This is a genomic window from Beutenbergia cavernae DSM 12333 (assembly GCF_000023105.1).
Classification (GTDB): Bacteria; Actinomycetota; Actinomycetes; order Actinomycetales; family Beutenbergiaceae; genus Beutenbergia; species Beutenbergia cavernae.
The window spans coordinates 1,202,034-1,258,042 of sequence record NC_012669.1; the positions used below are offsets into that span (position 1 = coordinate 1,202,034).

Sequence of the window (56,009 nt, forward strand, 5' to 3'; positions counted from 1 at the left end):
CGACGAAACCACGCTCGACGATCTCGACGCGCGTGGCGCCGTCGTCGTCGGCGGAGAACGTCCACTCGACGTGAGTGGTGGCGCCGTCGTCGCCCCACTCGAGCAGGATGCGCCGGTCGGGGACGACCTCGTGGACGCGCACGGGCACGTGCAGGTCGAACATCTCCCACGTCCACGTGAGCCGCGCCCCTGGCTGCACCGGCCCGGTGCTGTGCGTGAACCAGACGAGCGTCGTGAGGCCCGGGTCGGTGAACAGGCCGAAGACGTCGCGTGCCGGGCGGCGCACCAGGATGCTGGTCCGCATGACCGGCGGGGCCGACCGCACGAGCGGCGCTGTCCGGAACGACGCCTCGTACTCGTCGCGGAGCTGCGCCCATCCGTAGTCCGTGGCGCGCTGCCCGACGACCCGCTCGGCGCCCGGGACGTCGTCGGCGGCCGCGCCGAGCGCCCCGAGGCACACGTGCCACCCGGCTGCCATCGAGCTCGCCATCGCGCGGTCGGCGAACCGCTGGCGCAGGGTCAGCCTCGTGGCGCCCTCACCCGCCGGTGCGAGAGTCCAGTGGAGGACGTCGTCGCCCCAGTGGTGGACGAGCTCGTGCGGCGGGTCGCACCGCAGCACGTCGGCCGCCACGTCGTCGTCGCCCGGATTCTCCCGGGATCGGGCGGGGCCGACGGCGTCGAGCAGGCGGTCGGTGACCACCGGCGACCATCGGGCTTGCTGGGTCGGATCGGTGAGCATCGCCCAGACGCGCTCGCGGGAGTGGGAGAGCGTCCGTTCCAGGGTGAGGACCCAGGCGTCGTCGCCACCGGACAGCGTGGCCAGGGCCGGCTCGGCGGCGATGCGCGAGGCGATGTCGGCGTGCACGGGCGTCGAGGTCATGTGGTCGTCCCCTCGTCGAGAGCCGCCTCGAGGCGGTCCAGGCTGGTGGTCCAGGTCGTGAGGTACGGCGCCACCCAGGCGGCGACGTCGGGCAGCGGGGTCTCGCTGAGCCGGTAGACGCGGCGCTTGCCGGCGGCGCGGACGTCGACGACGCCGGCGTCGCGGAGCACCCGCAGGTGCTTCGAGACCAGCGGCTGGGGGAGCCCGAGCTCGTCGACGAGCCCGCCGACGTCGCTTTCGCCGGCCCGCAGGCGGTCGAGGATGCGCCGCCGCGTGGGTTCGGCGATCGCCGTGAAGCCGTCCATCTCCACAAGTATGCGCACAGCTTCATATGAAATGCAAGGCATGCATACGTTCGCGAGAGGAAGTTGGTGGCTCCGCGAGAGGAAGTCTGCGCAGACTTCCTCTCGCGGAGCCACGAACTTCCTCTCGCGGACGGGGCAGGATGGCCGCGTGGAACCTGTGGACCGCGTGGATCCCGTCGAGGCCCTGCGCGAGATCGCGTTCTGGCGCGAACGTGCCCGGGCCGACACGCACCGGGTCCGGGCCTACCGGCGCGCGGCCGACGTCGTCGAGCAGCTCACCGACCGTCAGCGAGCCCAGCGGCGGACGGAGGCCGAGTGGACCCGGCTCCCGGGTGTCGGTCCGTCCACGGCCCGGGTGATCGTGCAGGCGCTCGCGGGGACGGAACCGACGGCGCTCGCGGAGGCGAGGGCGTCCGCCGTACCGGTGCTCGCGCCCGATGACGACGGCGCGTCGCTCCTCGCCGCCGTGCGCGGCGATCTGCACGTGCACACCTCGGAGTCCGACGGCGGCAGTCCCCTCGGGGAGATGGCCGGCGTCGCGCGGCGGCTCGGCCGCGAGTACATCGCGATCACCGACCACTCGCCGCGCCTCACGGTGGCGCGCGGGCTGAAGCCCGAGCGGCTCCGTGCCCAGCTCGACGCCGTCGCGCGACTCAACGCCGAGATCGCGCCGTTCCGCGTGCTCACCGGCATCGAGGTCGACATCAACGAGGACGGGTCGCTGGACCAGGAGCCCGAGCTGCTGGCACGCCTCGACGTCGTCGTCGCGTCGGTGCACTCGGAGCTGAGGATGGAGGCGTCGGCGATGACGCGCCGCATGGTGCGAGCCGTCGCCAACCCTCACGTCGACGTGCTCGGGCACTGCACGGGCCGCCTCGTGGAGGGCAATCGCGGCACGCGGCCGCCGTCGCAGTTCGACGCCGAGATCGTCTTCGAGGCGTGCCGCGCGTACGACGTCGCCGTCGAGATCAACTCCCGCCCGGAGCGTCGCGACCCGCCGATGGAGCTGCTCGGGCTCGCCGTCGAGACCGGGTGCCTGTTCTCGATCGACTCCGACGCCCATGCGCCGGGGCAGCTGGACTGGCTCGGGTACGGGTGCTCGCGGGCGGCCGCGGCGGGCGTCCCGGCCGAGAGGGTCATCACGACCTGGCCCGTCGAGGACCTGCTCGCCTGGACCGCCGGCTGACCGGGCCCATCGACCGTCTCCGAGCGTCCCCCGACGGTTTACGGGACGGCCGCGTTCTGGCAACGTGTGCGCGCGAGTCTCCTTCTCAACGCACGACGACGTCCGAGCGAAGGATCCGCATGCGCCCCACGCCTCCCGTGTCATCCCTCGGTGCCCGCGCGCGGGTCGGTCTGGCCGCCGTCGTCGCGGCCGGCCTGCTCGTGCCGCTGGCCGGACCCGCTGTCGCGGCGGGCGAGCCGCCTGGGGCGTTCACGACGCCGGTCGCCGCGGAGCTGCCGCTCGACGACGACGGCGCGGCGATCGTCACGGAGGTCGAGGCGCGCGTCATCGCACCGGGACTCGAGCTGACGTCGTTCGCGCGGATCGGCGAGGACGGCTGGCTGAGCGGCGAGGTGCTCGTCGCGCACCTGGGCACCGACGCGCTGGAGGTCGGCTACGTCGCCCCGGACGACGTCGCCGGCAACGCGACGGTGACGGAGATGGCCGAGGCGAGCGGAGCCGTCGCCGCCGTCAACGGCGACTTCTTCGACATCAACAACTCCGGGGCGCCGCTCGGGGTCGCCGTCGACGAGGAGACTGGCCTGCTGAAGTCCGCGGCGCCGGGCCGGGAGCGGGCCGTCGCGTTCGACAGTGCCGGCGTCGGACGCCTCGCCGAGCTGTTCCTCGAGGGCTCCGCGACGTTCGCCGACCACGAGATCGCCATCGCCGGCCTCAACACGACGGAGGTGCCCGAGGGCGGCGTCGCCGTCTTCGACTCCGCCTGGGGCGATCACACGCGGACGCGCGTGCTCGCCGACGGCGAGCAGGGCGTCGAGGTGACGGTCGACGGCGAGGGCACGGTCCTCGCCGTCGGCGCGGTGGGCGAGGGTCGTTTGCCGGACGGTGTGCGCGCCCTGGTGGCGCGGCCCGGCGCGGCCGCCGACGCGCTCGCGACGCTCGTCGCGGACGACCACGTGGACGTCGCGTACGGGCTTCGCGAGGACGCGGGCGACGTCGCCGTCGCTCTCGGCGGCGCCCCGGAGGACTGGCTGCTCGAGGACGGCGAGATCACGAGCGCCACGGGCGGCTACGTCGACGTCCGGCACCCGCGCACCGCCGTCGGCTTCGACGAGACCGGGACGACGGCGTACTTCGTGGTGGTCGACGGCCGCCAGTCGCACAGCATCGGCATGACGCTCCCGGAGCTCGGACGGTTCCTCGCCCAGCTGGGCGCCGACGACGCGATCAATCTCGATGGCGGCGGCTCCAGCGAGATGGTCGCCCGGCTGCCCGGGGACTCGTCGACCACGATCCTCAACTCCCCGTCCGACGGCGTCGAGCGCCGCGACGGCAACGGACTCGGCCTGTTCGTCGCCGAGGGGTCGGGTCAGGTCGCGGCGTTCGACGTGCGGGCGCTCGCCGCCGAGCAGGCGGGCGAGGACGCGCTGCGCGTGTTCCCCGCCCTGCACCGCACGCTCGTCGCGCGGGGATACGACGAGGTCATGAGCCCCGTCGAGGAGGCTCCCGACACCTGGTCGAGCTCCGACGAGGCCGCCGCCACCGTCGCGGACGGCGTCGTCACCGGCGTCGCACCCGGAACGCCGACGATCACGGCGGCGGCCGGCACGGCGTCGGGGGAGCTCGCCCTCGAGGTGCTCGGCCCCCTCGTCCGGACCTCGACAGCGACGCCCGTCGTCACGCTCCCCGACGCCGCCGCGACGGCCAGCCTCGTCCTCACCGGTCACGACGCGCAGGGCTTCTCCGCCCCGGTCGAGGCGCGGGACGTCGTCGTCACCGGCGGGCAGGGCGTCGCTGCCCTCGAGCCGGCGGAGGACGGGTCGTTCACGGTGCGGGCGCTGCAACCCTCGGGCGCCGCGTCGTTCGAGCTGACGGTCGGGGGCACGACGACGGCGGTGGCCGTGTCGGTCTCGCTGGAGGAGGCGGTCGTCGCGGACTTCACGGACGCCGCGCAGTGGACCTCCGCGAACGACCGCGCGCCGGGCGGCTCCGTGACACCGGCACCCGGGTATGAGGGCGCCGCCGGACTGCGCCTGACGTACGACTTCTCGCAGTCGACGGCGACGCGCGGGCAGTACGCCGTCGTCCCGGACGGCGGTCGCGAGATCGCGGGGCAGCCGCGCCGGCTGACGATGTGGGTGAACGGCGACGAGAGCGGGGCGTGGCTGCGGCTGCAGGTGCAGCAGGGCGACGGCGTCACGACCCAGCTCGACGGGCCGACGGTCTCCTGGGAGGGGTGGCAGGGGGTCACGTTCGAGGTGCCGACGGGCGTGCAGTACCCGCTGCGCCTGCAGAGGATCCGGGTCCTCGAGACCCGGGCCGCGGAGCAGTACACCGGCGAGCTCACGGTCTCCGACCTCGTCGCGCACGTCCCGCCGAGCATCGAGGTGCCGGCGGCCCCGCGCGTCGAGGACCCGGTGATCGTCGCCGACGGCGCCACCGACGACGCGCCGCTGCGCGTCGCCGTCATGTCGGACGCCCAGTTCGTGGCGCGCGACCCGGAGTCCGGGCAGGTCGAGGGGGCGCGGCGGACGCTGAGCGAGATCGTCGCGGCCGACCCCGACGTGCTGGTCATCAACGGCGACCTCGTCGACGAGGCGTCACCGGCGGACTTCGACCTCGCGCGCACGATCCTCACGGAGGAGCTCGAGGGTGCCGACTTCCCCTGGTACTACCTGCCCGGCAACCACGAGATCATGGGCGGGTCGATCCAGAACTTCGTCGACGAGTTCGGCGAGCGGACGCACCACGTCGACGTCGAGGGCACGCGCCTGATCCTGCTGGACTCCTCGACGGGGCGGCTCGGCAGCGACTTCGAGCAGCTGCGGATGCTGCGGTCCGAGCTCGACGACGCCGCGAGGGACGACGCGGTGAGCGGCGTCCTGGTCATGTTCCACCACCCGCTCGACGACCCGCTGCCCACGGACGCGAGCCAGCTCGCCGACCGTCTCGAGGCGGACACGCTGCGCGGCTGGTTCGAGGACTTCCGCGCCACCAGCGGCAAGTCGATCGCGAACGTGAGCGCGCACGTCGGCGCGTTCCACGCCTCGACGGGCGACGGCGTGGAGTACGTGGTCAACGGCAACTCCGGCAAGTCGCCCGCGAGCACCCCGGAGAACGGCGGGTTCACCGGCTGGTCGATGCTCGGCGTCGACCCGGCCGAGGGTGTGTGGGTGGACGAGGCGGTCCCGGACGGCGAGGAGTGGCTCGCCGTCGAGGTGAACGCGCGGGCGGACGTCGTGGACGTGTCCGGGCCGGCGGAGCTCGCGGTGGGCACGAGCGGCCAGGTGAGCGCGACCCTGACGCAGGACGACGACCGCGTGGTCCCGGTGGCATGGCCCGTGTCGGCGGCGTGGGGCGGTGACGAGCGCGTGCACGTCGGGGCGCCGGACGACGCGCCGGCGGGCGCCGTCGTCGCCCTCGACCCGGCCACGCACGTGCTGACCGCCGTCGCGCCCGGGCGGGCGCAGGTCACCGTCACGGTCAACGGCGTCGCGGGCACGCTCGACGTGCTCGTCCCGGCCGGGCGACCCGGCGAGGCGCGCCTGAGCGATGACAACGGCTGGGACACCGGGCTGCTCGACGGCGACTACCACGTGAACGTGGACCTGTGGTGGGGCGAGAACGCCACGTCGATGCGCCTGTACGAGGACGGTGAGCTCATCCACACCGAGCCGCTCGCCTACTCCGGCGAGGAGGCCCAGCGGGTGTCCGTGCCGGTGACCGGCCGGGTCAACGGGCAGTACACGTACACGTGCGAGCTGGTGAACGCCGCCGGTGTGACGCCGTGCGCCGGGCCGCACACGGTCCTCGTGCGGGACGCGAACCCCGGGCCGGTCGTGCTGTCGCACGACAACTACGACGGCGACGGCGGCTACACCGTCGTCGCGAACAAGTGGTGGGGGACGCAGGCGACCGGCTACGTGCTGTACGAGGACGGCGTCGAGATCGACCGCCAGGAGCTCACTCCTGGCGTCGGCGGGGCGGCGCAGTCCGCGTCGACGCTCGTCACGGACCGGGAGCCCGGCACCTACCGGTACGTGGCCGTGCTGACCAACGCGGCGGGCGAGACGCGCAGCGCGGAGATCGCCGTGCGGGTGCGCTGACGCTGGAGCGGGGTGGCCCGCTCACATCTGGGATCGCAGCACGTCGACCTCGCAGCCTGGCGCGGCCGGGTCGAAACCGTGCTCGACCAGCCAGCGGATCGCCAGGAGGCTTCGCAACGACCACCAGGCGCGGATCACGCCGAGGTCGACGTCGGTGCCGTAGCCGGCCACGACGTCGCCCAGGTGCTCCTCGTGCCCGAGCGTCAGGACGGCGAGGTCGAACAGGGCGTCGCCCCGGCTCGCCTCGGTCCAGTCGAGCACGCCGGTGACCTCGTCACCGTCGACGAAGACGTGGGCGACCTGCAGGTCGCCGTGCGTGAACACCGGTGTCCACGGCCGGAGCGCAGCCTCGGCGACCTGGCGGTTGCGCGTGACGAGGTCGGCGGGAAGCACGTCGTTCGCGACGAGCCACTCGCACTCGCCGTCGAGCCGGGCTGCGAGCTCGTCGACGCTCCGGCCGGGCCATGGCGGCAGCGGGGCGTCGTGCAGCGTCCGCACGGCGGCGCCCGCGGCGGCCCATGCCGCCGGCGACGCGGTCGACGGCTCGCCGAGGCGGCCGAGCGCGGTCCCGGGGAGAGCGGCGAGCGCGAGCACTGGCGGGTTCCGCCACAGGACCTCCGGGGTCGGGACCGGCGCCAGGGCCATCGCCTCGACCTCGGCGTCGGTGCGGGCCTGGTCGCCGTCGACCTTCAGGAACACGTCACCGACGCGCAGGGTCGCGCACGCGTGATGGGCGACGACGATCTCGACCTCTGCCACGTCGGCCATTCTGTCGCGGCGCCGCCCACCGGCATGCCACCACCCACCGGCGACAGTGCTCAGTCGTCGCTCTGGGCCAGGCCGCGGCGCGCGGCGAGCAGCTCGACCTCCGGCCGCGCGGCGACGAGGTGCTCGACGGCGTCCAGCACCTCGACCACGTGCGCGGCGTCGGCCGCGACGAGGCTCGCGCCGATCCCGGCACGCCGGTGCAGATCGAGGTGGTCCACCTCGGCGGCCGAGACGCCGCACCGGCGCGTCAGCTCCGCGACGATCGGGCGGACGATCGACCGCTTCTCCTTGAGGGAGTGCACGTCGCCGAGGAGCACGTCGAAGCAGACCCAGCCGATCCACATGCTCATCGCGTGCTCACGAGGAAGATGTCGAACAGCTCGGGGTTGTGGGCGTGGACGATGACGCCGAACACCACGAGGTCGAACAGCAGGTGCACGCACAATACGTACGTCAACGACTTCGTCAGTGCGAACGTGAGGCCCTGCACGAGCGCGAACGGGATCGTCAGCAGCGGCCCCCAGCTGCGGTAGCCGAGCTCCCACAGGAACGAGACGAACACCGCCGCCTGGAGCAGGTTCGCCTGCCAGAGCGGGAAGTGCCGCCGGTACAGCGCGAACACGGTGCACACGAAGAACAGCTCGTCCCAGATGCCCACGGCATTGACGCCGACGAACAGCCGCGCGATCTCGCCGCCCGTCTCCACCGCCGGCCAGTTGGCGTAGGCGCCGGACGTGATGAAGTACCACGGCAGGATGAGATAGCCCAGGCCGACGACGGCGATCAGGTACGTCCACGCGACGCGTGACCACGGCTCCCGCGTGCGGAACGGGAACCGGATGACGTCGTCGTGGAAGACCCAGCGGGAGATGGCGAACGGCACCGCCACGGCCAAGGAGAGGACGACGGCGAAGCGCACCATCCCGGCGTCGCTCAGGTCGGCCTCGAGCGAGATCGTCGAGATGATCGCCTGCCCGAGCGCGACGAGGAACAGGCTGCGGCCGAGGCTGCGGTCCAGGACGAACCCCAGTGCGACTCCCAGCACGAGCGGCACGTACCCGAGCGGTCGCAGGTGAACGCCGAACAGCAGGATCGCGGCCCCGGACACCAGGATCGCCGGGACGAGCCCCCACGACGGCGCCGGATCGGTGGGGCGCGTGATCAGCAGCGCGCGGAAGGTCGGGCGCGTGGCGACGTCCATGGGGCCAGCCTGCCAGCAGCGTGCGGGGCCGACGTCAGGGCGTCCAGTGCGGGTTCCGCCCGGCCATGCCGATCGCCCGGTCGAGGAGTGGCGCGTCCGGCGGCACCGGCACGACCGGGCCGAAGAGCGAGCCGTCGCGTTCGTCGTCGGTGGTGGCCGCGCAGAACTCGTAGGACGCCTGAGCGCTCGCCTCGTCAGCACTGAACGCCTGGCCCGTCGCGCGGGCGAGGTCCCAGCCGTGGATCACGATCTCGTTGAGGGCCACCTGGCCGGCGACCTCACCCGGCAGCGTGACGCCGCCCGCCTGGGTCATGCCCTCCCACGCCTCAGGTGGTCGCCACGCGTCGGCGAGCGCATCGAGCCTCGGCCCGACCTCGTCCCGCCACCCCGGCGGCAGCTCGGCGGCACCGGGCTCGGGCGCGGTGTCGGTCGTCGCGCCGAGCTTCTTGCGCCCGGCGTCTCGGAACGCGACGGCCAGGCCGAGCACGTGCGCGAGCAGGCCGCCGACGTCGTAGCCGGGGCAGGGCGTGGGACCGGTGAGCTGGTCGTCAGTGATGGCGAGAGCGACGCGGCCCATCTCCTGGGCGGCGGGGGTCAGGTCGAGCGTCATGCCTCCAGCCTGCCAGGAGGCACCGACGGCCCGCCCGTCGAGGCGGCGACCTTCACGTGGACGGCAAGTCGGGCACGCGCCGCAGGACCTCGTCGGCCGTCTGCTCGAACGACACCGGGCCGCGCCCCGTCAGGTCGACGACGCCTGTGGTGACTCCGGCAAAGCGGTTCTCGGCGACCGCCGCGAACATCGACGTGAACGCGTACGTCCACCATGGCTCGAGGCCGCCGCGCAGCAGCGCGATGCCGAAATCCCGCGCGTCGACAGGCTCCGCCCGGACCTGCCGCCCGCGGCGCGAGGCGACGGCGGCGAGCCCGCCCAGGTCATAGGTCCGGTCGCCGGTCACGAGGTGCGGACCGTTCGGGGCGGAGCTTGCCGCCGCGGCGAGACACCGCGCGACGTCCGCTCGCGAGACCAGCGACAGGACGCCGTCCTCCATCGGAAGCGCGAGCCTCCCCGTCGTCGCCGCCTCACGGAGGAAGCGGACGAAGAACTCGCCGTACATCCCGGCACGCACGGCGGTGGTGACCAGTCCGGCGTCCGCGAGGAGACGCTCCGTCGCAGCATGCGGCGCCGCGTAGCAGAACGGGGAGGAGGGGTCGACGTCGACGATGCTCAGGTACACGACGTGGGCGACGCCGGAGCGGGCCGCGGCCTCGACCACGTTGAGGTGGTGCACGAGCATCGGCCCCACCTCGCCGTCGCTCGCGACGAAGACCAGCGTCGCGACACCGTCGAGCGCGCGGACGAGGGCGTCCCGGTCGTCGTACTCGGCGACGGCGACGCGCACCCTCCCGGGCGGCGCTGCGAACCGAGCGGGGTCGCGGACGAGCGCGACGACGTCGTGCCCCTCGGCCGCGAGTGTCGCTGCGACGGCGCTCCCGATGGTGCCGGTGGCCCCCGTGACGGCGACGGCGCCGCTCACGTCGGGACGCCTCCGACGGCAGCTCGCCGCGCGCGGTCCCGGGACGCCGCCACGTCGCCGGCGTGCGCCACGGCCCACGCGGCCATGGCGTCGAGCGGCTCGCGCAGCGTCACGCCCAGAGACGTGAGTCCGTACTCCACGCTCGGCGGGTTCGTGGGGTGCACCGTGCGCGAGACGAGCCCGTCGTCTTCGAGATTGCGCGGCGTCCGCGTGCGCATGCGCTGGCTGATGCCATCGATGGCGCGGTGGAGCGGCGCGCTGACCAGCGCGCTCACATCGGGGTGCGTACCGGACACCAGACTGCCTTCTTCCGTGTGGGCCTGACGTCGGCGACGGTGGTGGGAAGTGGTCGCCGGCACCGAGGAGACAGCGTGTCACAGAGCACGGGCAGGACGATCGTCGTGAGCGGCGGGACCCACGGGATGGGGAGGGAGCTGACGCTCGCCCGCGCGGCACGTGGTGATCGCGTGATCGCGATCGGGAGCAACGCCGTAATTGGCTGGCGCAGGCGTGGCGGCCCCCGCCAGGGTGGCTCGTCATGCCAGCCGACCTGACACCGTTGCACCACGACCTGACCTTCATGAGCCCGCTCTCCGAGCAGCGCGCCGACCGTCTCGCCAGGTTCGTCGCAGCCGGCCTGAGCGAGCCGGGAGCTCTCGTCGTCGACATCGGCTGCGGCTGGGGCGAGCTGCTGCTGCGCACGCTCGCCGCCGCGCCCACGGCGCGCGGGCTCGGACTCGACCTGGACGCCGAGGCCGTCGCGCACGGCACGGCCACCGCCGCCGCCCGCGGGCTCGCGGACCGCGTCGAGCTCGTGGCCGGCGACGCGAAGGAGCACCTGCCCGACGCCGTCGACGCCGTCATCTGCATCGGCGCGAGCCAGATCTGGGGCCCCGCGGTCGAGGAGAAGCAGCCGCTCGACTACGCCGGCGCGCTCGCGGCCATCCGGGCGCTGGTGAGTCCCGGCGCCCGCGTCGTGTTCGGGGACGCGATCTGGTCGCAGGAGCCGACGGCGCAGGCCACGGCCCCGCTCACCGGGCGGCCCGACGAGTTCGTGCCGCTGGCCCGACTGGTGGAGCTCGCCGTCGACGCCCGCTTCGCCCCGGTTCGGGTGCACGAGGCGAACCAGGACGAGTGGGACGAGTTCGAGACCGGGTTCTCCGCCGCGTACGCGCACTGGCTCGCCACGCACCCGACTGACCACCCGGACGCGCAGGCCGTGCGCGACCGTGCGCGAGCCCAGCGCGAGGGCTACTTCTCCGGGTACCGCGGCTACTTCGGGATGGCGTACCTGGAGCTGCTCGCCGTCTGAGGCTGTCTCAGGCGTTCGCGAACGTCACGCCGGTCGCGTGCACCGGGCAGTACCCGTTCGGGTTCGCCACCAGGTACTGCTGGTGGTAGCCCTCCGCGTAGAAGAACGGGCCGGCGTCGTCGGCCGATCGGATCTCCGTGGCGATCGCCCCGTAGTCCGCCGCCGTGAGCTGCGGCTGGTAGTCCGCCTTGGTGCGCTCGATGAGGTCGCGCTGCTGGGGCGTCGTCCAGTAGACCGCCGAGCGGTACTGCGTGCCCTGGTCGTTGCCCTGCCGGAACACCTGGGTCGGGTCGTGCTGCGTCCAGAAGATCTCGAGCAGCCGCTCCGTGGAGACCACGCTCGGGTCGTACGCGACCATCACGGTCTCGGTGTGGCCTGTCCGGCCGGTGCACGTCTCCTCGTACGTCGGGTTCGGGGTGAACCCGCCCATGTACCCGACGGCGGTCGTCACGACGCCGGGCTGCTCCCAGAAGTGCTTCTCCTCGCCCCAGAAGCACCCCATCGCGACGTACAGCACCTGCGTGCCCTCCGGCCACGGGCCGCGCAGCGGGGTCCCCAGCACGCGGTGCGTCCCGGGCACGTCGAACGCCGGCTCGGTGCGCCCGGGCAGCGCCTGCTCCGGCTCGATCATCGTGACCGCACGACTGAAGAACATCCGTGACCTCCTCCGGGTCGACATGGCGACTCCACCGGATCAACTCCGCTCCGTGGCGCCCTGTTCCCCTGGGTAGGCTCGCGTGCGTCCACCGACCCAGGGAGAGGCCCGGCGTGAGCACCACCGTCGATCTCACGGAGATCCTCGCGGCCCGTGACCTGCAGTCCGGCGTCGTGAAGGAGACACCCGTCGAGTCGTGCCGCTACCTCTCCGAGATCCTCGGCCGGCCGGTGCTCCTGAAGTTCGAGCACCTCCAGCACACGGGGTCGTTCAAGGTCCGCGGCGCCTACGTGCGCCTCGCCCGGCTGTCGGAGGAGCAGAAGCGCACCGGCGTCGTCGCCGCGAGCGCCGGCAACCACGCGCAGGGCGTGGCCTACGCGGCCGCACTGCTCGGCATCAGCACCGTCGTGTACATGCCCGAGGACGCGGCGCTCCCGAAGATCGCCGCGACGCGCGGCTACGGGGCGGAGGTGCGGTTGGCCGGTGCCACGCTCGACGAGGCGATCGGGCACGCCGTCGCGGAGGCAGAGACGTCCGGCCGGGAGTTCATCCACCCGTTCGACCACGCGGACATCGTGAACGGGCAGGGCACGCTCGGGGTGGAGCTCCTCGAGCAGGTTCCCGACGTCGGTACGGTCGTCATCCCGACCGGCGGCGGTGGTCTCATCGCGGGTGCGGCGACGGCGATCCACGCCAGCCGTCCGGACGTGCGGATCGTCGGGGTGCAGGCGGAGGGCGCCGCCGCCTACCCGGCGTCGCTGGCCGCGGGCCGTCCGGTGCGCCTGGAGTCGATGTCGACCATGGCGGACGGGATCGCCGTCGGGCTGCCCGGCGAGCTTCCGCTGGCGCTCGTGGCGGAGCACGTCGAGCGGATGTGCACCGTCTCCGAGGAGGCGTTGTCGCGCGCGTTGCTCGTTCTCGTCGAGCGCGCGAAGCAGGTCGTCGAACCGTCCGGGGCGGCCGGCGTCGCGGCCCTGATGGAAGGTGTGCTCGGCGACCTCGACGAGCGGCCCGTCGTCGTCGTCCTCTCCGGAGGCAATGTCGACCCGTTGGTGCTCCAGCGGATCATCCGGCACGGGCTGGCGAGCGCCGGCCGGTACCTCCAGGTGCGGGTGCGGATCAGCGACCGGCCGGGCGGCCTGGCCGCGTTCCTCGTGGACATCGCCGCGACCGGCGCGAGCGTGCTGTCGATCGCCCACGTGCGCACCGCCGTCGACCTCGCGCTCGACGAGGTGGAGATCGACGTGGAGCTGGAGACCAAGGGCCCCGACCACTGCGCCGCCGTCCTCGAACGCGTGCGTGCTCACGGGCACCGCGTCATGGCGCGCTGAGGGCCCTGTGGACGCACGAACGCCGCGCCCCCCGCAAGAGGCGCGGCGTCCGGGGCGGTGGATCAGCCGGTGAACGGCGTGGCGTCGGTGATCGACACCTTGACCGCCTTGCCGCTCGGGGTCCGGTACTCGGCCTTCTCGCCGACCTTCTTGCCCATGATCGCGGCGCCGAGCGGGCTCGACGGCGAGTAGACGTCGAGGTCCGTGTCGCCGGCGACCTCGCGTGAGCCCAGGAGGAAGCGCATCTCGTCGCCCGCGACCTTCGCCGTGACGACCATGCCGGGCTCGACGACGCCGTCGTCCGCCGGTGCCTCGCCGACCTGGGCGGTGCGCAGGATCTCCTCGAGCTGCCGGATGCGGGCCTCCTGCTTGGCCTGCTCCTCGCGCGCGGCGTGGTAACCGCCGTTCTCCTTGAGGTCCCCCTCCTCGCGCGCGGCCTCGATCTTGTCGGCGATCTCGACGCGTCCGACACCTGTCAGGTGGTCGTGCTCAGCCTTGAGTCGGTCGAAGGCGTCCTGAGTCAGCCAGGTGGTGGTCCCGGGCACGGGTCCTCCTCGTGGTTCGGTGTGGCCGCCGGAGCGCGTCGCTGTGCCCGCGATAGGGGTGCGTTCTCACCCGGGCTCGCTGCACGAGCGCCGCTCCGGGTGGCCTGGAAGCGGCTTAGGAAACGGTCATTCTACTCCACGTCCGACGTCTCGGCGGGAAGCGTGACGCAGGCGCCCTCGACGACGATGCCGTTGGACGCTCGTTGGATGGTGGCGACCTCGACCGTGACGCGGGTCGCGGTCCGGTCCGACGGTCCGACGACGACCTCCGCGACGCCCACCTGCCCGAAGCCGCGGTCGAGAGCCTGTGCCGCGCACCGCACGGTGGTGCTCGGGTCGGAGCGGATCACGTCGAACGTGATGTCGGTGCGCTCGTCGCTGATGATCTCGTAGCCGACGTCGCGGGTGCGGATCTCGACGCGGGCCTGGGCCAGGGCGACCCAGGTGACGGCGACCCCTCCGAGCACCACGAGCGCCGCGACGACGACGACGAGCAGCCGCCGGGTGCGGCGGGGGTCTCGTGGAGCCCCGTACCGCTCGGCCAGGTACGCCGTGTGTTCCGCCGCCGCCGGGGCGGCTGCGGAACGGGCATCGGGCGCGGACGTCACCTTCCCAGTCTGCCTCGTCGCGACGGCGCCATCGTCACCGGACGGCGACCCGGACGCGGCCTCGCACCAGACGGCGCAGCAGCTGGTCCGCCGGACCCGGGCGTCCGGCCCGGTCCAGGAGAGTGGCCGACGCCACCGCTGCGGCCCACGCCGCGACAGCGACGGCGGCCGCCCCCGCCACGCCGGTCCGCTCGCCGAGTCCGAGGAACACGCTCGACATGAGGACGACGAGCGCAGCCTCCATGACGATGTAGCTGGTCAGGGATCGCCGGCCGGTCGCGACCAGCGGGCGGATCTCGGCCGTGCGGCTCCGGACGGAGTGCGCGAACAACGCGAACGCGGCTGCATAACCCAGACCGCCGAACACCCCGGTCAGCACTTGCAGGCTCAGCGTCCACGTCGCGGCGTCGGCGGGCAGCGCACCGATGCCCAGGAGGACCTGCGGCAACGAGCCGGCCACGGCGACGGTGATCCCGCCGACCGCGGTACGGCGCAGGAGCGCTCGATGACGCGGGACGTCCTCCAGGATCCGCCGCCTGGCGGCCCACGCCCCGATGAGGACGACGAGCAGGATCGGGTAGAAGGCGACGTTGCTGAGAACGACGACGATCCAGAGCACGACTCGGGTGATGAGCTCGCCCAGACCGTAGCCGAGGGTGGACCACGGCTCGCTCGCACCGGCGCCCGTCGGGGCGATGAAGGTGACGGTTCCGACCACCACGAGGGCGGCCATGACCGGTGTCAGGATCCAGATCGCACGGTTCAGCGCGCGATCGCTCCGCACGAGCAGGCCCGCGACGAGCACCGCCACGAGGCCGTACGCCCCGAGGATCTCCACCGGCGTGACCACGAGCGCCATGACGAGGCCGAAGAGCAGGAGCCACCAGCCGCGGCGCCGGACGGTGGAGCGCGCGACGGCGTCGCTCGCTCCCTCCCGCCGGCGGCGCTCGAGCGACCACACGAGTCCGTACCCGAAGAGCACCGCGAACAGCGGGTACGCGCGGCTGTGCACGAAGAGCTCCTCGACCACGGAGACGACCTGGTCGGCGGCGCTCACGGCGGTCGGTCGGCCGTCCGGGCCACGCGCCGCGGTCGACAGGTAGAGCGGGGCGTGCGCCAGCGCGATCAGGAGCAGCATGAACCCGCGTGCGAGGTCGGGGGCGAGGATGCGTCGAGTATCGGAGTCCATCGCTCCAGCCCACCCGGGGCCCGGGGCCGGCGACCACGGTCGATCGTCCAGAGCGCGGGGACGATCGGCCAGCGGTCGTGGCCGATGGGTCCCGGACCGACTGTCCCGTCGGACGGCGGACGGCGGACGGCGCCACCTCGCTGTGCGCGCAGAGCGGAACAGCGTGCGATGTCGGCGCCTCGTGAGAGAACATGGCACGATCGCGAGCCGGGCCTTGGCGCGTCCGTACGACCGAGCGCCCGCAGCAGAACCGAGGAGGAACCGGTGCCCGAAGCGCCCCTGCGCCTGATGGCGGTGCACGCTCACCCCGACGACGAGTCGAGCAAGGGGGCGGCGGCCATGGCCAAGTACGCCGACGAGGGCGTCGACGTCCTCGTCGTGTCGTGCACGGGCGGCGAACGCGGCGACGTCCTCAATCCCAAGCTGCAGGGCGACCCGGAGGTGGAACGCGACCTGCCCGGTCTGCGGCGTCGGGAGATGGCGAAGGCGGCCGCGGAGCTCGGGGTGCGGCAGACCTGGCTCGGGTTCGTCGACTCGGGCCTCCCGGAGGGCGACCCGCTGCCGCCGCTGCCCGAGGGATGCTTCGCGCTCGAACCGCTGGACGTCACGACGCACGCGCTCGTGCGCGTGATCCGCGAGTTCCGCCCCCACGTGATGACCACGTACGACGAGACCGGCGGCTACCCGCACCCGGACCACATCATGACCCACACGGTCTCGATGGCGGCGTACGAGGCCGCGGCAGACCCCGAGCGCTACCCCGACGCCGGCGAACCCTGGGCGATCCAGAAGGTCTACTACAACGCGGGCTTCTCGATCGACCGCCTCCGGGCCGTCCACGCCGCGATGTCCGACCGCGGCCTCGCCTCCCCCTTCGCAGAGTGGCTCGAGAGCCGCGAGGAGTGGCCGCAGCGGGAGGTCACGACCCAGGTCGAGTGCGCGGCGTACTTCGGTCACCGGGACCGGGCGCTCATCGCCCACGCGACCCAGATCGACCCCGACGGCTTCTTCTTCGCAGTCCCGCGCGACGTCGAGGCCGACGTGTGGCCGTGGGACGACTTCGAGCTGGCGACGGCGCGCGTCCCCACCAGCGTCCCCGAGACGGACCTCTTCGCGGGGGTGCGGTCGGCATGACGGCGTTCGACGTCGCGCCGCTCGTGGCCCTCGCCGAGGAGGAAGGGCCGGACCCGAACTCGGTCTCGCCCGGCGTCCTGGGCTTCCTCGTGTTCTTCGCGCTGGCCGTCGCGACGATCCTCCTCATCCGCTCGTTCAACACGCAGATGCGGCGGGTCGACCGCAACGAGCGGCGTCGCCTGGCCGAGGAGGAGGCTGCCGCCGAGGCCCAGGCCGAGGCGGGGGAGTCGCCCGAGCGTGCTGACGACGCCGAGCGGGACGACGCTGACCCGGGCAACGCCGAGCCGGGCGAGGCCGAGAACCCGCCCGAGGAGCGGCCGCGCCCATGACGACGGCCGCCGACCGGACCTCCGGCGACCCGGCGCACCCCGACCGGGCCGGCGAGGTGCGGGTCGCCGTCGTCCAGCTCGACGCGTCCGGAGACCCTGCCTCCAGCCGGGCCGCCGCCGTCGACGCCGTGGAGTCGGCAGCCGAGGCGGGCGCCGCTCTCGTGGTCCTGCCGGAGTACGCCTCGGGGTGGGCGCCGCGGCTCGGCCCCGAGCTCGCCGTCGCCGACTCGTTCGTCCCCGCCCTTCAGGAGGCGGCCCGCAGGTCGGGCGCCGCCGTGGTCGCCGGCACCGTGGAACGTGGAGCCGACCAGAGCCGTGGGCGGAACGTCGCCGTCGCGATCGGCGCCGACGGCTCCGTCAGCGGAACCTACGCCAAGGTCCACCTCTACGACGCGTTCGGGGTGCGGGAGTCGGACTTCCTCGATGCGGGTGCTCCCGACGACGACGGCGCTCCTCTCGTCGTCGACGTCATCGCCCCGTCGGGTGGGGTCGTGCGGGTGGGGGTCCTCACGTGCTACGACCTGCGGTTCCCGGAGTCGGCGCGGGTGCTCGTCGACGCGGGTGCCGACGTGCTAGCGATCGGCGCTGCGTGGGCGGCGGGCGAGCACAAGGCCGATCACCTGCGCACGCTGGCGCGCGCGAGGGCGATCGAGAACACGTCCTGGCTGCTGCTCGCGAGTCAGTGCGGCCGCGGCCGGACGGGGCGCAGCGCCGTGATCGATCCGCTGGGCGTGGTCGAGTCGGAGGCCGACGGCGAGGCCCCGGCCGTCGTGGTGGCCGACGTGAGCGCGGCGCGCGTCGCGCGGGTGCGGGCCACGAATCCGGCCCTCGCGCACCGGCGCTACGCCGTCGTCCCGCGCGCCTGACGCGGGCCGATCACTTCTTCTTCTTGCCGCTCTTCTTGCCGGCCTTCTTGCTGGCCTTCGGACTGCTCGTGGTGGCGCCGCTCGCGGACGCCGAGCCGGCGGGCGCCGTCGCGTCGAGCTTCGCGAGCTCCGCGGCGACGTCGTAGTCGGCCACCGGCCAGTCGAGCTGAAGGTCCCGCAATGCCTCCACGAGGAGCTCCGAGACCGCGAGACGCGCGTACCACTTGCGGTCCGCGGGGACCACGTGCCACGGGGCGAGGTCGGTTGACGTGCGATCGAAGACGTCCTGGTACGCGTCGCGGTACAGCGGCCAGCGCTTGCGGGTGGCGAGGTCCGACGGGTTGTACTTCCAGTGCTTGTCCGGGCGCTCGAGCCGTTCGCGCAGACGCGCGTACTGCTCGGCCTCGGACACGACGAGGGCGACCTTGATGATCCGGATGCCGCGCTCCGCCGTCTGGCGCTCGAACCGGTTGATCTCGTCGTAGCGCTGCTCCCACGTCTCGCGCGGCACCAGCTCGTCGACGCGCACCACGAGGACGTCCTCGTAGTGCGAGCGGTCGAAGACGCCGATGCGCCCGGGCGGGGGCAGCGCGCGCCGGATCCGCCACAGGTAGTGGTGCCGGAGCTCCTCCGCCGTCGGGACGCCGAACGAGGCGAGCGCGACGCCCTGCGGGTCGACCATGCCGATGACGTGGCGGACGACGCCGCCCTTGCCGGACGTGTCGAGCCCCTGGAGCACGAGCAGCACGGCCTGCGTGCCGCCCGTGCGGCCGTGCGCGAAGAGGCGCTCCTGCAGCTCGGACATCTCGCGTCCGAGCTCCTGGGTGCGTGCCTCCGCCTGGGCACGGTCGCCCGTCCATCCGGGCGTGGCCGCTGCGTCGACGTCCGCCAGCCGGAAGCCGTCGCCGATCCGCACGGCCTGCGCGGCGGTCGTCGTCGTGCCCTTCGCCTTCTTCTTTCCCACGGTGCCTCCATCGTCGTCTGCCGAGCGTAGGGGCGGCGTGGTGGCGGCGCCCCTCAGCGCAGGGCGAAGGAGGCCATCGCGACGGCGATGTAGTGGCACACATAGCCGATGAGCGTGCCGACGTGGAAGATCTCGTGGAACCCGAACCAGCGCGGAGAAGGGTTGGGCCGTTTGAGGGCGTAGACGACGGCGCCGGCCGTGTAGCCGAGTCCGCCGGCGATGACGAGCCACATGATCGCCGGGGACCCGGCGCGACCGAACGCGGGGAGGAACCACACGGCGACCCAGCCGAGCGCGAGGTAGATCGGCACGTACAGCCATCGTGGCGCGCCGAGCCAGAAGACCCGGGCGAGGATGCCGGCGAGGGCCCCGCCCCAGACGACGAGCAGGAGCGTGGTCGCCGTGGAGGTCGGCAGCAGGAGGACGGCGAGGGGGGTGTAGGTGCCGGCGATGACCAGGAAGATGTTCGCGTGGTCGAACCGCCGCAGGACGGCGGCGACGCGGGCGCTCCAGGTCCCGCGGTGGTAGACGGCGCTCATCGTGAAGAGCAGCGTCGTGGCCAGGGCGAACACGCCGGTGCTGACCCGCGCGGCGGGAGTCGGTGAGAGGGCGACGAGCACGATCCCGGCGGCGACGACGAAGGGCGTCATCCCGGCGTGGATCCAGCCCCGCAGGTGCGGCTTGATCGCGGCGACGACGGCGGCCGGGACGGTCTGCTCGGCCTCGTCGCTCGCGGAGTCGTGCGGCACGGCGCCGCTGGAGGGCGCGGGGTCGCCCGTGCCCGGCTGCTGCGCTGTTGCCATGCCGGGCTCCTCGGGTCGTCCACGTTCCTACGCAAGCGTAGGTTACTCCGGCGTAGGTTCTGCCTCGCCGGGCGTGACGATCCTGTGAGGGTTGCCCGGGGCGCACCGCCGCGCGCGCCGGTGCCCGCGCGTCGGGAGTAGCGTGACCGCGAGAATCGGGCACTGACGACGGAGGGAGCGGTGGGTCTCGCGATGAGCCGGCGATCCCTCGTCTACGGGCTGTACGAGCGCCGGTTGGAGGCGGCCCTGCCTCGCGAGGCGGTCCCGCACCACGTCGGCATCATCCTCGACGGCAACCGCAGGTGGGCCCGCGCCGGGGGCAACCGGGCCGCGCACGGGCATCGGCGTGGCGCGGACAAGATCGCCGACGTCCTCGGCTGGTCGGAGGACATCGGCGTCCAGATCGTGACGCTGTGGATGCTCTCCACCGACAACCTCGCGCGCGATCCCGAGGAGGTCGGGGAGCTCCTGGGGATCATCGAGGACGCCGTGGCGGAGCTCGCGACCTCGCGGCGATGGCGGATCCGTGTGGTGGGGGCGCTGGACCTGCTGCCGGAGTCGACCGCCGACCGGCTCCGGGCGGCGCAGGAGCTGACGTCCGACGTGGAGGGCATGGGCGTCAACGTCGCCATCGGCTACGGCGGGCGCCGCGAGATCGCCGACGCCGTCCGCGGCCTGCTCAAGGAGCACGCCCTCGCCGGGACGAGCATCGACGAGCTCGCGCAGACGCTCACCGTGGAGCACATCGCCGAGCACCTGTACACGAAGGGGCAGCCCGACCCGGATCTCGTCATCCGCACGTCCGGCGAGCAACGGCTCGGCGGCTTCCTCCTGTGGCAGAGCGTGCACAGCGAGTTCTACTTCTGCGAGGCGTACTGGCCGGACTTCCGGCGCGTGGACTTCCTGCGCGCCGTGCGTTCCTACGCGATGCGCGAGCGACGGATGGGAAGGTAGCGCTCGGGATCGGTCGCGGAGACGCCGAGGTGAACTTCTCGAGCCTCGGCACAGCTCGGGTGTGTTGCTACCCGGCGCAGCCCGTCCGGAGTCGTAGCGTCACAGTGTGGAGGCGCGCCAGCCGTCCACCGGGAGGCCAGCCCATGGAGCGAACAAGCTTCGGGAGGGGCCGCCGGCCCCAGTGGCCGACCGCTCACCCCGAGCGCCGTCCGTCGCCAGCGACGGACCGGAGCTGATCGCCGGGCGCGCGAGCGCCAGAGGGAGCCACCGTGAGCGTTGACGCAGCTGAGACCCGATCGCAGGCCGACGGAGTCGAGGAGGTGTCGCAGCGGCTCACGTACGTGCTCGACACCTCCGTGCTCCTGTCGGATCCGCGGGCGGTCCTCCGCTTCGCCGAGCACGACGTCGTCCTGCCGGTCGTCGTCGTCACCGAGCTCGAGGCCAAGCGCCACCACGCGGAGCTGGGGTACTTCGCGCGCAGCGCGCTGCGGCTGCTCGACGACCTCCGGGTCAAGCACGGACGCCTGGACGCGCCCGTACCGGTGAACGACGACGGCGGGACGGTGCGCGTCGAGCTCAACCACTCCGACCCGCAGGTCCTGCCGGCCGGGCTGCGCCTCGGGGACAACGACACCCGGATCCTCTCCGTGGCGGCGAACCTGCGCGCGGAGGGGACCGACGTCGTCGTCGTCAGCAAGGACCTGCCGATGCGGGTCAAGGCCTCCGCCGTCGGGCTCGCCGCGGAGGAGTACCGCGCGCAGCTGGCCGTCGACTCGGGCTGGACCGGGATGGCCGAGGCCGACCTCGCCGAGGGCGAGATGGCCGACCTGTACTCGAACGAGCGCCTCTCGATCGCCGACCTCATGAGCCCCGAGGCGGTGCAGGACCTGCCCGTGCACACCGGTCTCGTGCTGCACTCGCCACGGGGTTCGGCGCTCGGCCGCGTGACGGTGGACAAGCACGTGCAGCTGGTGCGCGGGGACCGCGACGTGTTCGGCGTCCACGGGCGCAGCGCCGAGCAGCGCATCGCGATCGACCTCCTGCTCGACGAGGAGATCGGCATCCTGTCGCTCGGTGGGCGGGCGGGGACGGGCAAGTCGGCGCTCGCGCTGGCCGCGGGCCTGGAGGCGGTGATGGAGCGCCGCTCCCACCGCAAGGTCATGGTGTTCCGGCCGCTGTACGCCGTCGGCGGCCAGGAGCTCGGCTACCTGCCCGGCAGCGAGGCCGAGAAGATGAACCCCTGGGCGCAGGCGGTCTTCGACACGCTCGGCGCGGTTGTCTCGCGGGAGGTGGTCGAGGAGGTCATGGACCGCGGCATGCTCGAGGTGCTGCCGCTCACGCACATCCGCGGGCGCTCGCTGCACGACGCGTTCGTGATCGTGGACGAGGCGCAGTCGCTGGAGCGCAACGTGCTCCTCACGGTGCTCTCGCGCATCGGGCAGAGCTCGCGTGTGGTCCTCACGCACGACGTGGCGCAGCGTGACAACCTCCGCGTCGGCCGGCACGACGGCGTCGCCGCCGTGATCGAGGCGCTCAAGGGTCACCCGCTGTTCGCGCACGTCACGCTGACCCGCTCCGAGCGGTCGCCCGTGGCGGCGCTCGTCACGGAGATGCTGGAGGGCGCCGACCTCTGACGTGGTCGATCCGGCCGTGCCGGTCCGGCGGTGCGTAGCCTGGCGCGCGTGGACACGTACGACGTCGTCGTCATCGGGGCGGGCCCGGCCGGCACCGCCGCCGCGCTGCGCGCCGCGGAGCTCGGCGCTCGGGTCGCGGTGCTGGAGGCGGACCGGGTCGGTGGCACGTGCGTCAACAGCGGGTGCGTGCCGACGCGCGTGCTCGCGAAGACCGCGCGCCTCGTCCGCGAGGTGCGCACCGCCGACCGGTACGGGATCGGCGCCGGGCCGGGGCTCGTGGACTGGCCGACGACGGTCGCCCGCGTGCACGCCACGGTGGACCGCGTGCGCGGGCTCAAGCGGGAGGCCGAGCGGTTCGCTGAGGCCGGGGTGACGCTGGTGCTGGAGGGGCGCGCGCGCTTCGTCGACGACGTCACGCTCGAGCTGGCGAGCGGGCGGCGCGTGCGGGGCTCCTCGATCGTCGTCTGCGTCGGGGGCCGCTCACGGCGCCTGCCGATCCCGGGCGCCGAGCTGGCGACCGTGCCGGAGGACGTGCTCGCCCTGCCCGCGCTCCCGCGGCGCGTCGCGATCGTCGGCGCGGGCAGCACCGGCGCCCAGCTGACCACGATCTTCTCGGCGTTCGGCAGCGAGGTGACGCTGCTCGACGTCGCGCCGCGCATCCTGGCCACGACGGACGACGACGTCTCGCGCGCCGTCGCCGACGCGTTCCGGTCGCAGGGGGTCGACGTCCGCACCGGGCTCGACGGCGTCACGGCACTCGAGCGGGAGGCGGACGGGACGATCCGGCTCACATCCGTCGAGGACGGTGCGCCGTCGCGGGACCGGTTCGACGCCGTCGTCATGGCGACGGGCTGGCCGGCCGACGTCGCGGACCTCGGCCTGGAGAATGCGGGTCTGTCCCTGACGAACGGGGCGATCGCCGTCGATCGCTACTTCCGCAGCGCCGTCGGGCACATCTTCGCCGCGGGCGACGCGAACGGCCGCGACCTGCTCGTGCAGGCGGCCCACTTCGAGGCGGAGGCCGCCGCCGAGAACGCCGTGCTCGGCGTCAACCGGCGCACGCCCGGCCACCTCCTCCCCTCGGGCGGGTTCACGGACCCGGACTACGCGGGGGTGGGCATGACGGAGGCCGAAGCGCGCCGGCGGGACCCGTTGTGCCTCGTGGCCACCGTGCCGCTCGCCGAGCTCGACCGCGCGGTGATCGACGACCGTGAGACGGGCTTCCTCAAGCTCGTCGCAGACCGGCGACGCGAGGTCATCCTCGGTGCGCACGCGGTCGGGGAGAACGCCGTCGAGATCGTGCAGTCGGTGACGACGGCGATGGCCGCCGGCGTCGATCTCGCGACGCTGGCCGATGTGCGGTTCGCGTACCCGACCTACGGGGCCATCGTCGGCCTCGCCGCCCGCGCACTCCTGGCCGAGCCACCGGCCGCGGCGTAGCTCAGCGCAGCGGGTCGAGCGGCGCGAGCACGTCCGGGACGACGCCGGTCGCTATCGCCTCGGCGAGCAGCTGACCGGTGAGCGGGCCGAGTGTGATGCCCCACATGCCGTGGCCGCCCGCGACGTGCACGCGCGGCGACAGGGTCGGCCCCACGAGCGGCAGCCCGTCCGGTGTGCACGGGCGTGAGCCGACCCACTCCGAGCGCCGGTCCGTGAAGTCCGCGCCGTCGATGAGCGGCTCGGCGGCGGCGACGATCGCCGCGATCCGACGCGGGTCGAGCGGCTCGCCGGGCCGGCGGAACTCCATCATCCCGGCGACGCGCAGCCGACCGTCGAGCGGGGTGCAGGCCACGCGTTGGGCCGGCAGGTACAGCGGGCCGACGGGCAGGTCCTCCACGGGCACGGTGAACGAGTAGCCGCGGCCCGCCTGCACCACCGTTCGCACGCCGAGGCCGCGCGTCAGCTCTCCCAGCCGGGCGCCCGTGGCGAGGACGACGACGTCGGCGTCGAACCGCTCACGCCTCCCGTCGGCGTGCTCGGCCGCGACCGCCGCGGGCCGGCCCGGCGCGCCGCCGTCGACAGCGAGCACCCGCACGCCCTCGAGCAGCTCGACGCCGTCGGCGCGAACAGTGTCGGCCAGCGCCGCGACGTACGCCGGGGGGTCGATGAAGCGCGTCCCGTCGAGCCGGACGCCGGCCTCGACGCGGGGCGAGGCGGCCGGCACGAGCGCCCGCACCCCGTCGCCGTCGAGCACCTCGTGCGGGACGTCCTGGCCCGCCTCGGCGAGCAGCTCGATCTCGTGCAGCAGCGGGACCCGATCCGCCTCCGCCCGGTAGGCGGCCACGAACAGCGCGGCGCGGGTGGGCTGGGCGACGCCGTGAGCCGCCAGCGTGTCGAACGCGTCGAGTGCCCGCGCGTTGAGCGGCACATAGGCCGCCATGGAGCGTCGCCACGCCGCCCACGTGGAGTGCCGCAGGAACGAGACGAGGAACCGCAGGAGCAGCGGGTCGGCCCGGACCGGCGCGTACACGGGGGAGGCCGGGGAGAGCAGCGCCCGCACACCGGCACGCAGGATCGAGGGCTCGGGCAACGGCGTCGTGAGGGACGGTGTCAGCCAGCCCGCGTTGCCCCACGACGACCCGGCGGCGACGTGCTCCGCCTCGAGCACGCGCACCTCGAGCCCGTGTCGGCGCAGGAAGTGGGCGGTGGCGAGGCCGAGCATCCCGGCCCCGACGACGACGGCCGACGTGGGAGCAGGGATCGGCCGGGCCTGGGTCATGGGGCCAGTGTGTCGCGCGCCCCTCCGGCACGCGAGGGCACGCGGCGCGACGGGCGGCGACGAGGTGACGAAATGTCGGGAAAGAATGACGCGCCGTCACTTTGTCCGGCGATTCTGGGCGCATTCTGCGACGTGCCATGATGCATTCATGACGATCCCGGTGATTCCGACGACCGACGTCGCCCCGTACGACGCGCTGCTCCTCCACTCGTTCGGCGGGCCCGAGGGACCGGACGACGTCATGCCGTTCCTGCGCAACGTCACGGCCGGCCGCGGCATCCCCGACGAGCGGCTCGAGCAGGTCGCCGAGCACTACCTGCACTTCGGCGGGCGCAGCCCCATCAACGACCAGAACGCCGCGCTGCTGGCGGCACTGCGAGCGGAGCTCGATCGGCGCGGTGTCACGCTCCCCACGGCGTGGGGCAACCGCAACTGGGACCCGTTCGTCACCGACACGCTGCGTGAGCTGCACGACGCCGGCCACCGCCGGGTGCTCGTGCTCACGACGAGCGCGTACGCCTGCTACTCCTCGTGCCGGCAGTACGGCGAGGACCTCGCCCGGGCGCTGGCGACGCTCGAGTCGGAAGGCCGGCAGATCGCCGTCGACAAGGTCCGCCCCTACTTCAACTCGCCCGGATTCGTGACGGCGAACACCGACGCCGTCCGCGGGGCCGTCGGATCCCTCGGCGGGAATGCGCGCACGCCGCACGTGGTATTCGTCACGCATTCCATCCCGACCACGATGGAGGATGCGTCCGGGCGCGACGCGCCGCACGGGGCGACCTACCGCGACCAGCACCTCGACCTCGCGCGGGTGGTCGCCGGGCGGCTCGCCGCCGAGGGCGTGCCGATCACGTGGGAGCTGGCCTTCTGCTCCCGGTCCGGGCCGCCGTCGCAGCCCTGGCTCTCACCGGACGTCAACGACGTGCTCGAGGCCCGGCACGCGGAGGGGGTCGACGGCGTGGTCCTCGCCCCGATCGGCTTCGTCTCCGACCACATGGAGGTCGTCTACGACCTCGACACCGAGGCGCGCGAGACCGCCGAGCGGCTCGGGATGCGGATGGTCCGGGCCGCCACGGCCGGCACCGCCGAGGAGTTCGTGGCCGGGCTCGTCGACCTCGTGCTCGAGCGCTGCGGCACCGAGCGCGGCGAGGCGCCGCAGCGGCCGGCCGAGGGCGAGATCGGCCCGTGGCCCGACGCGTGCAGTCCTGGCGGCTGCTGGCGACGTGACGGCGAGGACTCCGGCGTCCCCGCCGCCGCGACCCGCGTCGACGCCGAGGCGGTGTCGGCATGAGCGCGGACACGGGGACGACCGGGGCCACAGCGCCGCACGTCGACCACAGCGCCGTCGCCGAGCGCGTGAACGACGAGCTGCGCTTCACGATGTGGTCGGTGTGGCGCACGGCCGCGCCCCTGGCGGGCGACGCCGAGGAGGTCGACGCGCTGGCGGCGTCCGCGGAGACCGCTGTGACGTCGGCGGGAGCGGACCTGCGGGGCTGGTACGACGTCGGCGGCTTCCGGGCCGACGCCGACCTCATGGCGTGGTGGCACGCACCGGACGTCGAGTCCGTGCAGGCCGCCTACCACGCCCTTCGGGCGAGCACGCTCGGCGCGGTGCTGGAGCCCGTCTGGTCGGTCGTGGCCGTGCACCGGCCGGCCGAGTTCAACCGCGGGCACGTCCCGGCGTTCCTCGCCGGCGACGACCCGAAGGGCTTCCTGTGCGTGTACCCCTTCGTCCGTTCGTACGAGTGGTACCTGCTGCCCGACGACGAGCGCCGCACGCTGCTGCGGGAGCACGGGATGGCGGCCCGCGACTACGGCGACGTGCTGGCGAACACCGTGGCCACGTTCGCGCTCAGCGACTACGAGTGGATCCTCGCGTTCGAGGCGGACGAGCTCGTGCGGATCGTGGACCTCATGCGCGAGCTGCGTGCCACCGACGCGCGCCGGCACGTGCGCGAGGAGGTGCCGTTCTTCACCGGACCGCGCGTCGAGCTGCCCGAGTGGGCGGGGCGTCAGCCGTTCATGGGGTGAGCGGCGCCGGGGCGTGCCGGAGGGTCGCCACCGCGCGGGCGTAGTCGTCCGGGTCGATGCCGCCGAAGACGGCGTGCTGGACGACGAAGCCCATGACGAGCGAGAGCAGGACGCGCGCCGTCGCTGTCGGGTCGGCGTCCGGAGCGATCTCTCCGGTGTGGCGCCAGGTCTGCGCGAACGTTCCCACGGTGTCGAGGAAGGCGTCGTAGAACGCGTCCATCACCTCGGCGATCGCGGGGTTGCGTTCGCGTTCCCCCCAGCCGTGGAGCGCGATCCGCGTGAGGTCGTAGCCGTCCCCGACGGCGATGGCGCGCACCGCCGAGACGAGTGCGCCCACGACCTCGGCCGGCGTCGGGGTCGGCTCACGGTTCCGGAGCCTCTCGAGGGTGCCCTGCTGCTGGGTGAGCGCGCCGGTGGCCGCTGCGGCGATGAGGTCTTCCTTGGAGCGGAAGTACCGGTACACGGCCCCGGCGGACATGCCGGACTCGCGGATGACCGACTCCATCGACGCAGCGTGGAAGCCGTCGCGGGAGAAGCACCGGAGCGCGGCCTGCAGGATCTGCTCGCGCCGTGCGGCCAGGTGCGCCTGGGAGACCTTCGGCACGGGTGGCTCCTCTCGTCGTCCGCCATCGGCATCCTAGAACGAACCTTCGCTCTTGACGGGACTTCGATCGAGGTGCATGCTCGAGAATAACGAAGGAACGTTCGCCTTATGGGAGATGCGTCATGACTGCGACCGAGCTCCGGGTCCCGTCCTCGTCGAGCGCCGAGCCGACAACATGGCGTCGTCTGACGGCGCTCGTCGTAACCGTCGCCGCGCTGGCCGGCATCCTCGTGACCGCATTCGCGTGGCCGGCCGTCAACGCCGAGCCCCGTGACGTCCCGATCGGCCTCGCCGCCCCGCCGGAAGCCGCCGGCGCGATCACTGCCGCGCTGGAACAGGCGCAGCCAGGCGCCTTCGACGTCCGTGAGGTGGCTGACGAGCAGGCGGCTCGTGCCGCCGTCTCCAGCCGCGAGCTGCTGGGAGCGATCGTCGTCGGCCCCGAGGGCGGCACCGTGCTCACCGCCCCGGCGGCCGGAGCGCCGATCGCCCAGGCGCTCGACGCCGTCGCCGTCGCCCTCTCGCGCGCGTTCGCCCAGCAGCAGGGGACCGCGCCCGCCGAGCCGTTCTTCACCGTCGAGGCCGTGGTGCCGCTCGCGCCGGGCGACCCTCGGGGCGCGGGCTTCTCGAGCTCCGTGCTTCCGGTCGTGCTCGTCTCGCTGGCGGTCGGGATCCTCGGCGCCCTCGCGATCGGCGGCACCGTACGTCGCCTGCTCTTCGTCGGCGCGGCAGCGGTGGGTGCGGCGCTCGTGGTTGCCCTCGTCGCCGACTCGTGGCTCGGCGTGCTCGACGGCGGATGGTGGGCTCAGGCCGCCGTCGTCGCCCTCGCGATCGCCGCCGCGGGAGCGGGCGTCGTCGGCCTGGGTGCCGCGCTCGGCCGGGCGGGCATCGGGATCGCGGTCGCGGTCGTCATGCTGCTCGGCAACCCGCTCTCCGGCGCGGCCGTGCCGCCCGAGCTGCTCCCCGCGGGCTGGAGCGAGCTCGGTCAGGCGCTCCCGCCGGGGGCGTTCGTCGACGCGATGAGATCGGTCGCCTACTTCGGTGGGGCGGATGCCGCGACGCCGCTCCTCGTGCTCGGCGCGTGGGTCGCCGGCGGCGTCGCGCTGGTTCTCGTCGGCGGTGCGGTCCGCGGTCGCCGCGCCCAGCGCCGCGCGTGAGGCGACCCGAGCTCGGCCGCGCTGCGGTCAGGGCGCGCCGAACGCGCCGCGGACCATCGCCGCGGCGAGCCGTCGGACCGATGCCGGATCGACCGCCTGGGCGGGGGACGCGACGAGCGTGAACAGCGCGCCGCCGTAGAGCGTGATGAGCGTCTGCACAGCACCCGGGGTGGGTGGGAGACCGAGCTCGCCGTGGAGCGCCGTGGTGTGCGTCAGCGACGTCCCCTCGAACCCCGCGAGCGCCGCGGCCAGCGTCGGCCGGCGGCGTGCCTCCAGCTGGAGCTCGAAGACCGCGAGATAGCGCGCCCGCAACGTCGTCGCCGCGTGGAGGAGCGAGTCCGCGAGCACGTCGACGAGCTGCTCGAGCGACATCCCGGCAGCCTCGCCCGGAGCCGGCCCGTCGGGCGGGGCGTCGTCGGCGCGGGTGGCGGCGTCCATCTCGGCGAGGTGGAGCTCGACGATCCGTTCGGCGGCGGCGACGAGGAGGGCCTCCCTGCTGGGGAAGTAGTTCGACACGGTTCCCGCGGGCACGCCCGCGACCCGCTCCACGGCCCGGTGCGTCAGACCGTGCGCCCCGTCCGAGGCCAGGAGCTCGATGGCGGCGTCCGTGAGTGCGCGGCGACGCCGGGGGTTCGTCGGTGGCACGGCGCGATTCTAGGACGACGCGCGTTGTACTACGATCGTAGTGAACAGTTGGACGGGAGAGGTCGGGATGCGCGAGCTGACAGCGACGGTCGTCGGTGGGGGAATCGCCGGACTGGCCTCCGCGACGGCCCTGGCCAGGGCGGGGTGGCGGACGACGGTGGTGGAGCGGACGGGCTCCTTCGGCGAGGTGGGCGCCGGAGTCGCGATCCCACGCAACGGGATCGCGGCGCTGCGGTCGCTCGGTGTGGACGACGACGCCGTCGCCGCGCTCGGCCACGAGGATCTCGGCACCGGCTTCCGAGACTCCGCCGGGCGGTGGATCCTGCGCATCCCCGACGACGATCCCGCGGTGCGCTGGACGATCACCATCTGGGGCGTGCACCGCGCCCGGCTTCACGCGACGCTCCAGGCCGCCGCCCGGGCCGCAGGGGTCGAGCTCGTCACCGGTGCCACCGTCACGGCAGTGGACGCGGGCGCACCGGGTGCCGCACCAGGATCCGTGACGTGGCTGGAGGGCGCGACCGAGCGCCGTCTCGAGTCCGACCTCGTGGTGGGCGCCGACGGCATGTGGAGCGCTGTCCGAGGGGCGGTGTTCCCGCGCTCACGACCCCGGTACAGCGGCAGCACGAGCTGGCGCGCCGTCGTCCGCGACACCGCGTCCGAGGGGCGGCTCGTCGAGATGTGGGGCGCGGGCGCGGAGTTCGGCGCGATGCGCATCAGCGAGTCCGAGCTGTACTGGTACGGCTACTTCCGGCACCCGGAGGGCGCGACCTTCGACGACGAGCTCACGGCAGCGCGTGACCGTTTCGCCGGGTGGTCGCCGTGGGCTCTCGACCTCATCGAGGCGACCGATCCGGACCGTCTCCTCCGCCACGACGTGTACCACCTGCCCGGCGGACTGCCGAGCTATCAGCGAGGCCGGGTGGTCATGGTCGGCGACGCCGCGCACGCCGCGCTTCCCACGATGGGTCAGGGCGCCGCGAGCGCGCTCGAGGACGGCGCCTCGCTGGGCCCGCTCGTGGGCTCGGCCGTCGTCGCGGGGCGAGACCTGTCCGGCGCCCTCGCCGCCTTCGACGCCGCACGTCGGCCCCGGTGCCGGGCGATCGCACGGAACGCCAGGCTCATGGCCCGGTTCGGCGCGGATCTCGGGGGAGGCTGGCGCCAGCCTGTGCGCAACTCACTGCTGCGGCTCGCGCCGGGTGCCGGCGTCGCCCGCGCGGGGGGCTCGATCGTCCGGTGGGTGCCGCCGACGGCCCCGAACGCGTCGGGCGAGACCGTGCCCGGCGCGGCCTAGCTGGCGGAGATCGGCGGTTCGACCTCGGCCCCGACGTCCCCGGCGGCCGCGACGAGCTTGGCTCGCCCGTCCGCGAGCGCGTACTCGACGCCGACGATCGCGCACCGGCCCTCGGCGATCGCCCGGGAGAGGCGTTCCGAGTAGGCCTGCAGCGTGCGGGTCGTGTTCGTGACGTGCTCGCGCAGCACGAGCTCGGGCGGCGGCAGCGTGACGGTGCGTCCGTCCGGGCCCTCCTCCGCGCGCGTGGCCGCGAGCGACGTCGGGGTCACGATGCTCGGGATCACGCGGTCGACGATGGCGCGCACGAAGCCGGTCGGCAGCTCGCCGGTGACGAGCGCGTCGACGGCCGCCTGGATCGCGCCGCAGTAGTCGTGGCCGAGGACGACGACGAGCGGTGCGTGGAGCACGTCGACGCCGTACTCGATGGAGCCGATGACCGTGGTGTCGACGACGTGCCCGGCGGTACGGACGACGAACGCGTCGCCAAGGCCTTGGTCGAAGATGATCTCGGCGGCGAGCCGCGAGTCCGAGCAGCCGAAGATCACCGCGAACGGGTGCTGCTCCCGGGAGAGCTTGGCGCGCAGCTCGACGCCCTGGGAGGGGTGCTCCGGGCGGCCCGCGACGAAGCGCTCGTTGCCGGCGCGCAGCGCCTCCCACGCCTCAGCAGGGGTGGTCGGGCGGCGGGGCGAATCGTTCGGCGTGGTCACGAAGGCATCTTCGCACCACTCGTCCAGGGAGCCGCGCGGCCGGTTGCTCGCCGAGATGCGTACGCCCGGGGCCGGGTGTTCAGTGGGGGGTCATCGCCGACGACGACGGGAGTGGGGGACGTGCACCGACGCCGCATCGCCGCGCTGCTGGGGCTCGCGTTGGTCGCGCCGCTCGCCGCGTGCGCGTCCGGGCCGGAGGGGCCGCCGACGCTGACGTGGTACATCAACCCGGACAACGGTGGGCAGGTCGAGATCGCCGCGCGCTGCACGGAGGAGGCCGACGGCGCCTACCGGATCACCACCTCGCTCCTGCCGCGCGATGCGGCGTCGCAGCGGGAGCAGCTCGCGCGCCGACTCGCCGCGCACGACTCGTCCATCGACATCATGAGCCTCGACCCGCCGTTCATCCCGGAGCTCGCCGAGCCCGGGTTCCTTGCCGCCGTGCCGGGCGACATCGCGGACGACGTCGGCTCCGGGGACGTCGTGCAGGGGGCGATCGACTCCTCGACGTGGCGTGACGAGCTCGTCGCCGTCCCGTTCTGGGCCAACACGCAGCTGCTCTGGTACCGCAAGTCGGTGGTGGAGGCAGCGGGTCTCGACATGAGCGCGCCGGTCACGTGGGACCAGGTCATCGACGTCGCGCAGGAGCAGGATCTCCTGCTCGGCGTCCAGGGGGCGAAGGCCGAGTCGCTCACGGTCTGGATCAACGCCCTCGTCGCGTCCGCGGGCGGGCAGATCATCACCAACCCCGAGGCCCCTGCCGACGAGGTGGAGCTGGGGCTCGAGTCGGACGCCGGCCGGGAGGCGGCGCGGATCATCGGCACGATCGGTTCCGAGGGCCTCGGCGGCCCGGGTCTGCCCACGGCCGACGAGAACGCCTCCATGGCGCTCTTCCAGTCCGACCGTGGCTCGTTCATGGTGAACTGGCCGTTCGTGTGGTCGGCCACGAACGCCGCCGCGGACGAGGGCGCCGTGCCGGCGGACCTGCCGGACGACATCGGCTGGGCGATCTACCCGCGGGTCGTCGAGGACCAGGACGCCGCACCGCCGGTCGGCGGGATCAACCTCGGCGTCGGCGCGTTCAGCGAGCACGTCGACCTGGCGTACGACGCCGTCCAGTGCATCGTCTCGCCGGAGAACCAGTCGGCCTACTTCGCGACCAACGGGAACCCGCCGTCGAGCATCGAGGCGTACGACGACGCAGAGGTCCAGGAGGCGTACCCGATGGCGGACGTCATCCGCGACTCCCTCGACCAGGGCGCGCCCCGGCCGCAGACGCCGTACTACAACGAGGTCTCCAGCGGCCTTCAGGAGACGTGGCACCCGCCGTCGTCGGTCAACCCCGACACCACCCCGGCCAGGTCCACGGAGCTCATCACGGACGTGCTGCGAGGGGAGCGACTCCTGTGACGGCGACGAGCTCGACCCGGTCCGCCCGCCGCCGGGCGCCCGCCCGGAGCGCCCGCGCTCGCGACGAGGCTCGCCTGGGCTGGCTGCTCGCCGGCCCGGCGTTCGTCGTCATGCTGGCCGTGACCGCCTACCCGATCCTGCAGGCCGTCTACGAGTCCCTGTTCAACAACCGGCTGACCGCACCCGACGACCGCGCGTTCGTGGGGCTGAAGAACTACGGCGTCGTGCTGACCGATCCGGTGTTCTGGCGCAGCCTCTGGGTGACGACGTTCATCATGCTCGTCACCGTGCTCATCGAGCTCGTGCTCGGCTTCGCGCTCGCCCTGGTCATGCACCGCGCCCTCACCCGGCTGCGGGGGCTGCTGCGCACGGCGATCCTCGTGCCGTACGGCATCATCACCGTGGTCTCGGCGTTCGCGTGGTTCTACGCGTTCGACATCACGTCCGGCTACGTCAACACGTGGTTCGACTGGGTGCCGGGAGTCGGCCCCGATCTCAACTGGTTCGCGAGCCAGGGCACGAGCCTCTTCGTCATCATCGCCTCCGAGGTGTGGAAGACGACGCCGTTCATCTCGTTGCTCCTGCTCGCGGGCCTCGCGCAGGTGCCGGGCGATCTCGAGGAGGCCGCCCGGGTGGACGGCGCCACGCCCTGGCAGGTGTTCGCGCGCGTCATCGTGCCGAACATGAAGGCGGCGATCATGGTCGCGGTGCTCTTCCGGGCGCTCGACGCGTTCCGGATCTTCGACAACGTCTTCATCATGACGAACGGCGCCAACGGCACCGAGGTGCTGTCGCTCCTCGCGTACCGGCAGTCGATCAGCCGGCTGGAGATCGGGCTGGGGTCGACGATCTCGGTCTTGCTGTTCCTGTGCGTCATCCTCATCTGCTTCGTCGCCATCAGGCTCTTCCGGGTCGACCTGGCGAGCGCGCGAGGGGAGAAGTGATGGGCGTGCTCAGCAAGCGCCAGCGCGTGTGGTGGACGGTGATCACCGTCCTCGTCCTGCTGTACGCGCTGTTCCCCGTCGCGTCGATCGCCGCGACGTCGTTCAAGAGCTCGGCCGAGCTCAACTCCGGCCAGATGCTCCCGAGCAGCCCGACGCTCGCGAACTACGAGCAGATCCTTGTGGGGTCCGCACAGGAGCTGTTCCTCTCCGCCCTGCGCAACTCCATCGGCATCTCCCTCATCTCGACGGTGATCGCCGTCGTCCTCGCGACGCTCGCGGCCTACGCGATCGCCCGGCTCGACTTCCCGGGCAAACGCCTCATCCTGACGACGGCGCTCGGCGTCTCGATCTTCCCGGTGATCTCGATCGTCACGCCGCTGTTCAACCTGTGGCGCACGATCGGCCTCTACGACACCTGGCCCGGCCTGATCATCCCGTACCTCTCGCTCACGCTGCCGATCTCGATCTGGACGCTGGCCGCGTTCTTCCGGCAGATCCCCTGGGAGCTGGAGCAGGCCGCCCAGGTGGACGGCGCGACGCCGTTCCAGGCGTTCCGGAAGGCGATCGTGCCGCTCGCCGCGCCTGGGGTGTTCACGACGGCGCTCATCGCGTTCTTCATCGCCTGGAACGACTTCGTCTACGGCATCTCGCTGACCTCGACGTCGGCGGCGCGGCCGGTGCCCGCCGCCCTCGCGTTCTTCACCGGTGCCTCGCAGTTCGAGGAGCCGGCCGGCGCGATCTCGGCCGCCGCCGTCATCGTGACGATCCCGGTCGTCGTCCTCGTCCTGCTCTTCCAACGTCAGATCGTCTCGGGCCTCACCCAGGGCGCCGTCAAGGGTTGACCCCCGCCAAGGAGCACCATGTCCTCGATCACGCTCAAGAACCTCGTGAAGAAGTACGGCGACGGATTCCCGGCGGTCAACGACGTCAGCCTCGACATCGCCGACGGCGAGTTCGTCATCCTGGTCGGCCCGTCCGGCTGCGGGAAGTCGACGCTGCTACGGATGATCGTCGGCCTCGAGGACATCACGTCCGGCGACCTGCTGATCGACGGCGACCGGGTCAACGACAAGGCGCCGCGCGACCGCGATCTCGCCATGGTGTTCCAGAACTACGCCCTGTACCCCCACCTCACCGTGTACGAGAACATCGCGTTCCCGCTGCGCCTGCAGCGCGGGCAGTACTCCGACGAGGAGATCGACACCCGGGTGCGGCGGGCGTCGTCGCTGCTGGAGCTGGACGAGCACCTCGACCGCAAGCCGGCGAACCTCTCGGGCGGGCAGCGCCAGCGGGTGGCCATGGGGCGGGCGATCGTGCGGCAGGCGCGGGCGTTCCTGTTCGACGAGCCGCTGTCCAACCTCGACGCCAAGCTCCGCGGGCAGATGCGCACCGAGATCGCCCGGATGCAGCGCCGCCTCGGCACGACGACCGTCTACGTCACCCACGACCAGACCGAGGCGCTGACGCTCGGCGATCGCGTCGCCGTCCTGCGCAAGGGCGTCCTCCAGCAGGTCGCGAGCCCGCGGGCCCTGTACGAGGAGCCGGTCAACCTGTTCGTCGCGGGCTTCATCGGCTCACCGCCGATGAACTTCATCCCCGGCGAGGTCACCGAGGACGGCATCCGCACACCGTTCGGGGACGTTCCGCTCGACGACCGGCTCCGGCCCGCCGTCGAGGGCCGCACGCTCGTCATCGTGGGGATCCGCCCGGACACGTTCAAGGACGCGGACACGACGCCGGTGGCCGAGGGCGGCGTCACGTTCGGCGCCGACATCGACGTCACCGAGTGGTTGGGCTCGGAGCTGTACGCGTACGTGCCGTTCGACACGCACGAGGCGGTCGCGGGCAAGCTGGAGGAGCTCGATCGCGACCTCGACGGCGAGGGGATGCGCACCCAGCTGGTCATCGCCCTCGACCCGATGACCGCGCTCGGCGACGGCGACGCCGCGGACCTGTGGTTCGACCCGACGGTCATCCACGTGTTCGACCCGGAGAGCGGTGAGAACCTCACGCGGGACTCCGCCCGCGCGGAGAAGATCGACGAGCAGGGCGTCGCGCAACGCAAGCGCGCACTCGAGAGGGCGCACGCCAGGGCCGAGCGGGAGGACGCGGGCGGGACTCCCTGAGGCCACCCCTCGCGGAGCTCCGGGCGCGGGCGCGTCAGGCGAGCTCGGGGCGGGTGGGCGGGTCCGCCCCCGGGCGCGACACGGTGATCGCGGCGATCCGCGCGGCGGCGTCGAGCAGGACGCGTAGCGCCGAGGGTTCGAGCGCCGCGAGGCCGGGTCGGTGCTGCGCACCCAGCAGGCCTGCGGACCAGAGCCCGTCGATGAGGCCGCCCATGAACGAGTCGCCGGCGCCCACGGTGTCCGCCACGGTGACCGTGGGTGCGGGCGCCTCGGCCTCGCCTCCGTCGGCGGCGACGGCGAAGGACCCCGCGGCGCCCAGCGTGACGACGACGACGCCGGGGCCGCGAGCCGCCCAGTCGCGCGCGACCTCACGAGGATCGCTGCCCGGGTAGAGGAAGGCCAGGTCCTCGTCGGAGAACTTGACGACGTCCGACGCCGCGACGAGCGCCTCGATCCGCGGGCGGACGCCGTCGGCCTCGCCCATGATCGAGGGCCGCAGGTTCGGGTCGTACGTGATCGTCGCGCGGTCCCGAGCCGCGGCGACGACGCCGTCGACGCGCTGGGCGCCCGGCGCGAGCGTCGCCCCGATCGAACCGACGTGCACGGCCACGACGTCGTCGGCGATCTCGACCTCCGGGTAGTCCACGGTGAGGTCGAAGGTGTAGCTGGCGGCGCCGTCGTCGCCGATCGTCGCGAGGGCCGTCGAGGTCCGCTCGGCGCCGATGGAGCCCGCGGCGATCCGGACGCCCGACGCCGCGAGGTGCGCCCGCACCAGCTCACCGTTCTCGTCGGCGCCCAGCCACGTCACGAGCTCGACGTCGCGGCCGAGCCGGGCGAGCCCGAGCGCGACGTTGGCGGGCGAGCCGCCCGGGTGGGAGCGCGCGGGTTCGCCGGCGCGTTCGACGATGTCGACAAGGGCCTCGCCGACCACGAGCACCGTGCTCATCGGTCGCGATCCTGCGCTCGCCGGGGCTCTCTTCGGGGTCCGCCCTCCGTGCTCATCGGTCGCGCTCCGCCGGCGCAGGCGCCTCGGTGGCGCCGCCCGATGCCGGGGACACCCGGGCGAGGCGGTCCCGAGCGCCGTCGAGCCACTCCTGGCAGCGGGCGGCCAGGGCCTCGCCCCGCTCCCAGAGGGCCAGCGAGTCCTCGAGGGTGGCGGCGCCCTGCTCGAGGCGCTGGACGACGTCGACGAGCTCCGCGCGCGCCTGCTCGTAGGAGAGGGTCGCGGGATCGGGTCGGGCGGGTGGTTCCTGGCTCACCTGCGCAAGTGAACCAGACGACGGCGACAGCGCCGACGTGGCCCCACGCCGTCATCTCACGACGACGCCGAAGGTCCCGCCAGCCACGAGGGCCTCGAGCTCCTGGGCGGCGGTCACGTCGGCCGGGTCACGCACCACGGTGCCCTCGTCCGACCGCAGCACGGCGTATCCACGGTCGAGCGTGGACTGCGGCGAGAGGGTGCGTACGGCCTGAGCGAGGCCGGCGACGTCGGCGCGAGCGTGCTCGAGACGGTGGCCGAACACCCGGCGGGCGGTGGCGAGGTCACGGTGGAGACGCTCTTCACGGGACGTCACGAGCACGAGCGGCTGGGCGAGGACGGGTCGCGTGCGCAGCGCGTCGAGCCGGTCCTGCTCGGTGCGGACGCGATGCTCGACGGCGCGCCGCATGCGAGAGCGCACCTGCGTGAGGTTCGCCCGTTCGCCGGCGACGTCCGGCACGATCCGCTTCGCGGCGTCGGTCGGCGTCGAGGCCCGGTAGTCGGCCACCAGGTCCAGCAGCGGCGTGTCGGTCTCGTGCCCGATCGCCGACACGAGAGGCGTGCGACACGCGGCGACCGCCCGCACGAGGGCCTCGTTGGAGAAGGGCAGCAGGTCCTCGACGGCGCCCCCGCCGCGGGTGACGACGATGACGTCGACGCGCGGGTCGGCGTCGAGGTCGGCGATCGCGCGCGAGACCTCGGCGACGGCGCTGACGCCCTGGACGGCGACCTCGCGGATCTCGAACTCCACGTCGGGGTAGCGGTCGCGCGCGTTGACGACGACGTCGTGCTTCGCCTTCGCCTCCCGCCCGCACACCAGGCCGATCCGATGGGGCAGGAACGGGAGCGGGCGCTTCCGGTCGGCGTCGAACAGGCCCTCCGCCGCGAGGACCCGGCGCAGCTGCTCGATGCGGGCGAGGAGATCGCCGATGCCGACGGCACGGATGTCCCGTGCCTGCATCGTGAGCGTGCCGCGCTTGGGCCAGAAGCTGGGCTTCGCGTGGACGACGACGTGGGCGCCGGTCTCGAGCGGCGTCGCGATGGCCGCCATCAGCCGGGGCATCGCGGTCACGCTGAGCGACATGTCGGCGTCGGTGTCCCGGAGCGTGAAGAACGACATCCCGGACCGCCGGTTCAGCTCGACGACCTGGCCCTCGATCCACACGGGCGACATGCGGTCGACGTACTCCGAGATCTTCGAGGCGAGCACGCGGACCGGCCACGGGTGCTCCGGCGAGGTGTCGAGCGCTCGGGCGGCGAGCGGGGGGCGCTGGCCGGGCGCCGCGGCGCGGGGTGCCGCCGGGCCGGTACCGCCCTCGGCGCGCTCCGGGGTCACGGGGACGTCGGTCATGGCCCCCAGCCTGCCGCACGACGGCGACAACCGGGCGGGCCAGTACCGCCACGTACGATGAACGGGTGACCCAGACGGCCCCCCAGACCTCGGCCCCGCCGACCGTACCCGGCCCTCGCCGCGTGCTGCTGGCGGCGCCGCGCGGCTACTGCGCCGGCGTGGACCGCGCCGTCGAGGCGGTGGAACGTGCGCTCGAGCACTACGGCGCCCCCGTCTACGTGCGCAAGGAGATCGTGCACAACAAGTACGTCGTCGAGACGCTGACGGCGCGCGGCGCGGTGTTCGTCGAGGAGACGGACCAGGTGCCCGAGGGGGAGCGCGTCATCTTCTCCGCGCACGGCGTCTCGCCGGCCGTGCACGCCCAGGCGGCGGCGCGGTCCCTGCAGACGATCGACGCCACGTGCCCGCTCGTGACGAAGGTGCACAAGGAGGCGGTCCGGTTCGCCCGGGAGGACTTCGACATCCTGCTCATCGGGCACGACGGGCACGAGGAGGTCGAAGGCACCGCGGGCGAGGCGCCGGACCACGTGCAGCTCGTCAACGGCCCCGACGCCGTGGATGCCGTCTCGGTGCGCGACCCGGAGCGGGTCGTGTGGCTGTCCCAGACGACGCTGTCGGTGGACGAGACGATGGACACGGTGCGGCGCCTGCGCGAGCGGTTCCCGGCCATGCAGGACCCGCCCAGCGACGACATCTGCTACGCCACCCAGAACCGTCAGGTCGCGGTGAAGAAGCTGGCGCCGGACTGCGACCTCGTCATCGTCGTGGGGTCCGCGAACTCGTCGAACTCCGTGCGCCTCGTGGAGGTCGCGCTCGACGCCGGGGCGCGCTCGTCCTACCGGATCGACCAGGCGTCCGAGCTGCGGGACGAGTGGTTCGACGGCGTCACGACCGTCGGTCTCACCTCCGGTGCCTCGGTGCCGGAGATCCTCGTGCGCGACGTGCTCGACGCGCTCGCCACCCGTGGGTACGGCGAGGTCGAGGAGGTCCGCACGGCGACCGAGGACCTCATGTTCTCGCTCCCGCGGGAGCTGCGCGCCGACCTCAAGACCGCGGGATCCGGGGACACGCGGCCGCGACGCGAGAACCGACGTTCGCTGAGCGTCGAGCCGGCCTGAGACCGGCCGGCCGGCACCGCGTCAGGACGCGGAGCTCGCCCGACCGGCGGGCCGCTCGTCGTCGCCCGGCGCGGCCCGCTCGATGAGGAACAGGGTGTCGTCGCGGTCGGCGTCGAGCACGGCGCGCCGTTCGGCGGCGGCGTTGCGGAGCTTGACCGGCTCGTCGGGATCGAGGTGCGCGGGGTACAGGTCGGGCTTCTGGCTCGGGACCGCGAGGACCTCGAGGGGCGGGGGCACGTCCAGGTCCGGCTCCAGGCCCTGCAGCGCACTGAACTTGCGGGCCTGTGTGACGACCCGGCTGTCGAGCGACGAGCTCATCTTGTTGAACGCGTCGACCGTCGAGTTGAGCCGCTTCGCGAGCGTCGAGAGGTGCCCGCCGAACACGCTGAGCCTCTTGTGCAGCTCGCGTCCGACCGAGAAGACCTGCTGCGCCTCCGCGGCGAGCATCTCCTGCCGCCACGTGTAGCCGACGGTCCGCAGGAGTGCCACGAGCGTCGACGGCGTCGCAATGACGACGTCCTGCGCAAAGGCGTGCTCGAGCAGAGTGGGGTCCTGTTCGAGCGCCGCGTTCAGGAACACCTCGGCGGGCACGAACATCACCGTGAACTCGGGAGAGCCCTCGACGTGGTGCCCGTAGTCCTTCGCGCCGAGGTCGTCGATGTGCCGGCGCAGGTGCCGAGCGTGCGCCGCCAGGCGCTTGGCCCGGGTCTCGTCGTCGCGCGCCTCCATGGCTTCGAGGTAGCCGCTGAAGGCGACCTTCGAGTCCACGACGATCTGCTTGCGCCCCGGGAGCTTGACGACGAGGTCCGGCCGCAGCGTGCCGTCGGCCACCGTCTCCTGCTCCTCGAAGTCGACGTGCTCGACCATGCCGGCCGCCTCGACGATGCGACGCAGCTGCAGCTCGCCCCACCGGCCGCGGACCTGCGGTGCCCGGAGCGCGGTGACGAGCTGGCTCGTCTCCGTACGGAGCTGCTCGGAGGACTGCTGCATGGCGCGCACCTGCTCGGCGAGCGCCGTGTGCGCCGCGAGCCGCGCCTTCTCGGCCTCGGTCATCTCGGACTTCACGTCCCCCAGCGTGCGGGTCAGCGGCTCCACGAGCTGCTTGACCGCCTGCTCGCGCTTGGCGAGCTCGGCCGCGCTCTCGACCTGGGTCCGCTTGAGCCGTTCCTCGGCCTGGGCGAGGAACTGCTGGGTGTTGGCGGCAAGGGCCTTCCGCGAGAGTGTCTCGAACTCGTCGGCCAGCCGCTTGGAGTCGGCGCGCAGCTCCTCCACGCGCTCGCGAGCGGCGGTGCGTTCCCGCTCGAGCTGGACCTCCGCGCGGTGCTCGGCCTCCGCGACCCGACGGTCGGCGTCGTCCCGCTCCTCCTCCACCCGGCGGGCAGTGACGCGGCGCTCGTCCTCCAGCCGCCCCGCCCACGCCCGGTCGGCGGCCTCGGCGGAGCGCTCGGCGGCGGCGGCGCGCTCCTGCGCGGCTCGGCGGTCCGAGCCGAGCCGAGCACGTTCGCTACCGGCCCGCGCTGTGGCCGCGAACCAGCCGACGGCGCCGCCGATCACCAGGGCGGCGATCGCGATCAGCAGGTCGGTGGTGTCCATGGAGCCGAGTCCATCACGAGGCGCCGACATCGGCGTCGTGCCGGGCCGAGTGCCACCGGATCCCACGCCGCTGCCTGCGGTGCTACGCCACCGCCCCGCCAGGCGGAGCAGTGACGTAGCACCGTGCGGCAGCCCCGCAGTCCCAGCGCAGTCCCACGGACAGGGCGGACGCGGGGCTCAGTGCACCAGCGCCGCCACGTCGAGCAGCTGCGCGAACGCCGGCGTCCCCGAGAGGTGGGTGAGCAGATGCGTGACGTTCCGGTCGGCGAAGTCCCGTTCCGGAGCGTCGGCACCTGGCGCGCTGGCCGCGGCGTGGGCGTCCAGCGCCACCCCGACCTCTCCCATCACGTAGTTGCAGATGCTCATCGCGTGCCCGCGGAACGACCCGTCGTCGAGAGCCGGGACGCCGTCGGCCACGCTGGCGTAGCCCTCCACGAGCGCGCGTGCCCCGGCCACGTTGACGGCGCCGCCGGGGTCGATGCTCCAGGTCGCGAGCGCATCGGCGAGCTCCCACGCCGGGGGCTGCCCGCCGGCGTGCTCCCAGCCGGCGACGACGAGTGTCCCGTCGTGCTCGCGCCGGACCTTCGCGGGGCCGAGGGAGTTGTGCGTGAGCACGGCGCTGCCGGCGTCGACGGGCGCCTCACCGAGCGACGCCAGGCCGTCGAGCGTCGGCACGGCCGCGGCGAACGCGTCCGCCCAGCTCACCCCGGCAGCGCGGGCCCGCGCTGCGACGTCCGCCCAGGGCTCGTCCGCGAACCGTGCCTCGTGCCACGGCGAGACGCGGTCCACCTCGAGGCGCAGGCCGTGGATCGTGGCGAGGACGGCGCCGACGCGGCGCGTGCTCAGTGCGCTCACCGGCGCGGCGAGCGGCGGTGCGGAGTGGCGCCAGGTGGTGACACGCCACGGGACGCCGTCGATCTCCTCGACGACGGCGCCCGCACGGCTGCGCACCGGGGCGGGCAGCTGCACGCCGGCCGCGGCGGCCGCCTCCTGCAGCTCGACGTCGCGTTCCGCCGGGACGATGGGCCACCAGTTCTCGGCGCTGCGGACGGCCCAGCGTCCGCCGTCGGTCTCCAGGGACCACAGGCGGCCCAGGTCGTCGGCGCGCTGGACGGACGCCATGGGGCTCGTCATCGCGCCGAGGTCGAACCGTTCGGCGACGACGGCGGCGAGGCTCGGGTCGGCGACGTCGGCCGTCCCGCGCAGGCGGTCGACCTCCGTCTTGAGGTCCGGCCAGGTGCGGAACCCGTACTGCTGCGCGAGTGCCGCCTGGGCGGCGGCCAGCGTCGTTGTCGGGTCCTGGTCCCGCAGACCCGCGAGCAGGTCCTTGGCCTGCCGGCGCAGGTGGTCGAGGTTCGGGTTGTCGGGGAGCGTCTTCATGTCGGAACACCTCGCTCGTCGCCCGGACTCGCACGGGCTGAGCATCGGTAGGTGTTCGGGTACGGCACACCCACTCAGATCGGGTGGCTTCCAGCCTTCCGGCGAGTCTCGACGCGATCCCGCTCGCGTTGGGACAGACGGTAGACCCGGCTCTCGGCGTGGTCAACGGGTGGGTCTCGACGTCGGGGGCCGCCCAGGCATCCACGTAGACTCACCGCACGTGGCCCTCACCATCGGCATCGTCGGACTGCCCAACGTCGGCAAGTCCACCCTCTTCAATGCGCTGACCCGCGCCCAGGTCCTCGCCGCGAACTACCCGTTCGCGACGATCGAGCCCAACGTCGGCGTCGTCCCGCTGCCCGACCCGCGCCTGGACACGCTGGCCGGCATCTTCGGGAGCGAGCGCATCGTTCCCGCGACGGTGTCGTTCGTCGACATCGCGGGCATCGTCAAGGGCGCGAGCGAGGGGGAGGGGCTCGGCAACCAGTTCCTCGCGAACATCCGCGAGGCTGACGCGATCTGCATGGTGACCCGGGCGTTCGCGGACCCCGACGTCGTGCACGTCGACGGCCGCGTCGACGCTCTCGCCGACGTCGAGATCCTCACCACCGAGCTCATCCTCGCCGACCTCCAGACGCTCGAGAAGGCGATCCCGCGCCTCGAGAAGGAGGTCAAGGGTAAGAAGAGCGACGCCGCTGTCCTCGCCACGGCCGTCCGTGCCAAGCAGCTGCTGGAGACCGGGACGACGCTCGACGCCGCGGGCGGCGACGACGGGCTGGACCCGGCGATCCTGGACACGTTCCAGCTCATGACGGCGAAGCCCTTCATCTACGTCGTCAACACGGACGACGCCGGGCTCGGGAACGAGGCGTTCCAGGCTGAGCTGCGCGCCGCGTGGGCGCCGGCCGACGTGATCTTCCTCGACGCCAAGTTCGAGTCCGAGCTCGTGGAGCTCGACCCCGAGGACGCGGCGGAGATGCTCGCCGAGTCCGGTCAGCCGGAGTCCGGGCTCGACCAGCTCGCGCGCGTCGGCTTCCACACGCTCGGCCTCCAGACCTACCTCACGGCGGGTCCGAAGGAGTCGCGCGCCTGGACGATCCACCAGGGCTGGACGGCGCCCCAGGCGGCGGGCGTCATTCATACGGACTTCCAGAAGGGCTTCATCAAGGCGGAGGTCGTGTCGTTCGCCGACCTCGTCGACGCCGGCAGCATGGCCGAGGCGAAGGCGCGCGGCCGGGTGCGCATGGAGGGCAAGGACTACGTGATGCGCGACGGCGACGTCGTGGAGTTCCGCTTCAGCGTCTGAGCGTCAGGCAGTCCCGGGCGAGCACCAGCGGGCCAGTCATGGGCGCTGCCCCTCCTCGCGTGGCTCTGCCCGATCGAATCCGACGTGCAGCACGTCGTCCAGGTCGTCGGCGTCGAGCGTGTTGTGGCGGAACCGCACGGAGCCGCCCACCCGCCGGTCGAGACCTTCGCCTTCGAGGTGCAGCCGGCGGCGCAGCGTCGTGCCCCCGGGCAGCTCGGCGCTGATGCGCAGGTCGAACCAGGTCCGGTCGTCTCCGCTGCCGGTGTGCTCGATCGCCCGCTCCACGGTCCCGACGGCGACCCGGCCGTCGGCGAAGCACGCCTGCTCTCGTCGTCCGGAGGCGACCAGAGCCGCGACGACCCCGCCCATGGCGAGGACAGCCGGGATGCCCCAGATCCACCAGTACAGGACCGTGCGATCGGTGTCGGTGACGCTGGACCAGACGGCCAGCGCGATCGAGCCGAACGGCGCGATAAGGAGCAGCGCGATGCCTGCCAGCATCGTCGCCGTGCTGATGGTCTCGACCTTCGACCAGTACCGGATGCGCGCCCGGGTCTCGGGGGTGCGCGCCGCCGCCATCCACTCCCGGGTCTGCTCGTCGGTCGCGATCAGGCCCAGGAGGGAGAGGTGCTTCATGGGGTTCACTGTGCTCTCCCCTCGGCCTTCCGGCGCAGCTTCGCCCGGATCCTCGCCAGCTTCTTCGGCACCGGTACCGGCGTCACGATCACCTCGTCTCCGGACTCGCGGGGCTCGGTGACGAGCATCCAGCGGTGCTCCGTGGCGACGCCGGCGGTCTGGGAGACCGGGAGGTGGAGGAAGAAGTAGCCGCCGGCCAGCTGCGGGCCGAACAGCGTCGTCGACGAGATGGGCCCCGAGCCCGAGGGTGGCAGCGTCGTGCGCAGCCACTGCTCGAACGCTTCGTGGATCTCCGCGGCGCGCCGGTGGTCGAGCCGGTGGTCGAGGGCAATGTACGTCGCCCAGCCGGTGGCCTCCCCGTCGTTGTAGTCGACCGACGCGCGGTGGATCGAGTGCGCGACGCCGTGCTCGAGGATCCACTCGTTCTCGGCCCGCAGGTCCTTGAGGATGCTCAGGCGCAGGGCGAGGACTCCGACGGTGATGAGCAGCCAGACCCCGACGGCGGCCCAGACGATCCAAGCGTTCCACGGCTGGCCGTCGAAGTCGTCGCTGAGCAGGTTGCCCGACCAGCCCTCGCCGGGATCCGTGACGATGCCCCAGATGAGGAAGCCGAGCGCGGCGAGGGGGAGGGCCACCCAGAAGACCGGAGCGTGGACGAGCTCGGTGCTGCGCAGGTCCTCGCTGCCGGCCCACTTCGCGACCTCGTCGACGGACTCTGGCCGCGGAACGTCGCTCGGGCGCGCGAGCCGTGCCGGCATCGAACCATGCATGGGGGCATCCTTCCGTCGAGTCGAGCTGACGGCTCCTTCATCTCGTTCGGGTTGCGCATGTGCACCTGCTCGAGATGGCGCACAACCCGGATTCAGTGACGTGAGAGTCAGGCTGTGTGGAGTCCGAACTCGTTGCCGTCCGGGTCGGCCATGGCGAGGCGGCCGGCATGGTCGGAGAGAAGCGTGGCACCGAGCGCGACCAGCCGTTCCGCCTCGGTGGCGGGGTGCGCGGTGACCAGGTCGAAGCGCTGCCGACTCCCGGCGCCCCGCTCTCTGCCCCACGAGTCCCATGAGATCTTCGTGCCGCCGAGGGGCGACTGGACAGCTGTCTGCTCGCCCTCGTCCAGCACGAGCGGCCAGGCCAAGGCGTCGCGCCAGAACAGGCCGACGTCTCGCGATCCGTCACAGGTCACCTCGCCGAGGTAGCCGGTGCCTGCCAGATAGGTGTTGCCCGGCTCGATGACGCACAGCTCGTTGCCGCCAGGGTCGGCCAGCACGACGAAGGTCGCGTCGGGTCCTTGGCCCACGTCAAGGTGGCGGCCGCCGAGGCGCAGCGCTGTCTCGACGGTTCGCTGCTGGTGCTCGAGGCTGCTGCTGGTCAGGTGCAGATGCAGCCGCCGCGGGCCGACCTGCACGGTGTCGGACGTGACGAAGCGGAGGCCGACCTGCTTCTGCTCACCCGGGACCAACGCTCCGCCGGGCTCCGCGAGGACCTCTCGGGCGAGCAGCCCGGCCCAGAAGGCAGCCACGGCGGTCGCGTCGGCGACGTCGAAGGCCACTGCTTCCAGCCGTAGAGCCACCGTTGCACCCTACGGCGATGCTGACGGACCGAGGCCGCAGGCGCGTCACGGTCGGCGACCGCGTCGACGACGTCGACGTGCGCGCGGTGGTCGGCGCCGTTCCCGACCTCGTCGCGCAGGCGGAGGGGTCGATCGCCTCCCACCCACGCCTGTTGCGGGCGTGGACCGCGGGTGGAAGGTTGCGGCCATGCCGACCGTCGCCCAGGTCAACCTGATCGTCGCGGACCTCGAACGGAGTCGTGACTTCTACGAGGCGTTGGGGGTCGAGTTTCGAAGCCGCAATCGGCAGGGCGAGGGCCCTGCCGAGGCGTGGGTATCGACGAACACGGGCGTGACGGTGGTGCTGCACTCGACCTCGTTCGCCTCGTGGTGGGACGAGACCGCGCCGCAGCCGTCCGCCGGCGGTCCGCAGGTGGATCTCGAGCTCGAGTCCGTGGAGCGCCTCGAGGACGCCGTTGCACGCCTGCGTGCGCGCGGCGTGACCACCCTCAAGCCGCCCACCGACATGCCGTGGGGGCAGCGGTTCGCGATCGTCAGCGATCCCGACGGGCACCGCGTCGGGCTCAAGGCGGCGCTCGAGGGGTAGCCGGCGCGAGCGGCCGTGCTGCGCTTCTCGCCCCCTACGATGCGAACGATGACGCCGACCTCGTCACCTCCTGCGGGCAGCAGGTTGCTCTCGACGTCCCGTGCCCGCGGCCGATCATCAGCAGCCGCAGCCACCTCGACGTGTCCGCTCCCGAGATCGTGGCGATGATGGCCGAGGTCGCGCGAGACCGGGAGGCGCGAGCGTGAAGGAGCCCGAGCCCGTCACCCAGATCTCGGACGCGCGCTCGATCATGGCCGCGCTCGAGCGCGGCCCGAACCGATCGACTCCGCGCTGGCCGGATCTCGGCACCCCTGTGATCGACAGGGGCAGGTACGCGATCTTCCCGCTCGCCGTCGCCGTCGTTCCCGACGACGGCGACGCCGCCGACCCGCGCCTCTTGCTCACGCTGGAGCAGGGTCTGCGCATGGACTGCATCCACCTCTACGGAGGCGACTTCTTCCATGCGGAGTCGTCCGTGGACCTCGACGAGGGGTACGGCCGCACGCTCGTCGACGCCGGCGCGGTCGTCCTTGGCCCGACGTGGATGCTGTGGTGGGGGATCGGGGAGGTCGCCGCGGTGCTCGTGCGCTCGGTCACCCGGGAGCGAACGCAGGAGACCCTCGCTCTCCACCTCGTCCCCAGGCACTGGGTCTGGGACTCCGCGCCGAGCCCCGCCACGAAGCGCGAGGCCTCACGCCGTCGGCGGCTGCGGAAGGAACGGGACGCGGTCGCCGTCGCGGACCTCGTCTGGTCCTGGCCGCTCCCGGCCGAGTAGCCGGGCGGAGCTCATGCCTGGCGCCGGTGCTCCGCGAGCCAGGTGTGGTTGACGATGGCGGCGCTGACCTCGTCGCGGAAGGCGCGGGAGGTCTCGGGATCGCGGTACAGGTTGCGCGGGTAGAACGTGGAGTCCTCCCGGTGGGGCGAGCCGTCGTGGATCTTCCGCGCGAGCTGCGAGAGGTAGTCGTGGCCGCCCACGCGATAGGCCTCGAGCTCGGACTCGCTCAGGCGGAGCAGCGCCGAGTCGTCGGCCATCGAGCTCACCACGTACCGGGCGTCGAGGTAGAGGATGCCCTGCTTCTCCACCAGGAACCATGCTCCGGGCTCGTGGTCGACGTAGCGCATCGCGTCGCTGGCCGCGGCGATCCGGTCCGCATCGCCCCACGACTCGACGGGCGGGATCGCCTCGAGCGGGCGCTGCCGCGCCTCGTCCGTCGGGTAGTACCCGAACGTCGGGCAGGAGTCGCGGTGCAGTGTGAAGCAGGCGACCCGCTGGCACGTCCGGCAGGCGACCTGACTCTCCGCCCGCTCCATCAGCCCCGACGCCCCGAGCAGCGCCAGATCGGCGAGCCGGACGTGGGCGCTGCTCTCGCTGAGCACGCGCGCCTCGACCCCCGCTGCTAGCTCGGCGATGGTGCGGTCCACGTCGACGGCACCGTAGCCGTCGCGAACGAGCAGGCCGCTGCACGTGGGGCAGTCGTCGTCCTCGGGTCGGGTGGTCTGCCTCGGGTTATCCGCCGTGAACGCGACGCCGAGCAGGTCTCCGGGCGTGCTCCCGCCGAACGGCCTGAACTCGGCTCGCGCGTACCCGCCGTCCAGCGCGAAGCAGCGCGAGCTCCCGGGACCGAACGTCCACGAGGTGCCGAAGACCGCCTTCAGGTCGGCGAACGTCGCGCGGTTGCGGGCGCCCGCGACCCAGTCCGACAGATCGAGCCCGCGCCTGGCGAACGGCGTCGGGACGACGTGCAGCACCACGGCGACGACGGCGTCGTCGTGCATGAGGATCTCCCCGCCGGAGGGGTACGACAGCCGCCGCGACCGCACGGCGGGTTCGCCGACCAGCTGCTCGGAGACCTCGACCGGCACACCCCCGAACGCCTCGACCAGCCGGCGCACCGCCGGATCCTCCTCCGACAGGCAGAGCGCGTCGAGGATCAGCGGCAGCCGAGCGCGCGTTCGCCATCGTTCCACCTGGCCAGTATCGGGGCGGCGAGCCGACGTCGGGCGCCCATCCGCTGGGCGTGCGGCGACGAAGACCAGGTGAGCGGACCACGAGGGGCCGCGTGACCTGAGGAGCCACCGTGAACGTGATCAGACGCAGCGTCGTCGCCAGCACAGCAGTCGTGGCCGCCGGCGCCCTGGTGGTGGCAGGCGGCCTGGCGCTCGCTAGCGACCGACCCGGGACTGCCGAGAACCCGCCGACGACCTACGCGCAAGACACCCGAGAGGCTCCGGGGATCCTGGCCGATCCAACTGCCGACAACACCGACGTGTTCGGCTAGTGATCAGCGGATCATGCTGGCTCGAGCTCGTACCCACGCGACGAGCTCGTACTCCCGGGAGTACGAGCTCGTCGCGCGGGTACGAGCTCGAGCCGACGCCGGCCCCAGCCGTCGGCGACGAGGAGGTTCACCTCCGGGTCACGGACCTCCGTCCCGGCACGTGCCAGGACCGCGCCGGGCGCGGCAGGCCTTGTGCGCACCGCCCTGGCCGCAGAGCATGGACGCATGAAGGTCACGCGCACGATCACGGTGTTCGACGCCCCCGACCTGGCCACGGAGAGCGCGTTCTGGGCCGACCTCCTGGGTGGCACGGTCGACGCGGAGGACGACTGGCACAGCGTCAGCGTCGACGGCGAGTGGCGGATGGGCTTCCAGCTCGCTCCCAACCACGTCCCTCCGGACTGGCCGGACGGCACGCCGCAGCAGCAGATCCACCTCGACGTGTGGGTCGACGACCTCGCCGAGGGCCACGAACGGGTCCTCGCCCTCGGTGGGCGTCTCCTGCAGTCCTCCCAGGAGCCGGACGCGGACGAGCAGTTCGTCGTCTACGCGGATCCCGCCGGGCACCCGTTCTGCCTGTGCTGGGCGGCGGCGGATCCTGCGGTCGCCGTCGAGCCACCCGACGAGCAGGCGTAGGCCGACGATGCCGGCCACCGTCTACGACGCGCTCGGCGGGGACGACGCCGTGCTCGCCCTGGCCCGCGCGTGGCACACCCGCTGCCTCGCGGACCCGGTGATGGCCCACCCGTTCTCCCACCCCGGTCACCCGCAGCACGTCGAACGGCTCGCTGCCTACTGGGCGGAGGCGCTCGGTGGACCCGACGCCTACAGCGCGTCGATGGGCGACCACAGCCACGTCCTGCGGATGCACGCGGGCAACGGCGAGCACGAGGAGATGGACGCGCGCGCCGTCGCCTGCTTCGAGGCGGCGCTCGACGACGTCGGCGTCCAGGACGAACCGCTGCGATCCACGCTCGAGGCGTGGTGGCGTTGGTCGGTCGACGCGATGGCGGCGTACCCGGCGTCCGCGGCCGACGTACCCGGAGGCCTGCCGTTCCCGCGCTGGTCGTGGGACGGGCCGGTGGCCCCGGCACGATGACGCTGCTCGAGCGGATCGGGGCGTGGTCGGCTCACGTCTTCCGCGTGCGTGCGCTCGTGCGAGCTCCGATCCCGCTGTTCCGCTGGGGGCTCGGCGTGCTCGTCGGCGGCAGGTACTGCTGGCTCGAGCACCGCGGCCGGCGTAGCGGGCTCGTCCGGTCGGTCGTCCTGGAGGTCGTGGACCGCCCGGCGGACGACGTCGTCGTGGTCGCCTCCGGGTTCGGCACCTCGTCCCAGTGGTACCGGAACCTCCAGGCGGACCCGCGGGCGCGCCTCAGCGTCGGATCGAGGTACCGGGTCCCCGCTCGCGCCCGCCTCCTCGACGCCGACGACTCCGCGGCCGCCCTGCGGACCTACGCGGCGCGGCACCCACGGGACTGGCAGCTGCTGCTCGCCCTGTGCCGCGAGGCGACGGGCGTCGCCGACCCGGACATCCCGTGCGTGGAGCTCCGCCTGCGCACCGGGCGACCCGGGTCTCGGGCCGGTCACGCGTCGTGACCCGGCTCACACACCGACGGGTTGCCCGCTGCCGCCGGCGAGCCGCGCCGGGTCAACGATTCCCGTGCATCACGCAAGTGTTACGCGCCGATGACGGACGTCTCGAACCGGTATCACTTCGATAACGATGGTTGCCGCTGGGGCACCGAGGGCTGCTGGGGCCGTGTCGGCTGTGGGTACGCTCGCCCCGTCCCAGGCGGATAACCACCCACGGGCGCCCACAAGGCGCCGTCCGGCATGCCGGCGTGGCAGGGCATCCGGCCATCCCAGAGGAGGAACAGTGAAGATCAGGCGATTTGCCGCCTTCGGTGCAGCAGTGGCTGCCACCGCGCTCGCACTGTCCGCTTGCCAGTCGCCCGGCAGTGGCAGCGACGACAACGGCGGCGACGATGAGGGCCTTTCCCAAGACACAGCGGTCACGTTCGGATGGAACCAGTCGTTCTACGAGTACAACGGCGACTCGTCGACGGGCAACGCGACCGCCAACGCGATCGTGCTCTACCTGATGAACAGCGCCTTCCGGTACTTCGACGAGGACCTGAACATCGCTCAGGACACCTCGTTCGGCACGTACGAGAAGACGAGCGACGACCCGCTGACCGTCGAGTACACGGTGAACGACGACGTGGCCTGGTCCGACGGGACGCCCGTCGACGCTGCGGACATGCTCCTCTCGTGGGCAGCGACCAGCGGTCACTTCAACACCCTCGCGGACGAAGAGGTCGAGACGGACGAAGAGGGCAACGTCACCAACCAGGGTGACAACGTCTACTTCAGCGGCACCTCGGTCGCCTCGAGCTACATCATCCCGACGCCGGAGATCAGCGAGGATGGCAAGACGATCACCCTCGTCTACGACCGCCCCTTCGCCGACTGGGAGCAGGGCTTCGGCATCGGCGTCCCCGCCCACGTCGTCGCGATGCACGCGCTGGGGATCGACGACGCGACGGAGGCCAAGGAGGCCCTCATCGACGCGATCAACAACGACGACACCGAGGCGCTGGCGGCCATCTCGCAGTTCTGGAACGAGGGCTTCCAGTTCGGTGACTCGCTGCCGGACGACGAGTCGCTCTACCTCTCGAACGGTGCGTACCTCCTCACGGACTTCGTTCGCGACCAGTACGTGACGCTCGAGCGCAACCCGGACTACAACGGTGACCGTCCGGCGAACGTCGAGCGCGTCACGATCCGCTACAACGGCGACCCGATGGCGTCCCTCCAGGCGCTGCAGAACGGTGAGGTCGACGTCATCGAGCCGCAGGCGACGACGGACATCCTCCAGGCCGCCGAGGCGCTGGGTGAGGACTTCACGGTGCTGACCGGCGACGCCGCGACGTACGAGCACATCGACCTCGCGCAGAACAACGGCGGTCCGTTCGACCCGGCTGCCTACGGCGGCGACGCGGCCATCGCGCGCGACGTCCGTGAGGCGTTCCTGCTCCTCATCCCGCGTGAGGACATCGTCGACACGCTGATCCGTCCGCTCAACCCGGAGGCGAACGTTCGCCAGACGAACCTCGCCGTGCCGAGCGCGCCGAACTACGACGCGATCGTGGCGGCGAACGGGTACGAGGAGGCGTTCCCGGCGGTCGTCGACCAGTCGTCGATCGACCGGGCGACCCAGCTCCTGACCGACGCCGGCGTCACGACGCCGATCGACGTCCGGATCATGACGGACTCGCTGAACACCCGCCGCCAGAACCAGCTGCAGATCATCTCTGACACGGTCAACGCGTCGGGTCTGTTCAGCATCGTCGACGCGTCCAACGCCGACTGGGGCGCGCTGCTGTCCGACACCTCGCAGTACGACGCTGCGATCTTCGGGTGGCAGTCGACCGGCACGGGTGCGACGAACTCGGACGCCAACTACCGTCCGGGCGCGATCAACAACTTCTACGGGTACGACAACCCTGAGGTGACCGCGCTGCTCGACGAGATCGCCGTGACGACCGACCAGGACACCGTGACGGAGCTGCAGGGCGAGATGGAGGCGTTCCTGGTTCAGGACGCGTTCGGCCTGCCGATCTACCAGCACCCGGGTGTCGACGTCTACCGGAACTCGATCGAGGGCATCAACCCGATCGCCCTGAGCCCGACCGTGTTCTGGAACTACTGGGAGTGGGACGTCACCGGTGACACCGCCGGCGAGCCCACGTCCGAGGAGGCGACGGAGGAAGCGACCGAGTAGGTCGGTCCTCTACCACCGCTGACGCAGTGGGCGAGGGGCACCGGTGCCCGACCGGCGCCGGTGCCCCTCGCACTGCTTCCAGGTGGCGTTGTCCGCCCGGATTTCCCGACGGCTGCGAGCACGCACCATCCCGCCCAGGCGGGGAGTATGGTCGCCCGCGTGCGGTCGTCATCTGATGCAGCGCACACCCCGCGCTCCCAGTGAGGTCTCAACCAGATGCTCAGATTCCTGACACGCCGCGTTCTCGCGGGGCTGGCGATCCTGTTGGTCGCGAGCTTCCTCTACTACTTGATGATCAACGCCGTCATCGACCCGCTAGAGGACCTGCGCTTCAACACCGATCCCGACACCCCGCAGAAGATCGCGCAACGCATCAGCGACCTCCGGCTCGACGAGTCGGTGTTCGTCCGTTACCTGTCCTGGCTCGGTAACTTCGTCACCGGCGACATGGGGATCTCCTGGCCGACGGGGCAGACGGTCACGAGCATGCTCCAGGGCGCGATCATCGCCACGATCCAGCTGCTGACGATGTCGACGATCCTCGCGATCTTCCTCGGCGTGGCAGTCGGCGTCGTGAGCGCCCTGCGGCAGTACTCGTCGTTCGACTACCTCATCACGTTCGTCTCGTTCCTGCTGTTCTCGCTCCCGTCGTTCTGGGTGGCGGTGCTGCTCAAGCAGTGGGGCGCCATCGGCTACAACGACTTCCTGCGTGACCCCGTGATCTCGACGGCGGTCCTGATCGGCATCGGCATCGTCGCCGGCCTGGTCTGGACGCTCGCGATCGGCGGGGACGTCCGCAGGCGCGTGATCGTCTTCGCCTCAGGCTTCGCCGCGACCTTCGGCGTGTTCCTCTACCTCCAGCTCAGCGGCTGGTGGCTGACGCCGAGGATCGACCTCGGCATGCTCGTCCTGATCGGCGCGGCGACGGCGCTCGCGGTCACGGCGATCTCCACGGGTCTGCGCAACCGCCGGTCCCTCGGAGCGGCGTTCACGTCCGTGGGGGTCGGGCTCCTCTTCTTCGTGCTGCTCAACTACGGCGGAGGGTGGGGCGCGCTGACGCCGTCGATGACCTGGGGGATGCTCATCCTCCTCGGCGTCGTCTCCGCGGCGATCGGCGTCGGGGTCGGTTATGCCTGGGGCGGGCCGGACCGCGGTCAGTCCGCACGAACCGCGGCGATCGTGTCGGTCCTCATGGCGGTCTACATCGCCGTCGACCGCATGATGCAGGCCTGGCCGGCCTACTCCGACGCGCTCAGCGGGCGCCCGATCGCCACGACCGGCAACCGGACGCCGAACCTCGGCGGCAACTTCTGGATCACCGCGCTCGACACGTACACGCACCTGATCCTGCCGACGCTCGTGCTGCTGCTCGTCTCGTTCGCGTCGTACACGCGCTACTCGCGGGCCAGCATGCTCGAGACGATGAACCAGGACTACATCCGCACGGCACGCGCGAAGGGCCTCAACGAACGCACCGTGATCATGCGGCACGCGTTCCGGAACACGCTCATTCCGCTGGCGACGATCGTTCCCGTCGACATCATCACGCTGCTCGGCGGCGCGCTGATCACGGAACGCATCTTCGGCCGACCAGGAATGGGCTCGATGTTCCTCACCGGGTTGGACATGAACGACATCAACCCCGTGATGGCCTACCTGATGATCGTGGCGGCGCTCGCGATCGTCGCGAACATCGTCGCCGACCTCGTCTACACAGTCCTCGACCCCCGGATCCGGGTGAACGCATGAGCAACGAGACCCCCGAGCCCACGGCGTCGGGTTCCCAGGACCAGCTCGAGAACGCCCTCGAGCTCCGAGAGACCGAAGGCCTCTCGCAGGGCCAGATCGTCCGGCGTCGGTTCCTCCGGCACCGAGGCGCGGTGATCGGCCTCGTCGTCTTCCTCCTCATCGTGCTCCTCGCGTTCACCTCGATCGGCGTCGGCGGGTGGACGGGCTGGTGGCCCAAGAACGCGGTGGACAGGTACCCGGTGCTGGCCGGCGGGTCACCGACGCTCGAGATGCCGGCCTGGCTCGGCGGCCCCGGCTTCGCGATCGGCGAGCACCCGTTCGGTCAGGACGAGATCGGCCGTGACGTCTTCGCCCGCACGATGCGCGGCACGCAGACCTCGATCATCGTCATGGTCGTGCTCGGGTTCGTCGCCACGACCGTCGGCATCGTCGTAGGCGCCCTGTCCGGGTACTTCCGCGGCAAGGCCGACCAGACGCTCATGCGCCTCACCGACCTCATCATCATCCTGCCGGCGATCGTCATCGGCGCCGTGCTCGGGAAGCAGTTCGGAGGCGCCGACCCGGTGCCGCTCGCGCTCATCCTCGGCCTCGTCATCTGGCCGGGGCTCGCCCGGCTCGTGCGTGGTGAGTTCCTCTCCCTCCGGGAGCGGGAGTTCGTCGACGCGGCCCGTGTGGCGGGCGCCAGCAGCGGGCGCATCATCTTCAAGCACATGCTCCCGAACGCGATGGGCGTCATCATCGTCAACACGACGCTCATGCTGTCCACGGCGATCCTGCTCGAGACGTCGCTCAGCTACCTCGGGTTCGGGATCACGCAGCCGAACGTGTCGCTGGGGTACCTGATCAGCGAGTACCAGTCGGCGTTCTCGACGCGGCCCTGGTTGTTCTGGTGGCCCGGTCTGTTCATCGTCTCGATCGCGCTGTGCGTGAACTTCGTCGGTGACGGCCTGCGGGACGCCTTCGATCCTCGCCAGAAGCGGATCCCGTCCGAGCGGAAGATGGCGCGGGCGGCGCGCCGTCAGGCAGCGCGCGCGGGCGCCGGAGCGCCGGGGCAGGCGTGATCCGCGTCGCCGCCCTGCGGTCGCCGGCTCAGAACAGGAAGCCGGCGACCAGCCACGCGACGGCCACGCCGAGGGCCACGAGCACGGGCGTGTTCCAGCTCGCCCGGGCGGCTGACTCGTCGGCGGTTCGCGCGGCTGGCTTCGCCTGGTGCGCGGCGAGCCGCTGCGCGGCCGCGAGGGCGACGGCGTCCGCGTCGTTGCCCTCGGCGAGCCGCCGCTGCCCGGGTGTCTCGGTGCCGGTCGGCTCGTCGGCCGGCTTCGCGCCGCGACGCGACGGGCGTGCCCGGGCGGCCATGCCGCTCGAACCGGGAGCCGCCCACGCGCTGTGCTTGCGCTGGGCAATCTCGACGGTGAACGACCACCGCGAGTCCAGCGCGGTGACAGCCGGCCAGGGGATCC

General features: G+C 72.6%; 57 protein-coding genes (2 of these 57 cut by a window edge). 29 read left to right on the forward strand and 28 right to left on the reverse strand.

Annotated elements, in window-relative coordinates; genetic code table 11:
• Both BCAV_RS22470 and BCAV_RS05360 read right to left on the reverse strand, forming a co-directional pair.
• On the reverse strand, positions 1-880 hold the 5' portion of the coding sequence (locus BCAV_RS22470) for an SRPBCC domain-containing protein (protein WP_015881563.1). 122 nt of this gene lie to the left of the window's left edge; 880 of the gene's 1,002 nt are visible here — the first part of the coding sequence; the start codon lies at positions 878-880; the stop codon falls past the left edge of the window.
• Positions 877-1,185: an ArsR/SmtB family transcription factor gene (locus BCAV_RS05360; protein WP_015881564.1), complete on the reverse strand. Its 309-nt coding sequence runs from the start codon at positions 1,183-1,185 to the stop codon at positions 877-879. The genes BCAV_RS22470 and BCAV_RS05360 overlap by 4 nt, the downstream gene beginning before the upstream one ends.
• A 166-nt stretch (positions 1,186-1,351) precedes the next feature.
• Here BCAV_RS05360 and BCAV_RS05365 point away from each other — a divergent pair, with 166 nt between their 5' ends.
• The gene (locus BCAV_RS05365; RefSeq protein WP_015881565.1) at positions 1,352-2,371 is read left to right on the forward strand and encodes a PHP domain-containing protein; all 1,020 of its coding nucleotides are present in this window, start codon (positions 1,352-1,354) and stop codon (positions 2,369-2,371) included.
• A 119-nt stretch (positions 2,372-2,490) separates the two neighbouring features.
• A complete protein-coding gene (locus BCAV_RS05370; RefSeq protein ID WP_015881566.1) occupies positions 2,491-6,474 on the forward strand; it encodes a phosphodiester glycosidase family protein in 3,984 nt (1,327 codons plus the stop codon).
• A gap of 21 nt (positions 6,475-6,495) precedes the next feature.
• Here BCAV_RS05370 and BCAV_RS05375 read toward each other — a convergent pair whose 3' ends face one another.
• From BCAV_RS05375 to BCAV_RS05400, 6 genes are read right to left on the reverse strand one after another with little or no spacing between them, the layout of a single operon-like run.
• Positions 6,496-7,242: a phosphotransferase family protein gene (locus BCAV_RS05375; RefSeq protein WP_015881567.1), complete on the reverse strand. Its 747-nt coding sequence runs from the start codon at positions 7,240-7,242 to the stop codon at positions 6,496-6,498.
• Between the two features lie 50 nt (positions 7,243-7,292).
• Positions 7,293-7,586, reverse strand: coding sequence for a DUF503 domain-containing protein (locus BCAV_RS05380; protein WP_043346646.1), 294 nt, complete (start codon positions 7,584-7,586; stop codon positions 7,293-7,295).
• Between the two features lie 2 nt (positions 7,587-7,588).
• A complete protein-coding gene (locus tag BCAV_RS05385) occupies positions 7,589-8,443 on the reverse strand; it encodes a CPBP family glutamic-type intramembrane protease (protein ID WP_015881569.1) in 855 nt (284 codons plus the stop codon).
• Between the two features lie 34 nt (positions 8,444-8,477).
• Positions 8,478-9,053 (reverse strand): TIGR03086 family metal-binding protein, encoded by a 576-nt coding sequence (locus BCAV_RS05390; protein ID WP_015881570.1) that lies wholly within the window; start codon positions 9,051-9,053, stop codon positions 8,478-8,480.
• A 52-nt stretch (positions 9,054-9,105) separates the two neighbouring features.
• Positions 9,106-9,978 carry an NAD(P)H-binding protein gene (locus BCAV_RS21460; protein WP_015881571.1) on the reverse strand — a complete coding sequence of 291 codons (873 nt, stop codon included), beginning with the start codon at positions 9,976-9,978 and terminating at the stop codon, positions 9,106-9,108.
• On the reverse strand, positions 9,975-10,253 hold the full coding sequence (locus BCAV_RS05400) for a winged helix-turn-helix transcriptional regulator (RefSeq protein WP_050761659.1): 279 nt from the start codon (positions 10,251-10,253) through the stop codon (positions 9,975-9,977). Before BCAV_RS05400 ends, BCAV_RS21460 begins: the two co-directional genes overlap by 4 nt.
• 263 nt (positions 10,254-10,516) lie before the next feature.
• Here BCAV_RS05400 and BCAV_RS05405 point away from each other — a divergent pair, with 263 nt between their 5' ends.
• A complete protein-coding gene (locus BCAV_RS05405) occupies positions 10,517-11,290 on the forward strand; it encodes an SAM-dependent methyltransferase (protein ID WP_015881573.1) in 774 nt (257 codons plus the stop codon).
• A 7-nt stretch (positions 11,291-11,297) separates the two neighbouring features.
• Here BCAV_RS05405 and msrA read toward each other — a convergent pair whose 3' ends face one another.
• A complete protein-coding gene (gene msrA, locus BCAV_RS05410) occupies positions 11,298-11,945 on the reverse strand; it encodes a peptide-methionine (S)-S-oxide reductase MsrA (protein WP_015881574.1) in 648 nt (215 codons plus the stop codon).
• A gap of 113 nt (positions 11,946-12,058) precedes the next feature.
• On the opposite strand from msrA, the gene ilvA reads away from it, so the two are divergent.
• Positions 12,059-13,276 carry a threonine ammonia-lyase gene (gene ilvA / locus BCAV_RS05415; RefSeq protein ID WP_015881575.1) on the forward strand — a complete coding sequence of 406 codons (1,218 nt, stop codon included), beginning with the start codon at positions 12,059-12,061 and terminating at the stop codon, positions 13,274-13,276.
• A 62-nt stretch (positions 13,277-13,338) separates the two neighbouring features.
• Here the strand turns inward: ilvA and greA are convergent, their stop codons facing one another.
• The 3 genes from greA to BCAV_RS05430 all read right to left on the reverse strand — a co-directional run bounded on the left by greA (position 13,339) and on the right by BCAV_RS05430 (position 15,618).
• Positions 13,339-13,821 (reverse strand): transcription elongation factor GreA, encoded by a 483-nt coding sequence (greA, locus tag BCAV_RS05420; RefSeq protein WP_015881576.1) that lies wholly within the window; start codon positions 13,819-13,821, stop codon positions 13,339-13,341.
• Between the two features lie 131 nt (positions 13,822-13,952).
• A complete protein-coding gene (locus tag BCAV_RS05425; RefSeq protein WP_015881577.1) occupies positions 13,953-14,429 on the reverse strand; it encodes a DUF4307 domain-containing protein in 477 nt (158 codons plus the stop codon).
• Positions 14,430-14,463: 34 nt separating this feature from the next.
• Positions 14,464-15,618, reverse strand: a complete 1,155-nt coding sequence (locus BCAV_RS05430) for a DUF418 domain-containing protein (RefSeq protein ID WP_015881578.1) — start codon at positions 15,616-15,618, stop codon at positions 14,464-14,466.
• A 288-nt stretch (positions 15,619-15,906) separates the two neighbouring features.
• On the opposite strand from BCAV_RS05430, the gene mca reads away from it, so the two are divergent.
• Genes mca through BCAV_RS05445 form a run of 3 tightly spaced genes read left to right on the forward strand, consistent with a single transcriptional unit; the run spans position 15,907 to position 17,947 of the window.
• Complete coding sequence (gene mca / locus BCAV_RS05435) at positions 15,907-16,752, forward strand: mycothiol conjugate amidase Mca (RefSeq protein WP_043346650.1); 846 nt, start codon at positions 15,907-15,909, stop codon at positions 16,750-16,752.
• A complete protein-coding gene (locus tag BCAV_RS05440) occupies positions 16,749-17,081 on the forward strand; it encodes a hypothetical protein (RefSeq protein WP_015881580.1) in 333 nt (110 codons plus the stop codon). Before mca ends, BCAV_RS05440 begins: the two co-directional genes overlap by 4 nt.
• On the forward strand, positions 17,078-17,947 hold the full coding sequence (locus tag BCAV_RS05445) for a nitrilase-related carbon-nitrogen hydrolase (protein ID WP_015881581.1): 870 nt from the start codon (positions 17,078-17,080) through the stop codon (positions 17,945-17,947). The genes BCAV_RS05440 and BCAV_RS05445 overlap by 4 nt, the downstream gene beginning before the upstream one ends.
• A 10-nt stretch (positions 17,948-17,957) precedes the next feature.
• Here BCAV_RS05445 and BCAV_RS05450 read toward each other — a convergent pair whose 3' ends face one another.
• Entirely contained in the window at positions 17,958-18,911 is a 954-nt protein-coding gene (locus BCAV_RS05450) for a PPK2 family polyphosphate kinase (RefSeq protein WP_015881582.1), read from the reverse strand.
• A gap of 53 nt (positions 18,912-18,964) precedes the next feature.
• Positions 18,965-19,714 carry a PAQR family membrane homeostasis protein TrhA gene (gene trhA, locus BCAV_RS05455; RefSeq protein ID WP_015881583.1) on the reverse strand — a complete coding sequence of 250 codons (750 nt, stop codon included), beginning with the start codon at positions 19,712-19,714 and terminating at the stop codon, positions 18,965-18,967.
• 192 nt (positions 19,715-19,906) lie between these two features.
• Between trhA and BCAV_RS05460 the strand changes: the two genes are divergently transcribed.
• The 3 genes from BCAV_RS05460 (at position 19,907) to BCAV_RS05470 (ending at position 23,742) form a co-directional block, all read left to right on the forward strand.
• Positions 19,907-20,668, forward strand: a complete 762-nt coding sequence (locus BCAV_RS05460; protein WP_043348672.1) for an isoprenyl transferase — start codon at positions 19,907-19,909, stop codon at positions 20,666-20,668.
• 320 nt (positions 20,669-20,988) lie between these two features.
• Positions 20,989-22,302 (forward strand): RNA 5'-3' helicase PhoH2, encoded by a 1,314-nt coding sequence (gene phoH2 / locus BCAV_RS05465; protein WP_015881585.1) that lies wholly within the window; start codon positions 20,989-20,991, stop codon positions 22,300-22,302.
• 48 nt (positions 22,303-22,350) lie between these two features.
• Positions 22,351-23,742, forward strand: coding sequence for a dihydrolipoyl dehydrogenase family protein (locus tag BCAV_RS05470; protein WP_245528958.1), 1,392 nt, complete (start codon positions 22,351-22,353; stop codon positions 23,740-23,742).
• 1 nt (position 23,743) lies between these two features.
• On the opposite strand, the gene BCAV_RS05475 is transcribed toward BCAV_RS05470, so the two are convergent.
• On the reverse strand, positions 23,744-25,021 hold the full coding sequence (locus tag BCAV_RS05475) for an NAD(P)/FAD-dependent oxidoreductase (RefSeq protein ID WP_015881587.1): 1,278 nt from the start codon (positions 25,019-25,021) through the stop codon (positions 23,744-23,746).
• 148 nt (positions 25,022-25,169) lie between these two features.
• Between BCAV_RS05475 and BCAV_RS05480 the strand changes: the two genes are divergently transcribed.
• Positions 25,170-26,315: a ferrochelatase gene (locus tag BCAV_RS05480; protein WP_015881588.1), complete on the forward strand. Its 1,146-nt coding sequence runs from the start codon at positions 25,170-25,172 to the stop codon at positions 26,313-26,315.
• Complete coding sequence (gene hemQ / locus BCAV_RS05485) at positions 26,312-27,055, forward strand: hydrogen peroxide-dependent heme synthase (protein ID WP_015881589.1); 744 nt, start codon at positions 26,312-26,314, stop codon at positions 27,053-27,055. The genes BCAV_RS05480 and hemQ overlap by 4 nt, the downstream gene beginning before the upstream one ends.
• Here the strand turns inward: hemQ and BCAV_RS05490 are convergent.
• Positions 27,045-27,659: a TetR/AcrR family transcriptional regulator gene (locus BCAV_RS05490; RefSeq protein ID WP_015881590.1), complete on the reverse strand. Its 615-nt coding sequence runs from the start codon at positions 27,657-27,659 to the stop codon at positions 27,045-27,047. The genes hemQ and BCAV_RS05490 overlap by 11 nt on opposite strands.
• Positions 27,660-27,781: 122 nt before the next feature.
• Here BCAV_RS05490 and BCAV_RS05495 point away from each other — a divergent pair, with 122 nt between their 5' ends.
• Positions 27,782-28,813 carry a hypothetical protein gene (locus BCAV_RS05495; protein WP_015881591.1) on the forward strand — a complete coding sequence of 344 codons (1,032 nt, stop codon included), beginning with the start codon at positions 27,782-27,784 and terminating at the stop codon, positions 28,811-28,813.
• 27 nt (positions 28,814-28,840) lie between these two features.
• Here BCAV_RS05495 and BCAV_RS05500 read toward each other — a convergent pair whose 3' ends face one another.
• Entirely contained in the window at positions 28,841-29,458 is a 618-nt protein-coding gene (locus BCAV_RS05500) for a TetR/AcrR family transcriptional regulator (protein ID WP_015881592.1), read from the reverse strand.
• 40 nt (positions 29,459-29,498) lie between these two features.
• Here BCAV_RS05500 and BCAV_RS05505 point away from each other — a divergent pair, with 40 nt between their 5' ends.
• A complete protein-coding gene (locus BCAV_RS05505) occupies positions 29,499-30,752 on the forward strand; it encodes an FAD-dependent oxidoreductase (RefSeq protein WP_222836673.1) in 1,254 nt (417 codons plus the stop codon).
• Here BCAV_RS05505 and BCAV_RS05510 read toward each other — a convergent pair.
• A complete protein-coding gene (locus tag BCAV_RS05510) occupies positions 30,749-31,459 on the reverse strand; it encodes a carbonic anhydrase (RefSeq protein WP_015881594.1) in 711 nt (236 codons plus the stop codon). The two genes, BCAV_RS05505 and BCAV_RS05510, sit on opposite strands and share 4 nt — an antisense overlap.
• A gap of 120 nt (positions 31,460-31,579) precedes the next feature.
• Here BCAV_RS05510 and BCAV_RS05515 point away from each other — a divergent pair, with 120 nt between their 5' ends.
• The 4 genes from BCAV_RS05515 to BCAV_RS05530 are packed head-to-tail and all read left to right on the forward strand — an operon-like array spanning position 31,580 to position 35,939.
• The gene (locus tag BCAV_RS05515; protein ID WP_015881595.1) at positions 31,580-32,869 is read left to right on the forward strand and encodes an extracellular solute-binding protein; all 1,290 of its coding nucleotides are present in this window, start codon (positions 31,580-31,582) and stop codon (positions 32,867-32,869) included.
• The gene (locus BCAV_RS05520) at positions 32,866-33,813 is read left to right on the forward strand and encodes a carbohydrate ABC transporter permease (protein WP_015881596.1); all 948 of its coding nucleotides are present in this window, start codon (positions 32,866-32,868) and stop codon (positions 33,811-33,813) included. Before BCAV_RS05515 ends, BCAV_RS05520 begins: the two co-directional genes overlap by 4 nt.
• Complete coding sequence (locus BCAV_RS05525) at positions 33,813-34,655, forward strand: carbohydrate ABC transporter permease (protein ID WP_015881597.1); 843 nt, start codon at positions 33,813-33,815, stop codon at positions 34,653-34,655. Before BCAV_RS05520 ends, BCAV_RS05525 begins: the two co-directional genes overlap by 1 nt.
• An 18-nt stretch (positions 34,656-34,673) precedes the next feature.
• On the forward strand, positions 34,674-35,939 hold the full coding sequence (locus BCAV_RS05530; RefSeq protein WP_015881598.1) for an ABC transporter ATP-binding protein: 1,266 nt from the start codon (positions 34,674-34,676) through the stop codon (positions 35,937-35,939).
• A gap of 34 nt (positions 35,940-35,973) precedes the next feature.
• Here BCAV_RS05530 and BCAV_RS05535 read toward each other — a convergent pair whose 3' ends face one another.
• The 3 genes from BCAV_RS05535 to xseA are packed head-to-tail and all read right to left on the reverse strand — an operon-like array spanning position 35,974 to position 38,548.
• Positions 35,974-36,885 carry a carbohydrate kinase family protein gene (locus BCAV_RS05535; protein ID WP_015881599.1) on the reverse strand — a complete coding sequence of 304 codons (912 nt, stop codon included), beginning with the start codon at positions 36,883-36,885 and terminating at the stop codon, positions 35,974-35,976.
• Positions 36,886-36,937: 52 nt separating this feature from the next.
• Positions 36,938-37,198, reverse strand: a complete 261-nt coding sequence (locus BCAV_RS05540) for an exodeoxyribonuclease VII small subunit (protein WP_015881600.1) — start codon at positions 37,196-37,198, stop codon at positions 36,938-36,940.
• Between the two features lie 51 nt (positions 37,199-37,249).
• Entirely contained in the window at positions 37,250-38,548 is a 1,299-nt protein-coding gene (xseA, locus tag BCAV_RS05545) for an exodeoxyribonuclease VII large subunit (RefSeq protein ID WP_015881601.1), read from the reverse strand.
• 65 nt (positions 38,549-38,613) lie between these two features.
• On the opposite strand from xseA, the gene BCAV_RS05550 reads away from it, so the two are divergent.
• Positions 38,614-39,666 (forward strand): 4-hydroxy-3-methylbut-2-enyl diphosphate reductase, encoded by a 1,053-nt coding sequence (locus BCAV_RS05550; protein WP_043346655.1) that lies wholly within the window; start codon positions 38,614-38,616, stop codon positions 39,664-39,666.
• A 21-nt stretch (positions 39,667-39,687) separates the two neighbouring features.
• Here BCAV_RS05550 and BCAV_RS05555 read toward each other — a convergent pair whose 3' ends face one another.
• Both BCAV_RS05555 and BCAV_RS05560 read right to left on the reverse strand, forming a co-directional pair.
• Entirely contained in the window at positions 39,688-41,259 is a 1,572-nt protein-coding gene (locus tag BCAV_RS05555) for a DNA recombination protein RmuC (RefSeq protein WP_015881603.1), read from the reverse strand.
• Positions 41,260-41,436: 177 nt separating this feature from the next.
• On the reverse strand, positions 41,437-42,639 hold the full coding sequence (locus BCAV_RS05560) for a phosphotransferase (RefSeq protein ID WP_015881604.1): 1,203 nt from the start codon (positions 42,637-42,639) through the stop codon (positions 41,437-41,439).
• A 220-nt stretch (positions 42,640-42,859) separates the two neighbouring features.
• Between BCAV_RS05560 and ychF the strand changes: the two genes are divergently transcribed.
• A complete protein-coding gene (ychF, locus tag BCAV_RS05565; RefSeq protein ID WP_015881605.1) occupies positions 42,860-43,945 on the forward strand; it encodes a redox-regulated ATPase YchF in 1,086 nt (361 codons plus the stop codon).
• Between the two features lie 36 nt (positions 43,946-43,981).
• Here ychF and BCAV_RS05570 read toward each other — a convergent pair whose 3' ends face one another.
• The 3 genes from BCAV_RS05570 to BCAV_RS05580 form a co-directional block, all read right to left on the reverse strand.
• A complete protein-coding gene (locus BCAV_RS05570) occupies positions 43,982-44,581 on the reverse strand; it encodes a hypothetical protein (protein ID WP_144016723.1) in 600 nt (199 codons plus the stop codon).
• Positions 44,582-44,586: 5 nt separating this feature from the next.
• On the reverse strand, positions 44,587-45,351 hold the full coding sequence (locus tag BCAV_RS05575) for a hypothetical protein (RefSeq protein ID WP_015881607.1): 765 nt from the start codon (positions 45,349-45,351) through the stop codon (positions 44,587-44,589).
• Positions 45,352-45,458: 107 nt separating this feature from the next.
• On the reverse strand, positions 45,459-46,151 hold the full coding sequence (locus BCAV_RS05580) for a VOC family protein (RefSeq protein WP_015881608.1): 693 nt from the start codon (positions 46,149-46,151) through the stop codon (positions 45,459-45,461).
• A gap of 187 nt (positions 46,152-46,338) precedes the next feature.
• Here BCAV_RS05580 and BCAV_RS21465 point away from each other — a divergent pair, with 187 nt between their 5' ends.
• Together BCAV_RS21465 and BCAV_RS05590 are read left to right on the forward strand one after the other, a co-directional pair.
• The gene (locus BCAV_RS21465; protein WP_015881609.1) at positions 46,339-46,737 is read left to right on the forward strand and encodes a VOC family protein; all 399 of its coding nucleotides are present in this window, start codon (positions 46,339-46,341) and stop codon (positions 46,735-46,737) included.
• Positions 46,738-46,939: 202 nt separating this feature from the next.
• Positions 46,940-47,512: a hypothetical protein gene (locus tag BCAV_RS05590; protein ID WP_015881610.1), complete on the forward strand. Its 573-nt coding sequence runs from the start codon at positions 46,940-46,942 to the stop codon at positions 47,510-47,512.
• 11 nt (positions 47,513-47,523) lie between these two features.
• On the opposite strand, the gene BCAV_RS21470 is transcribed toward BCAV_RS05590, so the two are convergent.
• The gene (locus BCAV_RS21470) at positions 47,524-48,705 is read right to left on the reverse strand and encodes a hypothetical protein (protein WP_050761664.1); all 1,182 of its coding nucleotides are present in this window, start codon (positions 48,703-48,705) and stop codon (positions 47,524-47,526) included.
• A 110-nt stretch (positions 48,706-48,815) separates the two neighbouring features.
• Between BCAV_RS21470 and BCAV_RS05600 the strand changes: the two genes are divergently transcribed.
• The 7 genes from BCAV_RS05600 (at position 48,816) to BCAV_RS05630 (ending at position 55,610) form a co-directional block, all read left to right on the forward strand.
• Positions 48,816-49,016 carry a hypothetical protein gene (locus tag BCAV_RS05600; protein ID WP_015881612.1) on the forward strand — a complete coding sequence of 67 codons (201 nt, stop codon included), beginning with the start codon at positions 48,816-48,818 and terminating at the stop codon, positions 49,014-49,016.
• Positions 49,017-49,241: 225 nt separating this feature from the next.
• Positions 49,242-49,652, forward strand: coding sequence for a VOC family protein (locus tag BCAV_RS05605; RefSeq protein ID WP_015881613.1), 411 nt, complete (start codon positions 49,242-49,244; stop codon positions 49,650-49,652).
• 7 nt (positions 49,653-49,659) lie between these two features.
• Positions 49,660-50,115, forward strand: coding sequence for a group II truncated hemoglobin (locus BCAV_RS05610; RefSeq protein WP_015881614.1), 456 nt, complete (start codon positions 49,660-49,662; stop codon positions 50,113-50,115).
• Positions 50,112-50,612 carry a nitroreductase family deazaflavin-dependent oxidoreductase gene (locus BCAV_RS05615; RefSeq protein ID WP_015881615.1) on the forward strand — a complete coding sequence of 167 codons (501 nt, stop codon included), beginning with the start codon at positions 50,112-50,114 and terminating at the stop codon, positions 50,610-50,612. The genes BCAV_RS05610 and BCAV_RS05615 overlap by 4 nt, the downstream gene beginning before the upstream one ends.
• 316 nt (positions 50,613-50,928) lie before the next feature.
• Positions 50,929-52,800: an ABC transporter family substrate-binding protein gene (locus BCAV_RS05620; RefSeq protein ID WP_050761666.1), complete on the forward strand. Its 1,872-nt coding sequence runs from the start codon at positions 50,929-50,931 to the stop codon at positions 52,798-52,800.
• Positions 52,801-53,016: 216 nt separating this feature from the next.
• Positions 53,017-54,549 (forward strand): ABC transporter permease, encoded by a 1,533-nt coding sequence (locus BCAV_RS05625; protein ID WP_015881617.1) that lies wholly within the window; start codon positions 53,017-53,019, stop codon positions 54,547-54,549.
• Entirely contained in the window at positions 54,546-55,610 is a 1,065-nt protein-coding gene (locus tag BCAV_RS05630; protein WP_015881618.1) for an ABC transporter permease, read from the forward strand. Before BCAV_RS05625 ends, BCAV_RS05630 begins: the two co-directional genes overlap by 4 nt.
• A gap of 28 nt (positions 55,611-55,638) precedes the next feature.
• Here the strand turns inward: BCAV_RS05630 and BCAV_RS05635 are convergent, their stop codons facing one another.
• A protein-coding gene (locus BCAV_RS05635; RefSeq protein ID WP_015881619.1) for a hypothetical protein crosses the window boundary here: on the reverse strand, positions 55,639-56,009 show its 3' portion. It continues 244 nt past the right edge of the window; only the last 371 of its 615 coding nucleotides appear in the window; its start codon lies off the right edge, out of view; it ends in the stop codon at positions 55,639-55,641.

Coding starts and splice junctions, on each gene's coding strand:
- BCAV_RS05360 (WP_015881564.1), bottom strand. CDS start 1,185: ATGGACGGCTTCACGGCGATCGCCGAACCCACGCGGCGGCGCATCCTC.
- BCAV_RS05370 (WP_015881566.1), top strand. CDS start 2,491: ATGCGCCCCACGCCTCCCGTGTCATCCCTCGGTGCCCGCGCGCGGGTC.
- BCAV_RS05375 (WP_015881567.1), bottom strand. CDS start 7,242: ATGGCCGACGTGGCAGAGGTCGAGATCGTCGTCGCCCATCACGCGTGC.
- BCAV_RS05380 (WP_043346646.1), bottom strand. CDS start 7,586: ATGTGGATCGGCTGGGTCTGCTTCGACGTGCTCCTCGGCGACGTGCAC.
- BCAV_RS05385 (WP_015881569.1), bottom strand. CDS start 8,443: ATGGACGTCGCCACGCGCCCGACCTTCCGCGCGCTGCTGATCACGCGC.
- BCAV_RS05390 (WP_015881570.1), bottom strand. CDS start 9,053: ATGACGCTCGACCTGACCCCCGCCGCCCAGGAGATGGGCCGCGTCGCT.
- BCAV_RS05405 (WP_015881573.1), top strand. CDS start 10,517: ATGCCAGCCGACCTGACACCGTTGCACCACGACCTGACCTTCATGAGC.
- msrA (WP_015881574.1), bottom strand. CDS start 11,945: ATGTTCTTCAGTCGTGCGGTCACGATGATCGAGCCGGAGCAGGCGCTG.
- BCAV_RS05430 (WP_015881578.1), bottom strand. CDS start 15,618: ATGGACTCCGATACTCGACGCATCCTCGCCCCCGACCTCGCACGCGGG.
- mca (WP_043346650.1), top strand. CDS start 15,907: ATGGCGGTGCACGCTCACCCCGACGACGAGTCGAGCAAGGGGGCGGCG.
- BCAV_RS05440 (WP_015881580.1), top strand. CDS start 16,749: ATGACGGCGTTCGACGTCGCGCCGCTCGTGGCCCTCGCCGAGGAGGAA.
- BCAV_RS05445 (WP_015881581.1), top strand. CDS start 17,078: ATGACGACGGCCGCCGACCGGACCTCCGGCGACCCGGCGCACCCCGAC.
- trhA (WP_015881583.1), bottom strand. CDS start 19,714: ATGGCAACAGCGCAGCAGCCGGGCACGGGCGACCCCGCGCCCTCCAGC.
- BCAV_RS05460 (WP_043348672.1), top strand. CDS start 19,907: ATGAGCCGGCGATCCCTCGTCTACGGGCTGTACGAGCGCCGGTTGGAG.
- BCAV_RS05475 (WP_015881587.1), bottom strand. CDS start 25,021: ATGACCCAGGCCCGGCCGATCCCTGCTCCCACGTCGGCCGTCGTCGTC.
- BCAV_RS05480 (WP_015881588.1), top strand. CDS start 25,170: ATGACGATCCCGGTGATTCCGACGACCGACGTCGCCCCGTACGACGCG.
- hemQ (WP_015881589.1), top strand. CDS start 26,312: ATGAGCGCGGACACGGGGACGACCGGGGCCACAGCGCCGCACGTCGAC.
- BCAV_RS05495 (WP_015881591.1), top strand. CDS start 27,782: ATGACTGCGACCGAGCTCCGGGTCCCGTCCTCGTCGAGCGCCGAGCCG.
- BCAV_RS05525 (WP_015881597.1), top strand. CDS start 33,813: ATGGGCGTGCTCAGCAAGCGCCAGCGCGTGTGGTGGACGGTGATCACC.
- BCAV_RS05530 (WP_015881598.1), top strand. CDS start 34,674: ATGTCCTCGATCACGCTCAAGAACCTCGTGAAGAAGTACGGCGACGGA.
- BCAV_RS05535 (WP_015881599.1), bottom strand. CDS start 36,885: ATGAGCACGGTGCTCGTGGTCGGCGAGGCCCTTGTCGACATCGTCGAA.
- xseA (WP_015881601.1), bottom strand. CDS start 38,548: ATGACCGACGTCCCCGTGACCCCGGAGCGCGCCGAGGGCGGTACCGGC.
- BCAV_RS05555 (WP_015881603.1), bottom strand. CDS start 41,259: ATGGACACCACCGACCTGCTGATCGCGATCGCCGCCCTGGTGATCGGC.
- BCAV_RS05560 (WP_015881604.1), bottom strand. CDS start 42,639: ATGAAGACGCTCCCCGACAACCCGAACCTCGACCACCTGCGCCGGCAG.
- BCAV_RS05570 (WP_144016723.1), bottom strand. CDS start 44,581: ATGAAGCACCTCTCCCTCCTGGGCCTGATCGCGACCGACGAGCAGACC.
- BCAV_RS05575 (WP_015881607.1), bottom strand. CDS start 45,351: ATGCATGGTTCGATGCCGGCACGGCTCGCGCGCCCGAGCGACGTTCCG.
- BCAV_RS21465 (WP_015881609.1), top strand. CDS start 46,339: ATGCCGACCGTCGCCCAGGTCAACCTGATCGTCGCGGACCTCGAACGG.
- BCAV_RS05605 (WP_015881613.1), top strand. CDS start 49,242: ATGAAGGTCACGCGCACGATCACGGTGTTCGACGCCCCCGACCTGGCC.
- BCAV_RS05610 (WP_015881614.1), top strand. CDS start 49,660: ATGCCGGCCACCGTCTACGACGCGCTCGGCGGGGACGACGCCGTGCTC.
- BCAV_RS05615 (WP_015881615.1), top strand. CDS start 50,112: ATGACGCTGCTCGAGCGGATCGGGGCGTGGTCGGCTCACGTCTTCCGC.
- BCAV_RS05625 (WP_015881617.1), top strand. CDS start 53,017: ATGCTCAGATTCCTGACACGCCGCGTTCTCGCGGGGCTGGCGATCCTG.
- BCAV_RS05630 (WP_015881618.1), top strand. CDS start 54,546: ATGAGCAACGAGACCCCCGAGCCCACGGCGTCGGGTTCCCAGGACCAG.